Raw genomic sequence first — 57,383 nt, 5'->3', positions numbered from 1 at the left:
ACACAAGGGTATCGGGAGCCTATGTCGATCTTGCCCGCCCACCGTGCTAATCTACGCACCGTCGGACGGAGTACACCGTCACGACCACTGCGGATGTAGTTCAATGGTAGAACATCAGCTTCCCAAGCTGAGAACGCGGGTTCGATTCCCGTCATCCGCTCCAACTCCCGAAGGCCCAGGTCAGAAGCGCACAGCTTCGCCTGGGCCTTCGTTGTCGGGCCGGTTCCCTAGGCTCGCCTGATGGCGGAAACACATGGTTACGACGTGTCGATCGAGTGGACCGGCAACCTCGGGACCGGCACCGACGGCTACCGCACCTTCAGCCGCTCGCACGAGATCCTCGCCGAGGGGAAAGCACCGATCGCGGCCTCGGCGGACCCGGCGTTCCGGGGCGATCGGTCCCGCTGGAACCCGGAAGAACTGCTGGTCGCGACGGTCGCCCAGTGCCACATGCTCTGGTACCTCCACCTCTGCGCGAACGCCGGCATCACGGTCATCGACTACGAGGACGACGCCCACGGCGTCATGACGATGGACGAGCACGGGGGAGGCGGCCAGCTGACCGAGGTCACCCTCCGCCCCCGGGTGACCGTCACCGACCCCGCCACCATCGACGAGGCCAACGCCCTGCACTCGAAGATCCACGAGGTCTGCTTCATCGCCCGCTCGGTCAACTTCCCCATCCACCACAAACCCGAAGCCCACGTGCTCTGACCTCAAGCGGAAGGGGCCTCGGTCAGGGCGATCATCGGCAGGGTCGTTCCGATCGGGGCTTCGAGGGTCTTCTCGAAGACGGGGCGGAGGCGGGCCCAGGCCTTGGGGTGCCGGGTCTCGTAGCGGCGGAGGGTGGCGGCGACTTCCTCGGCGGTGAGCCTGCGGGCCGTGACCGGGATGCGCGTGCGGGTGCCGATCGAGACGTGGGCGTTCGGGTGGGCGTCGAGGTTGCGCAGCCACTGGGTGCGCTCGCCGAACCCGGCGGCCAGCACGTAGCCGGTGTCCGTCCGGTCCACGACCTCGAGGACCGCGTAGCGAGGTTGACCGGACTTCCGGCCGACGTGCTCCAGCATGAGCAGCCGAGACCCGAACACCACGCCCAGGCGGGCGCGGAACAGCCAGATGGGCGCGCGGACGAGCCACCTGGTGCGAAGCAACTTCACCGCCAGATCCGTCACCTCCCCAGCAGAGCACAGGTTCCGCACCGCTGTCCGGGAAAATCGGTGGACAGAGCTGGGAAGATGTTCCGGTTCCGATACGAGCTGATCTTGGGGGAGAAGATGGATCCGCGGGATGCCGATGCGAGCCGCTTCGCCGGTGAGGCCCTGGCCAACGGTGAGCCGACGGGGTGGTTCGAGCCGCTCTACGCCGCCGCGTCCGGCGGCCAGGCCGTCGTGCCGTGGGACATCCCGGTGCCGCACGCCTTGCTGCCCGAGTGGGGGCGCGACGTCGACGGCTCCGGCCGTTCGGCCCTCGTGGTGGGCTGCGGGTACGGGCGCGACGCCGAGTTCCTCGCCTCGCTGGGATTCCGGACCACGGCGTTCGACATCTCCGCGACCGCGATCCGCGAGGCACGCCGGCGCCACCCCGGCTCCGACGTCGAGTACGTGACGGCCGACCTGCTGAACCCGCCCGCCGAGTGGATCGGCGCGTTCGACCTCGTGCTGGAGTCGATCACGGTGCAGTCGATGCCGCCGTCGCTGCGCGCCGAGGCCACCGAGCGCGTCGCCGGCATGGTCGCGCCCGGCGGCGAACTGCTGGTCATCTCGGGCATCCGCGAGGAGGGCGTCGAGGTGGACGGGCCGCCGTGGCCGCTGACCCGCGGCGAGATCGACGCGTTCGCCACCGGAGGGCTGCGGCCGGAGAAGATCGAGCGGTTGCCGCTTCCGGCGAACCCGGAGACGAGTTCGTGGCGGGCGCTCTTCACCCGTTAGAGCCCACCCGCGCGGATCGCCGCGCGAGATCCCCCGAGCGGTCACGGCCTCGGAGCTACGGTGCGCGGGTACTCGACTGAGGAGTGATCGCATGGCATGGGCACAACTGGTCGCTCTGTGCGGCTCCGGCTTCCTCATCCTCGGCACCGGACTGGCCGCCTGGGTACGTCGCGACCACACCTGACCCGCTGCTCGGCGGGCCCCCACGCGAGCCCGCCGAGCAGGGTCCCTCAGAGGTCGAAGACCACGCCGGTCTTGACCTGAAGCGTGCAGCTGTTGGAGTAGGTCTGGGTGTAGCGGATCTCCTTGCCGCGCCACTTGCCCTCGATCGTGGCCGTGACCGGCTGGTGCTCCAGCGTGCAGACCTTGCCGAGGTTCGCCTGCATCGCGGTGAAGTTCCCGTTGACCTTCTCCAGCTCTTCGCACGCCTTCGCGGCGTGCTGATGGGTGCCCCCGGACGGGTGACACTTGAGCTCACCGAACTTGTTCGCGGTGAGGACGTCGCTCTTCACGGTCAGCCGCATCGTGCTGTCGGGGGCCGCGGTCGGCGCCGCGGTGGCGATCCCGGGGACGACGGCGGTTCCGGCGAGGAGCGCGGTGGCCAGGAGCACTCGACGAGTCAGTTTCGCAAACACCGTTCCTCAACTCTCCTGCTGCGGGAAGTCGTGACCGACTGGGGGCGAGAAATCCCCGGACGGCAAAACCACTGCGCGCCAACGGTTCCTCGCGAACGCTCGGGAGGGCGGACGACTCGTCCGCGCCGGGCGATCCACACGCTACTGCACTACCCGACGTAGCCTCATGTCACCTAAACCAGCGACATCGCAAGGAACTTCACGCACTAGTAGTAATCGCGTCCACTGAGGACTTCTCGCTCTTGTTGTGATGTCAACGGAATTCAAGTCCCGGTTTCAACGGAAACCAGGACCCTGATTTCCATTGAAATCGGGCACCCCACCACCCGCAACTCAGGCGGATCAGGCGCGAGGTGCGGAACCTTCGTCTGCGGCGGCATCTTCGACCTCGACACCGGGGAATCCCTCGGCCGCCTCGACCTGATGCACCTGCTCGACCCGGCCCCCACCGAGCCCGACCCCGCCGAGCCCGACGCCGCCGTCGGGCCGCCCCCACCGATCAGCGCGTGGAGCGTCGTACCGGCCGAATAACGTGCGCCGGGTGACCGACTACGCCCGCACCGCGGCCTCCTACGACCTCATCGCCGCCGACTACGCCGAGCACTTCGCAGGCGAGATCGACTCGAAGCCCCTGGACCGCTCGATGCTCACCGCCTTCGCCGAGCTCGTCTCCGGCCCGGTCCTCGACGTCGGCTGCGGCACCGGCTTCGCCACCGAGATCCTGCACCGCCACGGCGTCGACGTCTCCGGCGTCGACCTCTCCGCGCAGATGCTCGACCAGGCCCGACGCCGGCTCCCGGACGTCCGCTTCACCCAGGGCTCGATGACCTCGCTCGACGTCCCTCCGGAGTCGCTGGGCGGCATCGTCGCCTGGTACTCGATCATCCACACCTCACCGGAGGACCTGCCCGGCGTCTTCGCCGAGTTCCGACGAGCGCTGGCCCCGGGCGGGCACCTCCTGCTGGCCTTCCAGACCGCAGGCGACACCCTGCACCTCCCCGAGGCATTCGGTCGCCGGATCGACCTCGACTTCCTCCGCTCCGACCCCGCCGACATCGCCGGCCTCCTCACGGACGCGGACCTCACGCCCCACGCCACCCTCGTCCGCGAACCCGAAGGCGAACGCACACCCCACGCCTTCGTGCTGGCCCGCCGCTGACAAGGTCTGCCGGTGTCGGTGGGCGGTGCCACGCTGAGCTGATGGACGCCGAGCACTTCGACTGGAACCAAGCGCTGCGGGAGCAGTGGGAATGGCACTGGGACAACCAGCTCCACCCCCGCCTCCAGGGCCTCACCGACGAGGAGTACTTCTGGTCGCCGGTCCCGGACGCCTGGAGCGTCCGGCCGCGCGGCACCTCGACCGCCCAGATCCAAGCGGGCGCCGGGGATCTCACGATCGACTACGGGTTCCCCGCACCGGAACCGGCTCCCTTCACCACGATCGCCTGGCGCCTCGGGCACGTCATCGTCGGCGTCCTCGCGATGCGCAACGCCGCCCACTTCGGCGCACCCCGGACCGACTACTTCTCGTGGGACTACGCGCCGGACGCCACCACCGCGCTGAACCAGCTGGAAACCCAGCTCGACGTCTGGCTCACCGGGCTCCGCGGCCTGACCGAGGCACAACTCCGCGCCCCGGTCGGCGACGAGGAGCCCTACCCGCGCGCCCCGATGGCAGAACTCGTCCTGCACATCCACCGCGAACTCATCCACCACCTCTCGGAGGTCTGCCTCCTCCGAGACCTCCACACCCACCAGATCAGAGCTGGAGGAACATGAGCACCTCGTCGCGGTCGTCGTCGGGACCGAGCCGAAGCGCACCCGGCCACCGGCCGATCTCCTCCCACCCGAGCCGCCCGTAGAACCGCTCCAGGCCGATCCCGGCACGCGCGGCGAGATGCAGCTGCTCCAGGCCCATCTCATCGCGCGCAACCCGCCGAGCTTCAACCATCAACGCGGTCCCGACCCCCTCACCACGCCGCTCGGGACGGCTCTGCACGTGGTTCACCGTCCCCCAGTGCGAGACCAGCGCGAACGTGTCGCGCCGGATGACGAGCCACCCCACCAGCTCCGCGCCGCCCCACGCCATCAGCACGCGACAGGTCGGCGGATCCAACGCACCCACGATCGCGTCCACCGACGCAGCGACCTCGCCCTCCTCCACCGGGGGAAACGGAAACCCCACCGCCCCACCGGCGTTCGACACGTCAACCCAACACCGAACCAACGAACCCCGCAGCCCGGAACCCACATCCCCAACCCCGACGGCCTGCGAAAACACCCACGCACCACGACTCATCCCCCGAGCATCGCAACCCCCGCCGACAACCTCTTCGGTAGCCTGACGGGGGTCGGGTTTGGTTGACTGCTGGGGTGGGTTCTCAGGTGTTCGTCGTGTCCGGTTGTCGGGAGATCGCTGCTGAGGCGGGGCGGATCTTCGAGTTGATCGCCGATCCCGCTCGGCAGCCGTCGTGGGACGGCAACGACAACCTCAGCGAGGCGCCGGCCGGTCAGCGGGTGCGGGCTGAAGGTGCCGTGTTCACGATGACTCTGACCACCGGCGGTGTCCGGGACAACCACGTCGTCGAGTTCGAGGAGGGGCGCCGCATCGCCTGGATGCCCTCCGACCACGGCCACGAACCGGCCGGTCACCTCTGGCGGTGGGAGCTGGAACCCGTCGGCGACGGCCGCACCCGCGTCACGCACACCTACGACTGGTCCCGGCTCACCGACGAGAAACGCCTCGTCCGCGCCCGATCGACCACCGAGGCACAGCTGCGAGCCTCCATGGACCGCCTCGCCGAACTGGCCGAGCGCGGCTGAGCAGCGCAGCTCATTCCGCGAGCAGCTGCTCTCGGAGGATGTCGGCGTGCCCGCAGTGGTGGGCCAGTTCCCGGAGGACCTGCAGGTACACCCAGTGGAGCGTGCGCGGACCGGCCCGGTGACCGGTCACGACGGTGTCCAGCGGTAGGTCCGCGACCAGCGAACGGGCCGTGGCGCAGGCTTCCCGGTGAGCTGCCGTGACCGACGCGATCGTGTCGTCGTCGGAGAGGCGGAAGGACTCGTCCGGGCTCCGCACCAGACCCAGCTCCCGGCGGGACGTTCCGCCGACGCACTCCTCGAACCACACCCGCTGCATCCACGTGACGTGCTTGAGCAGCCCGAGGGGCGTCGTCGCCGACGAGACGAGCCGGCGACGCGCCTGCTCCTCGGTCAGACCGTCGAGAGACGCCTCAACGGCGGAGCGGTAGTCCTCGACGAACGCGTCCAGCTGGGTGCGCTCATCCTCCATCGGCACGTCGAACGAACCCATCGGGCTCTCCCATCACGGCATCGGTCGAGAACGCGGCTACTCCTGGGCCATGTCGACGAAGCGGCTGTAGTGGAGCTGGTGGGCGACGGTGATCGTCGCCGTGGGACCGGCGCGGTGCTTGGCGACCATCAGGTCCGCCTCGCCCATGCGCGGGTCGTCCCGCTCGAACGCGTCCGGCCGGTGGATCAGGATGACCATGTCCGCGTCCTGCTCCAGGGAACCGGACTCGCGCAGGTCCGACAGCTGCGGCTTCTTGTCCGTTCGCTGCTCCGGACCGCGGTTGAGCTGCGAGATCGCGACCAGCGGCACTTCGAGCTCCTTGGCCAGCAGCTTGAGATTTCGGGAGAACTCCGAGACCTCCTGCTGACGGGACTCGACGCGCTTGCCCGAGGTCATCAGCTGCATGTAGTCGACGACGATGAGCTGGATGTCGTGGCGCTGCTTGAGCCGCCGCGCCTTGGCCCGGATCTCCATCATCGTCAGGTTCGGCGAGTCGTCGACGAAGATCGGCGCCTCGCTGATCTCGCTCATCCGCCGCGCCAGCCGCGTCCAGTCGTCGTCGGTCATGCGACCACCGCGCATGTCGCCCAGCCGGATGCGCGCCTCGGCGGAGAGCATGCGCATCACGATCTCGGTGCGCCCCATCTCCAGCGAGAAGATGACGCTCGCCATCCCATGCTTCACCGACGCCGACCTGGCGAAGTCCAGCCCCAGCGTCGAGTTGTGCGTCGGGATCATCGACCTGGACGCCAAGTAGAGGTGATCCGACGAATCCACCTCGACGCACCTGACCGGCACGCTCTCCACGGGCCGGACGTCGGTGAACTTCAGGTCCGGGCGGTGCACCACGACCGCAGGACCGATCGACGCCAGCTTCTCGGTGGTGAGAACCGTTCCATCGTCCAGCTGCCACTGGTGGTTGGCGTCGGCGGTGATGGTCGTGCCGTCGGAGAACTCGATCTCGTAGCACGGGCGGTCGTGCATGACCTCGGTCGCGGCGACGACCTCGGTCGGCTCGCCGTCGGCTCCGATCAGATGATCGCCGACCTGGACCTGGCCCATCGTCGTCCAGCCGTCCGGCGTGGGCAGCGGAGTGTCCAAGGCCAGCGCCTTACCCACACCCGGTCGCGCCGCGACGATGATCATTTGGCCTGCGTGGAGGCCGTTGGTGAGGGCGTCGAGGTCGGCGAAGCCGGTCGGGATGCCCTGGGACTCGCCGCCTCGGGACGCGATCGCGTCGATCTCGTCCATCGTGGGCTGGAGGAGCTCCTCCAGTGCGTGGTAGTCCTCGCTGGCCTTGCGCTCGGTGACGTCGTAGATCGACGCCTGGGCGCGGTCCACGACCTCCTCGATCGCCGCGCCCTCCGAGCCGTGGTAGCCCAGCTGCACGATGCGGGTGCCCGCCTCCACGAGACGGCGCAGGATCGCCTTCTCCGAGACGATCTCCGCGTAGTAGCCGGCGTTCGCGGCCGTGGGGACCGTGGCGATCAGGGTGTGCAGGTACGGGGCGCCGCCGACCTTGGTCAGCTCCTGGCGCCGCTCCAGCTCCGCCGAGACCGTGATCGCGTCCGCCGGCTCACCGCGGCCGTAGAGGTCCAGGATGCAGTCGTAGATCGCCTGGTGCGCGGGCCGGTAGAAGTCGTTCGGGCTCAGCGCCTCGACGACGTCGGCGATCGCGTCCTTGCTCAGCATCATGCCGCCGAGCACCGACTGCTCGGCCGCCAAGTCCTGCGGGGGCTGGCGCTCGAACGTGCTGGCGCCGCCGGGTGCACCTCCACCGTCGTCAGTGAAGTACGGGTCGTCCTCCCGCTCGTCGGGAACCGTCACCGGAACCCGTCACCTCCTCCGGCCAGCAGCCTGTCGTCCGTGCTCACCACGGCGACCGTTTCCTGCGCGCGCTCCGGCCACGGTACCGAGGACGGACCGTAGGCGGAGGCGCACGCGCGCGAAGCTAGATCGCCCGCATAGAGCAGGCAACTCAAGTTGTGGACAAACCTCGGGACAACCTGTGGATAGGTTGAAGCGAGTTGGGGACAACTCCGGACAGCCTTCCCCGCCGCTGGGGACAACTTGGGGACAAGTGGCGTGGATGCACTGAAAACCCCAGGTCACAGCATCGGTGAAGGCTGTGGAAGAAATCCGTGGAAAACTCCCGGCGTGTCGCCACCATCGGCGTGTCGTCATCAACAGCGGTGGGTGATCAGCAGAAGATCATCGTGACCGCCAGTGCACGGCCGGGAGACGGCATCGTCCACCCCGTCACACGAATGCCGGAGTGGACGATGCCGCTGAAGAGAATCCGGTACTACCGGGTCACTGCTCGCCGGTGACCTGGACGTTGACGTTGGCCGTCACGTCCGGGTGCAGCTGCACGTCGACGACGTGCTTGCCCAGCGACTTGATGTGGCCGCGCAGCGAGACCGAACGCTTGTCGAGGTTCGGGCCACCGGCCTTGCGCACCGCGGCGACGACGTCGCCGCTGGTGATGGAGCCGAACAGCTTGCCCTGCGAGGAGACCTTGGCGGTCAGCGTGACCGCGTCCAGGTTCTGCAGCTGCTGCTTGAGCTCGTGGGCGTGCTCCAGGTTCCGCACCCGGCGGTTCTCCTGGACGCGGCGGATCGTCTCGACCTGCTTCTGCGCACCCTTGGTGGCCACGATGGCCAGGTTGCGGGGCAGCAGGTAGTTCCGCGCGTAACCGTCCTTGACCTCGACGATGTCGCCGGACTCGCCGAGGCCGGACACGTCAGCGGTGAGGATGATCTTCATGACGTGACTCCTTTCTCAGATCAGCGAGCGGTCGAGGTGTAGGGCAGCAGGGCCATCTCACGCGCGTTCTTCACCGCGATGGCGACGTCGCGCTGGTGCTGGCTGCAGTTGCCGGTGACCCGGCGGGCACGGATCTTGCCGCGGTCGGAGATGTACTTCCGCAGCAGCGTCGTGTCCTTGTAGTCGATCAGCGTGGCCTTGTCCTTGCAGAACACGCAGACCTTCTTCTTCGGCTTGCGCACAGGCGCCTTGGCCATTGGTCTTCCTCCTGAACGAAAAACTTCCTAAGCGTTAGCTGCGGCGACCGTCAGAACGGCGGCTCGTCGCTGAAGCCACCGCCGGATCCCGCCGGCGGGGCCGAACCCCACGGGTCGTCGGCCGGCGGACCGGCCGGGGCGCTGCCGCCACCGAAACCGCCGCCACCACCGCGGCTGACCTTGTTGACCTTGGCGGTCGCGTAGCGCAGGGCGGGCCCGATGTCGTCGACCTCGAGCTCGACGACCGTGCGCTTCTCGCCTTCCTTGGTCTCGAAGGACCGCTGGCGCAGACGACCCTGCGCGATCACCCGCATGCCCCGGGTCAGCGACTCGGCCACGTTCTCCGCGGCCTGCCGCCAGATGTTGCAGCGCAGGAACAGCGCCTCGCCGTCCTTCCACTCACCGCTCTGGCGGTCGAAGGTCCGGGGCGTGGACGCGATCGTGAAGTTCGCGACGGCGGCACCGGACGGAGTGAAGCGCAGCTCCGGGTCGGCGGTCAGGTTGCCGACCACCGTGATTACCGTTTCACCAGCCATGACCTGGGGACTCCAGTCTGGTCGTCAGCGGGTACGGGCGTTGATCAGGCAGTCGCCTTGGCGGCGCGGGCCTTGGCGGCGCGCGCGGCCTTGCGGGGCTCAACGATCTTCCGCTGGACCTTGGTCCGCAGGATGGACTCGTTGAGGTTCAGCTGACGGTCCAGCTCCTTGACGGTGGCCGGCTCAGCGTTGATGTCCAGGACGACGTAGATGCCCTCGGAGTTCTTGTTGATCTCGAAGGACAGCCGGCGACGGCCCCAGACGTCGACCTTCTCGACGGTGCCACCGTCGTTGCGGACGACGTTGAGGAAGTTCTCCAGGGACGGAGCGACGGTGCGCTCGTCCAGGCTCGGGTCCAGGATGACCATGAGCTCATAGTGACGCATGAAGACCATTCACCTCCTGTGGACTCACGGCCACGGACTTTCCGTGGCAGGAGGGTCGTTCGCGTCAACGAACCGGTCAAGGCTAGCAAGGGGCACCGACCGCGAGGACATCGGCCTCGCCTCGGTGTGCTGGGACCCCGCCCCTGGTCAGAAACCCTGCGTCAGTGGCGGCGCAGGACCCAGGCGCGGACCAGCGCGGCGGTGACGACCGCGAGCGAGATCGCGGCGATGAGGACCGGCAGGGCCACGCGCTCGGAGACCTCGGTCGGCAGGGCCTCGGCCTGGCCCGCCGCGCGGATCTCGTCCTGCTCGTCCTGGACGCGCTGCCGCTCCTCGGCCTGGCGGGCCAGGTCACCGACGTCGGGGGCCATGCCCGGGACGGCACCGTTCGGGATCGCGCCGTAGCGGGCCTGCGCCCACGGCAGCGAGGCACCGCGCAGGCTCGGCGGCAGCATGCTGACCGCGGCCGGGGCGCCGTTGGCGCTGGGCACGGACGGCACCGGGCTCGTCGACGGGGCCGACGGCGGCGGCTCGGCCGGCGCGGGAGCCGGGGCCGGCTCCGGCGGCGGGGGCGTCTCGGACGACGGCGGAGGCGGCTGCTCGGAGGACGGCGGCGGCTCCTCCTCCGGCTCCGGGGTGTTGACCGTGATCGAGTTGCCGAGGCTGACCAGGTTGGTGAAGTGGAAGCGGACGGCCTCCAGCTTGTCCTCCGGCAGACCCAGCGAGCTCAGGCGCGGCGTCGCGGCCTGCGCGATCTCGCGGCCGGAGAACGAGTTGGTGCCCGGCTCGGCGACGCCCAGCGGGATCGGGTCGCCCGCGGCGAAGCTCGACGAGGCGTCGTTGGCCGACCCGAAGGCCAGCGGCATCGCCAGCAGCACGGCCTGGTTGAGCTTGAAGTCCAGGGTCTTGGGCAGCACGGAGATCTGCTGACCGGCCTCACCGGAGACGATCGCGATCGAGTGGTCGACGACCAGCGGCTCGGCGGCGCTCGCCGTTCCCGCACCGAGGCAGGTTCCCGCCAACATCGCCACACCGGCCGCACCTGCGGCTACGGTGCGTCGGAGCGCGCTCGGTTTGATCAGCGGGTTGGGGTTTCCCCAGGTACCCATGGCTCGCCTCCCCGCGAACGGCTCCGGAACGACAGACACTGTCTCAAAGCTCCTAACGCGTGAGTACCGCCGTTGGTTGCGGGATTCCGGCAAATCCGTTGATGTTCCACTTCGTGGAACATCCCGGACCGCCCCGGTTCCCGGAAACGGCCGCCGGGGACGAATAGACTGCGCGGCATGCGTATCGGCGCTCATGTTCGCGATGACGATCCGCTGACCGCTGCCGCTGAGCGCGGCGCGGAGGTGGTGCAGTTCTTCCTGTCCGACCCGCAGGGGTGGAAGGCGCCGAAGCCGCACCCGCAGGCCGAGCAGCTGCGGGACAGCGACGTTGCCGTTTTCATCCACGCACCTTATGTGATCAACGTGGCGTCGTTGAACAACAGGATCCGCATCCCGTCGCGGAAGTCGGTGGCGCAGCAGGCGAAGGCCGCCGCCGAGGTCGGCGCGCAGGGCCTGATCGTGCACGGCGGGCACGTCACCAAGGACGACGATCCGGCCGAGGGCATCGCGAACTGGCGGAAGCTGTTCGAGCGGCAGGCCGCCGAGGGCGGTTTCGAGGTGCCGATCCTGATCGAGAACACCGCCGGTGGCGCCAACGCGATGGCCAGGCGGTTCGACGTGCTGTCGCGGTTGTGGGACGCGGTGGGCGAGTTCGGCGCGGGTTTCTGCCTGGACACCTGCCACGCGCACGCGGCGGGCGAGGAGCTGCTGGACGTGGTGGACCGGGTCAAGGCCATCACGGGCCGGATCGACCTGGTGCACCTCAACGACTCGCGCGACGAGTTCGGCTCGTCGCGGGACCGGCACGCCAACATCGGCTCGGGCCTGATCGATCCGGAGCTGCTGGTGGGCGTGGTGTCGAAGGCGGGCGCGCCGGTGGTGGTGGAGACCCCGGACGAGGGGCAGGCCGACGACATCGCGTTCCTCCGGTCGAAGTCGAGCTGAACGTCGGTGGTCCCGGCGCTGCCGGGTGAGAGGAGCCCGGTATCAGGGTCGCGCGCGGCTTGACGGTGTCGGCGTTGGCGGTGTTGTGCCTGCTGACGGCCGTGACGTTGGCCTTGGGGTACGCGAACAAGGCGCGGTGCACCGGGCCGGAGTTCAACGAGTGGGGGCGGTCCGGTCCGGACTACCAGACGCGCTCCTACCGGGACGTCTGCTATTCGGACATCCAGAACCTGTGGGTGGGCCGGGACATCGATCGGCACGTGTTCCCGTACGTGCACGGCGGCATCGATCCGGACGGGTCGCTGTGGGGCGGGGTCGTGGAGTACCCGGTGCTGACCGGGGTGCTGATCTGGGCGGGCGCGTTCTTCGTGGACACCGACGCGGGGTTCCTGCTGTCGTCGGCGCTGCTGATGGCGCCGTTCGGGCTCGCGGTGGCGTGGTGGCTGGGCCGGTTGAGCCGGTGGCGGGCGCTGCTGTGGGCGCTCGGGCCGCCGCTGGTGCTGTACGCGTACCACAACTGGGACCTCCCGGTGGTGGCGAGCGCGGTGGCGGCGGTGTTCGTGATGCACCGCTGGCAGGCGTCGCTGGCGCGGCGGTCGACGGTGGCCGCGGTGCTGCTGGGGCTGGGTTTCGCGTTGAAGCTGTACCCGGCGATCTTCGTGCTGCCGCTGATGCTCCACGTGTTCACCGAGGGCGGCCGCGATTGGCGGGGCGCGCTGCGGGTGGCGGGTTCGGCGGCCGCGACGGGCGTGCTGGTGAACGTGCCGTTCGCGCTGGCGGGTTTTCGGGGTTGGGCGGCGTCGTTCGAGTTCCAGTCGCGGCGGCAGGTCGATCTGAGCACGAATTCCATCTGGTACTGGGGTTTTCGGCACTGGACCGGCGACGAGGGCTTCCAGGACGCGATGGGGATCGTCTCGCCGGGCCTGATGCTGGTGTCGTTCGCGCTGGCGTGCTGGATCGGCTGGTTGCGCTACGAGAAGACCGGGACGTACCCGTGGGTGCAGGTGTCGGCGGCGATGCTGTGCGGGTTCCTGCTGCTGCACAAGGTGCACTCGCCGCAGTACACGTTGTGGTTGTTGCCGTTCTTCGTGCTGGTGCAGGTGCGCTGGGGCTGGATCGTGGCGTACCTGGTGGCGGATTTCGCGATGTGCGTCGGCATCTTCCGGTGGCTGTACCTGGGCAACGAGGGCGAGCCCAGCGGCATCCACGACGGTTTCACGGCTCAGGCCCTGATGATCGGCGTCTGGGGGCGGGCGGCGCTGCTGATCGGCCTGTTCGTGGCGTTCCTGGCGGCGCGCACGACGATCGAGGAGAGGACCGAGGTTCCAGGTGGGACCCCGCTCCGGCCCGCCGCGCGGCGGAGTTTCAGCTGGAATTCCGGTCGCTGAGCACGACGAGAGGGGACCCGCGACCACTGCGGTCGCGGGTCCCCTCTCGTTGCGGGGTCCGGATCAGAAGACGGACTCGTCGAGCTCCATGAGGGAGTTGTCGGCGGCCTCGATGATCTTGCGGCGGCCGGTGAGCTCGGGCAGGACGTTCTTGGCGAAGAAGCGGGCGACCGCGACCTTGCCCTGGTAGAACGCCTCGTCCTTGCCGGCACCGGCGTCGAGGGCGGCGAGCGCGATCTCGGCCTGCTGCAGCAGCTTCCAGCCGATGAGCAGGTCACCGACGGACATCAGGAACGAGACGGCGTGCTGGCCGACCTTGTAGATGTTCTTGATGTCCTCCTGCGCGGAGGTCAGGAACTCGAACAGCGTGCCGAGCTGGCCCTGGACGTCGCCGAGGGCGCGGGTGAGGAGCTCGCGCTCCTCCTTGAGGCGCTCGTCGGCGTCGGAGTTCTCCAGCGTCTTCTGGATCTCGGCGGCGACGTGGCCGATCGCGGCGCCCTTGTTGCGGACGATCTTGCGGAAGAAGAAGTCCTGCGCCTGGATCGCGGTGGTGCCCTCGTAGAGGCTGTCGATCTTGGCGTCGCGGATGTACTGCTCGATCGGGTAGTCCTGCAGGAAGCCGGAGCCGCCGAGGGTCTGCAGCGAGTGCGTGAGCATCTCGTAGGCCCGCTCGGAGCCGACGCCCTTGACGATGGGCAGCAGCAGGTCGTTGACGGCCTCGGCGAGGCTGACGTCGCTGCCGTCGTGCTGGCCCTGGGCGATCTGGTCCTGGTAGTCCGCGGTGTAGAGGTAGATGGCGCGCAGGCCTTCGGCGTAGGCCTTCTGCAGCATCAGCGCGCGGCGCACGTCGGGGTGGTTGGTGATGGTGACGCGCGGGGCGGTCTTGTCGGTGCTGCGGGTGAGGTCGGCGCCCTGCACGCGCTCCTTGGCGTAGTCGAGCGCGTTGAGGTAACCGGTGGACAGCGTGGCGATGGCCTTGGTGCCGACCATCATCCGCGCGTACTCGATGACCTGGAACATCTGCGCGATGCCGTCGTGGACGTCGCCGAGCAGCCAGCCCTTGGCGGGGGTGCCGTGCTGCCCGAAGGTGACCTCGCAGGTGGCGGAGGCGTTGATGCCCATCTTGTGCTCGACGTTGGTGACGTAGACGCCGTTGCGCTCGCCGGGCTCACCGGTCTCGCCGTCGAAGTGGTACTTCGGCAGCAGGAACAGGCTCAGGCCCTTGGTGCCGGGCTTGGACTCGATGCCGGGGCCCTCGGGGCGGGCGAGCACCAGGTGCATGATGTTCTCGGTCATGTCCTGGTCGGCGGAGGTGATGAACCGCTTCACGCCGTCGAGGTGCCAGGTGCCGTCCTCCTGCAGGACCGCCTTGGTGCGGCCGGAGCCGACGTCGGAGCCCGCGTCGGGCTCGGTGAGGACCATCGTGGCGCCCCAGCCGCGCTCGATCATGAGCTCGGCCCACTTCTTCTGCTCCTCGGTGCCGTTCTTCCAGAGGATCGTCGCGAAGTTGGGGCCCGCCATGTACATGTAGATCGGCGGGTTGGCGCCGAGGATCAGCTCGGCGGCGGACCAGGTGACGGTCGGCGGGATGCCGTAGCCGCCCAGCTCGTCCGGGAGGCCGAGTCGCCACCACTCACCGTCCATGACGGCCTGGTAGGACTTCTTGAACGCCTCGGGGAGGGTGACCGAGTGGGTGGCCGGGTCGAAGTGGGCGCCCTTGCGGTCGCCTTCGACGAAGGAGTCGGCGAGCGGACCGGTGGCCAGGTCGTTGAGTTCGGAAAGCACGCCGCGAACGGTGTCCTGGTCGGACTGCTCGAAGGCGCCCTTGCCCAGTCGGTCCTGCACCTTGAGGACCTCGAACAGGTTGAATTCGAGGTCTCGGACGTTGCTCTTGTAGTGGCCCATCGAAGGCTCCCTCTTGCGCGCTGCTGCGGGTGGGCCCGGCACCGAGCCCTTACTCGTCGGTAACAAGAGGGTATTACCTGGCGGTAACTTCTGTCGAGGCGACCTGGGCCACCCTCCCCGCGCACCCCTGTTGACCTGCGTTCCCGTCCGCAAAAACCCCTCGGCCGGGGAAAATTCGGAAGCGCTCCGTCACCCCCGCGACCTACAGTGGCCGAACCGGACTTCACGCTGGGGGTTGAGATGGTTGCGGTGCGTGCGGAAGCGCTGGTGAAGAGCTTCGGATCGACCCGCGCCCTGAACGGGATCGACCTGGAGGTCCCGCGCGGGGAGGTGCTCGGCCTGCTCGGACCCAACGGCGCGGGCAAGACGACCGCGGTCCGCATCCTGACCACGCTGTTGCGGCCGGACTCGGGGCGGGCGTTCGTGGCCGGGCACGACGTGCTCGCCGACCCGCACGCGGTGCGGCGCTCGATCGGGCTGTCCGGGCAGTACGCCGCAGTCGACGAGAACCTCACCGGCTTCGAGAACCTGCACATGGTCGGCCGCCTCTACGGGATGTCGCGGGCGAAGGCCTCGGCGCGGGCGCGGCAGCTCATCGACCGGTTCAACCTCGACGAGGCCGCCGACCGGCCGTCGAAGGGCTACTCCGGCGGCATGCGGCGACGACTCGACCTGGCCGGTGCGCTGGTCGCCTCGCCGACCGTGGTGATCCTCGACGAGCCCACCACCGGGCTCGACCCGCGCGGCCGGCTCGACACCTGGGCGGTCATCGGCGAGCTCGTCGCCGACGGCACCACGGTCCTGCTGACCACCCAGTACCTGGAGGAGGCCGACCAGCTCGCCGACTCGATCGCGGTCATCGACCGCGGCCGGGTGATCGCCAGCGGCACCGCCGACCAGCTCAAGTCCCGGGTCGGCGGTGAACGCCTGGAGCTCGTCGCCGCCGACGCGGCCGACCTGCCGGTGGTGGCGCGGGTGCTGCACGAGGTCGGCACCGCCGAACCGCAGGTGGAGGACTCGCTGCGGCGGGTCGGCGTGCCGGTCGAGGCGGGCCCGAAAGCGCTGATCGAGGCGCTGCGGCGGCTCGACGCCGAGAACGTCGGGGTCAACGACGTCGGCCTGCACCGGCCGACGCTGGACGACGTGTTCCTGGGGCTGACCGGGCGGCACGCCGAAGCCCCTCACGCCGAGGAGGAGCGGGCATGAACGCGCTGGCGGCGAGCGTCCGCGACAGCAACGTCGTGGCCTGGCGGAACCTGATGAACATCAAGCGCAACCCGGACCTGCTGCTGGCGGGCACGGCGCAGCCGATCATGTTCGTGCTGATGTTCGCCTACGTCTTCGGCGGCAGCCTCGGCGGCGGCGCCTACCGGGAGTTCCTGATCGCCGGGATCTTCGTGCAGACGGTGGCGTTCAACAGCGCGTTCACCGTGATCGGCCTGGCCAACGACCTGCAGAAGGGCATGATGGACCGCTTCCGGTCGCTGCCCATGTCGCGGGTCGCGGTGCTGCTCGGGCGCACCACCTCGGACCTGCTGGTCAGCGTGCTGACCGTGGTGATCATGTCGCTGTGCGGGCTGATCGTGGGCTGGCGGATCCGCGGCGACCTGCTCGACGCCGCGCTGGCGTTCGGCCTCCTGCTGCTGTTCTCGTTCGCGATGTCGTGGGTGGGGGCGTTCATCGGGCTGGTGGCGCGCAGCGTCGAGGTCGCCCAGAGCGCGGGCCTGCTGTGGATGTTCCCGGTGACCTTCGTGTCCTCGGCGTTCGTGCCCGCCGAGTCGATGCCGGGGCCGCTGCGGGTCTTCGCGGAGTGGAACCCGATCACGGTGTACTCCGACGCGTTGCGGGAGCTGTTCGGCAACCCGGTGCGGGTGACCGGCCCACCGCCGGACAGCTGGCCGGCCCAGCACGCGGTGCTGTACTCGGTGGCATCGGCGCTGGTGATCCTCGCGGTCTTCATCCCGCTGGCGGTGGCTCGCTACCGCCGCGTGGCGAGTCGGTGAAGACTCCTCCACGATGGTCCACAAGGGACGCTCGTTAGTGCGCGGCGATAACATTTCCGCTGCTGGGAAGCGCTTTGGAGTTCACTCCTTGGTGTGAACGAGTCCGGACTCGCGCGGTGGTTGAGCGGAACCGGGCCGATCAGCCCGCACTATCTGCCCGTCTCCGAGAAAGGCACCACGGACCGCGAGGTGGGTTATGCGCCGAACGAACGTCAAATACGCCGCAGCAGTGATCGCTTGCACCGGTGCCCTGCTCGCCGGGTGCGCGGGCGGCCCCGAAGGCGGGTCGGGCACGCCGCCCCAGCAGGGCCAGGAAGGCCAGCAGCCCGGCGGCGCGGGCCAGGGCGGCGAGGCCCAGGGCGGGGAGCAGACCCCGGGCGGCATGGGTGCCGGTGAGCAGGGCGGCGACGCGGCCCAGGCCAAGACCGAGCTGCAGAGCAAGCTCGACCAGCTCGCCCAGAGCACGCCGATCACCTTCGACCCGGACAGCAGCGAGCTCAACGACCAGGGCAAGCAGACGGTCACCCAGGTCGCGGACCTGCTCAAGAGCGCTCCGCAGGAGCTGAAGTTCACGGTGTCGGGCTTCACCGCGTCGGGCACCAACTCGGACCAGGACAGCCAGCAGCTGTCGCAGGCGCGCGCCCAGGCGGTCGCCGATCAGCTGACGCAGGCCGGTATCGGTGCCGACCGGCTGCAGGTGTCCGGTCAGGGCGACGCGGGCGGCGACCCCGCCTCGTCCCGCAAGGTCGAGGTCAAGGTCCAGTAATCACCTCCGGCGGAGGGGCGGTCGAGATCGTCGACCGCCCCTCCGCCGTTTCACGGGGTCGGGAAGTTTTCATGAAAACTTCCCCACCCCGTGAGACCTCGGTCGCGAACGGACCTGGTCAGGCACCCGGACCGGTACCCTCGGCGAGGATGGTCACGGAGGTGTCGATGGCTTCTTCCGCCGAGACGCGGACGGTCTCCGCGCCCGCGCGCGGCAAGCCGGCCTCCGCCGTTCCCCTCGATCTGCTGGCCGCGGTCGCCGCCGGCGGCGCGCTCGGGTCGGTGCTGCGCTACGGCGCCGGCCTGATCTGGCCGGGGCCGACGTCGACGTTCCTGGTCAACGTGCTGGGCTGCCTGGCCATCGGCGTGCTGATGTGCGTGATCACCGAGCTGATCACCCCGCACCGGATGCTGCGGCCCTTCCTCGGGGTGGGCGTGCTGGGCGGGTTCACCACCTTCTCCACCTACGTCACCGACGCGCTGCGGCTGGCCTTGACCGCGCCACTGGCCGCGCTCGGATACCTGCTGGGCACGGTCCTGTGCTGCCTGATCGCCGTGTTCGTCGGCGTGGCCGCGACGCGAGCGCTGGCGCGCGCGGTGCGACGGGAGGCGCCGTGACGGTCCTGCTCGTCGCGTTCGGCGGCGCCACCGGGGCGAGCCTGCGCTTCCTGACCGACCGCTGGGTGCAGGCGCGCCACGAGACCGGGTTCCCGTGGGGAACGCTGGTGGTCAACGCGGTCGGCTCGCTGCTCCTCGGGTTCCTCGCCGGGGCGGCCCTGTTCGGCGCACCGCTGCCGGTGCTGCAGACCGCGGTGGGCGTGGGGTTGTGCGGCGCGCTGACGACCTTCAGCACCTTCGGCTACGAGAGCGTGCGCCTGCTGACCGGCGGCGCTCGGCTGCTGGGGCTGCTCAACGTGGTCGGATCGGTGCTGGTCGGGCTCGGTTCGGGCCTGCTCGGCGTGCTGCTGGCCGCCGCGCTCTGGCACTGATCCTCACCCCATCGGGGGGTCACGACACGAGTGCACGACCTTGCTTGCGCTCCCGGGTTCGCCGTGGATCGGTCTCTAACCTGTGGGCACGAGATCCGCACACGTGAGCGAACGGGGTCCCCATGCGCACCGTCTTCATCCACGGCGAGCAGGAACGTTTCGACGAGACCTGCGCCGAACTGATCAACCGCTTCACCAGCCGACACCCCGAGCTCGATGCGGCGGAGGTGGTCGAGCTGCTGCTGGACGACAAGTTCCTCGCCGACGGCATGCTGGCGCACTGGAGCGAGGAGGACGTGGTCCGCGTCCTGACCGAGGTCGTGCCGCGGCGTGCGGTGCTGACCGAGGACTGGTCGTCGGTCCCGGCCGTGCTGCACCGCTGGGTCGACTTCCTCGCCGAGGAGCGGCTGCTCACCTCGACCGATGCGACCTCCGAGCTGCACGAGGTGATCGACGCGACCGTCCCGGCCTACCTGACGGCGATGGCCGATCCGGGCGAGTGGGGCTCGGAGAAGTTCTGGACGACCACGATGCGCGAGCTGGGCGTGGACGACTCCGACGACGCCGCGGTGGAGGCCTTCCACGAGGCGGTGGACGCCGGTGAGCTCGACGTCGACCAGGACACGGCCGACGAGATCACCGCGCGCGAGGCCGCCGAGCCGGAACCGCAGCCGAGGGTGTGGCTGAGCCCGGTGGAGCTGACCGAGTCCGAACCGCACCGCGCGATCGCGGCCCAGGCACCGATCACGCAGCAGATGCGCACCGTAGTGGGGCAGGCCTCTGAGGGACCGGAGAAGCTGGCGGCCGCCCTGGGCGAGGACGAGGGCACGGCCCGGCTGCTGCTGGAGTGGGCGCAGCGCGCGGGTCTGCTGCGGGTCACGGGTGAGCAGCTGGTGTCGACGCTGATCGCCGCTCCCGTGCTGGACGAGCCGGAGGTGCTGTGGACGAAGCTGTGGCAGAGCTTCGTGCTGCTCGACGACGCCTTCCGCGAGGACCTCGACGCGATCGACGCCGACACCGACGACGACCTGCTGCCGGAGCTGGTGCAGTCCGCGCTGAGCGTGCTCTACGCCGCGGGTGACGAGGTACCGCTGGAGATCGTGGCCGCGACGGCAGCCGACGTTTTGGGCGCCGAGGACCCGGGGCCGGTGCTGGCCCTGGTGACGCGGATCGTGCAGCGGTGGGAGTCGATGGGTGCGCTGCGCACCCGCCCCGCCGGTGACGACGAGGAGCCGTTCGAGACGTTCGTCGAGCTGCAGCCCGCGGGCGTGTGGGCGGCGCGGGAGTCGCTGCGGGCGTTCGGTTTCCGCGTACCGACCACCGAGGCGCTGCGGATGGCGCCTGCCGAGCTGGTGGTGCTGCTGTTCGCCGACGCCACGCCACCGGTGCAGCAGGCGCTGGCCGCGCACTGGATCGAGCACCGGGGTTCGCAGCAGGCGGCGGAGGAGCTGACCGCGCTGCTGGAGCTGGTGGACGACCCGGCGGTCCGGCTTCCCGCGCTGGCGCTGCTGGAGGCGGCCGGCGAGGACGGGGTCGCGGCGGCGCGCGAGGTGGCCGACGACCCGGTGTGCGGCGCGGCGGTGCGGGTGTGGCTGCAGGCCACGACCGACGAGCCGCTGGCGCGCGAGGGCGATCGGGTGCTGTTCAACGCCGACGTCATGGCGGTGTCGCTGGAGTCGGATCCGGCGCTGCTGGTCGGCGAGGTCGCCGACCAGCCGCAGGAGGAGCAGCTGCAGCTGGTGGCGGATCTGGCCGCGAGCGGGCACTCGCACGCCGAGGCGCTGCTGGCGGCGCTGGCCGAGCACCACGAGGACGAGGAGGTCGCGGCGGCGGCGCGCAGCGCCCTGGATGCCTGATTCGCGGTGACGCTGCTCATGTCCGTTTGTTCTGCTAACGAGAATTGTTTAGCATTGCGAACGAAATGACTTTTCCGAGCAGCCGCAACCGCAGCTGCGGACGCCGTTGATGAGGGGTGGCGTGGCGATGAGCGCCGGGCACGAAGTTCGGTTACTCGACGTCTTCAAGGGGCAACCGAAGGCGGTGTGGATCACCGCCTTCGCGGCGGTCATCGCCTTCATGGGAATCGGCCTGGTCGACCCGATCCTGCTGTCCATCGCCGAGGCGATGCACGCGGGACCCGAGCAGGTCACCCTGCTGTTCTCGTCCTACCTGGGCGTTCAGGTCGTGGCCATGCTGATCACCGGTGCGTTCAGCGCCCGCTACGGGCCCAAGCGCACCGTGGTCACCGGCCTCGTCCTGATCGTGCTGGCGACCGTCGCGTGCGCGCTGGCGAGCTCCATCGGCCAGCTCGTCGCGCTGCGCGCGGTGTGGGGCCTGGGCAACGCGTTCTTCATCGCCACCGCCCTGTCGGTGATCGTCGGCGCCGCCTCGGGCGGCCAGCAGGCCGCCATCCTGCTCTACGAGGCGGCGCTGGGCATCGGCCTGTCCACCGGTCCGCTGCTCGGCGCGCTGCTGGGCAACATCTCCTGGCGCGGCCCGTTCGCGGGCACCGCCGCGCTGATGGCCGTCGCGCTGATCCTCTCCGCCGGGTTCCTGCCCAAGGACGGCGACCGGTCCAGCCGCGCGAGGATCGGTGTCCTCGACCCGCTCAAGGCGCTCAAGCACAGCGGGCTGCTGCGCACCTCGCTCGGCTCGGCGCTCTACACCGCGAGCTTCTTCATCGTGCTGGCCTGGTCGCCGTTCGTGCTGGAGTACGGCGCAATCGCGGTCGGCCTGGTGTTCTTCGGCTGGGGCCTGTGCGTGGCGGTGGCCGGCGTGACGCTGGCGCCGAAGCTCGCGGCCCGCTTCGGCGAGGTCGGCGCCACGATCATCGCCGTGCTGCTCTACGCGGTGATCCTCGGCGTCATGGCGCTGGGGCCGAAACCGGTCGTGGTCGTCGGCGTGATCCTCAGCGGTCTGGCGTCGGGCCTGCTCAACACGCTGTTCACCGGGTCGGCGATGAGCGTGAGCGACGCGCCGCGCCCGGTCGCCAGCGCGGGCTACAACTTCTGCCGCTGGCTCGGCGGTGCCGCCGCGGCGACTCTGGTCGGCCACGTCGCGACCTGGTTCGGCTCCAATCACGCCCCGTTCGGCGTGGGTGCGGCGCTGTGCGTGATCGCCGCGCTGCTGCTGGTCCCGGGCCTGCGCGGCAAGGGCGACGCGCAGCGGGTCCCGGCCGTGGTCGGCGAAGAGGTCTGATCGAGGCGGTTCGCGAAAGGGCGTGCGGGTCTTGACGATCCGCGCGCCCTTTCGCCGTTCGCCCAATGTTCGCCAAACGCTTGCGCCGCGTTCGCGGTCGCCTACGCTCCATGCCGTTCTCGAACAGCTTGGAGGTCCCGGTGGCTCCCGAACGTCGACTCCTGCCGCTGCTCAACGGCGGACGCGCCCGCGTCACCTGCCGATACCGCTGCGGCGACCAGTGCTCCCAACACCCGCCGAACACCTCGGACAACCCCACTTTCGGGCAAGCGCTGAACCAGGTCCTGAGCCGCCGCGGCCTGCTCAAGGCCGGGGCGGTGGCCTCGGCCGCGCTCGCCGTCCCCGCGCTCGCGTCCCGCGAGGCCGCCGCCGCGACCGGACTGGACTTCGTGCCGATCCGGCCGAACACCGAGGACGCGGTGGTGATCCCGGAGGGCTTCCAGCAGCAGGTCGTCATCCGCTGGGGCGACCCGATCCTGCCCGGCGCACCGGAGTTCGACTTCGACGCGCAGACCCCGGAGGCCCAGGAAGGCCAGTTCGGCTACAACAACGACTTCTGCGCGCTGCTGCCGCTGCCCGACGGGCGCCGGCTGATGATCAACAACCACGAGTACGTCACCGAGGAGTTCGTCTTCCGCGGCTACGACGCCGACAACCCCACCGAGCAGCAGGCCCGGATCTCCTGGGCGGCGCACGGGCTCTCGGTCGTGGTGCTGGACGACAAGAAGCCGGTGCTCGACCCGCTGAACCGGCGGATCACCCTCACCACCCCGTTCGAGCTGCGCGGACCCGCCGCGGGCAGCGAGTTCCTGAAGACCCCCGCGGACCCGACGGGCACGCGCTCGCTGGGCACCATGAACAACTGCTCCGGCGGCGTGACGCCGTGGGGCACGATCCTGTCCGGCGAGGAGAACTTCCACCAGTACTTCGCCCACGCCGACTCCGTCACCGACCCGGCGACGCGGGAACGCCTCGCGCGCTACGGCGTGGAGGGAGCCGAGACCGACCGCAAGTGGGAGCGCTTCGACTCGCGCTGGGACCTCTCCCAGCAGGTCAACGAGCCCAACCGGTTCGGCTGGATCGTGGAGGTCGACCCGCACGACCCGACCTCCACGCCGGTCAAGCACACCGCTCTCGGCCGGTTCAAGCACGAGGGCGCCAACATCCGCGTCCTCGACGACGGCCGCGTCGCCGCCTACATGGGCGATGACGAGAAGTTCGAGTACCTGTACCGGTTCGTCTCCGACGGCGCGGTGAAACCCGGCGGCAGCGGCCTCGCGCGCAGGCACAACATGGCGCTGCTGGATTCCGGCACGCTCTACGTCGCCAAGCTCACCGGCGACAGCCCCGGGGAGATCGACGGGTCCGGGACGCTGCCCTCCGACGGCGAGTTCGACGGCGCGGGCGAGTGGATCCCGTTGGCGCACAACGACACCAGCTTCGTCGAGGGCATGAGCGCCGAGGAGGTCTACGTCTTCACGCGGCTGGCCGCCGACAAGGCGGGCGCCACCAAGATGGACCGGCCCGAGGACGTCCAGCCGCACCCGACGACCGGGCGGGTCTACGCCGCGCTGACCAACAACTCCGACCGCGGCACCGACGGCGAGGCCCCGGCCGACGAGCCGAACCCGCGCAACACCAACAAGCACGGCCAGGTCCTGGAGCTCGACGACGACCCGGCGGGCGTCCGGTTCGCCTGGCGGCTGCTGCTGGTCTGCGGCGATCCGGCCGACCCGTCGACCTACTTCGCCGGGTACGACAAGTCGCAGGTCAGCCCGATCACCTGCCCGGACAACGTCGCCTTCGACAGCCGCGGCAACCTGTGGATCACCACCGACTCCAGCGGCGAGCTCGGTTTCAACGACGGCCTCTACGCCGTCCCGCTGGAAGGCCCGGAACGCGGCCACGTCAAGGCCTTCCTCAGCGTCCCCCGGGGCGCGGAAGCCTGCGGCCCGGTCATCGAGGACGACCTCGTCCTCGTCTCGGCCCAGCATCCCGGCGAGGTGGACGGCGCCAACGCCGACAACCCCGCCAGCCACTGGCCGGACGGAGGCACCACGCAACCCCGCCCCTCGGTGGTCGCCGTCTGGCGCTGAGGCGGGGGACAGTTCCATCCCGAAGTGCCCGGACAGGACAGACTTCGATCACGGGTGATTCGGGCAAGAACCGTCCCCTTCCCGCGCTCCAGCCCCGGCCGATCAGCTCCTGAGCCTCCGGTAGAGGCGCACCCAGGACCGGGGCGGCAGATCCTTCGGGAGCGGCGGCAAGCCGTGCGCGCGAAGGCCGGTCGCGTTGCGGATCATCTCCGCGAGCGACCGGCCTCTCGCCTGGTAGACGGCCTCGACGAAGGACTGGTAGTCGGAACGGCACTCCTCCGGGAGCAGTCGGCGCCTGGTGATGCGGAGGATTCCGCCGTCGCAGGCGGGGATCGGGCGGAAGTGGCGGGCCGGGACCTCACCCACCAGTCGGAAGTCGAACCACGGGGCCCACTGCGCGTTGAGCTGACTTCCTCCCCTCGCCCGCTTCCTGGCCACCTCGTGCTGGACCAGCAGGACCGCTTCGGTCCAGTCGGGGAGGCCGAGCAGGCGGCGGGTCGTGGCCGTGGTGATGCCGAACGGCAGGTTGCCGACCACCGCGTGCGGTCGCGTCGGGAACCGGAATTCCCGCATGTCGCAGCGGTGGAGGCGCACTTGCGGGAATTCGGCGGCCAGGCGGTCGGCCCAGCGCGGGTCGAGTTCGACCGCGATCACCGGGCGCCCGAGCTCGACGAGCTCCCGGGTGAGGGCGCCGCGGCCGGCCCCGAGTTCGACGACCGGGTTCGGCGACGGCGTCAGCGCACGCGCGATGCGCCCAGCCGCGGACGGGTTGATCAGGAAGTTCTGGCCGAGTTCGCGGCGCGCTCGATCGCGCGCCGACCTGCGGCGAGAGGACATGGGGACTGCTCCTGCACTCGCGAACCGGATGGGGAACCGGGTCTCGCGCGCGCAGGCAGGCAGCGAATCACCGCAGCATCAACCGCGCGTCGGGCGACGAGACCCGGACGCGAACGGCGACGCGATTCGACGAGCCGCGCCGCCTAGGCGGAACGCAGCCGGATGAAGAAAGCAGCAGAACAAAGCCCCATGTCGACAAACCTACAAGCCCCCACCCCACCCCCGAAACCGATTTTTCCACCCCTCCCAACTCACCCGGGATCGAAAACAGCGGTTTTCGTCGGTCGAAAACCGCAGCATTCGTCCGTCGAAAACCGCTGTTTTCGACCGACGAATGTTGCGGTTTTTGACCTGGGGAGGGTGTGGCGAGGCGTCGGCGGGTGACCGGTGGGGTGGCGGGCGCTGGTTTTGGCGACTCTGCGTTGCTTGTTCGGTTCTTGTTCACCCGGATGTACCGGGGAGATCGCCCGATCTGTCTAGCGTTCGAGTGTTCCGAACGAATCTCCTGGAGGTCCGCTTGTCTTCCCGACAGGACAGCGGGCGGGTCATCCCGCTCCCCCTCGCGTCCCACCACAGCGCGAGCCGATCCTCGATCACCTGCAAGTACCGCTGCGGCAACGCATGCCAGCACGAGGCGCCGAACACCTCCGGTAACGCCTACTTCGGTGACATCGTCGAGTCCGTGCTCAGCCGCCGCGGCGCGCTCAAGGCCACCGGCGCGCTCGCGCTCACGGTCGGCGGGGCGTCCCTGCTCACCGGCACCGCGGCCGCCGCACCCCGGCCCGCCGCGACCGGCGGCGCGGTGCCCGGCACCGACTTCGCGCCCGTCGCGCCGAACACCGAGGACGCCGTGGTCACCGCCGACGGCTACCGGCAAGGCGTCGTGATCCGCTGGGGAGACCCGGTCGTCGAGGGCGCGCCCGAGTTCGACTTCGCGAACCAGAGCGCCGCCGCCCAGGAGAAGCAGTTCGGCTACAACAACGACTTCGCCGAGCTCATCGCCCTGGACCGGACCGGTTCCCAGAGCCTGCTGGTGTGCAACCACGAGTACACCACCGAGGAGCACATGTTCCTCGGCTACGACGAGAACAACCCCACCGAGGAGCAGGCCAAGATCGCCTGGGCCGCGCACGGCCTCTCGGTGGTGCTCGTCGAGCGCCAGGACGACGGCGGCCTCAAGCCGGCGCCGAGCCGCTACAACCGGCGCATCACCCTCAACACCCCGTTCGAGCTGCGCGGACCCGCCGCGGGCAGCGACCTGCTCAAGACCTCGGTCGACCCGACCGGCACGAAGGTCTTCGGCACCCAAAACAACTGCTCCGGCAGCCTCACGCCGTGGGGCACGATCCTGTCCGGCGAGGAGAACTTCAACCAGTACTTCGCCAACGCCGACACGGTCACCGACCCGGCCGCCAAGGAGCGCCTCGACCGCTACGGCTTCGAAGGCACCGCCAGCACCCGCAAGTGGGAGCGGTTCGACAAGCGCTGGGACATCGCGCAGGAACCCAACGAGGTCAACCGGTTCGGCTGGATCGTGGAGATCGACCCGAACGACCCGACCTCCACGCCGGTCAAGCACACCGCTCTCGGCCGCTTCAAGCACGAGGGCGCCGCCGTCCAGATCGCCGACGACGGCCGCGTCGTGGCCTACACCGGTGACGACGAGCGCTTCGACTACATCTACAAGTTCGTCTCCCGCGGCAAGGTCAAGCAGGGCACCAGCGCCCTGGCCCGCAGGCACAACATGAGCCTGCTCGACGACGGCACGCTCTACGTCGCCAAGTTCACCGGCAACAGCCCGGCCGGCGAGATCGACGGCACCGGGACGCTGCCCTCCGACGGCAAGTTCGACGGCATCGGCGAGTGGATCGCGCTGGCCAGCGGCACCGAGTCCTTCGTCCCCGGCTTCACCGCCGAGGAGGTCTACGTCTTCACGCGCCTGGCCGCCGACAAGGCCGGTGCCACCAAGATGGACCGGCCGGAGGACATCCAGCCGAACCCGGTCAACGGCAAGGTCTACTGCGCGCTGACCAACAACAGCAACCGCGGCAGCGAGGGCAACGCCGCTCCGGACGAGGCCAACCCGCGCGTCGGCAACAAGCACGGTCACGTGCTGGAGCTCGACGACGACACCACCGGCACCCGCTTCGGCTGGAACCTGCTGCTGGTGTGCGGCGACCCGAACGACGCGGGCACCTACTTCGGCGGCTTCGACAAGGCGCAGGTCAGCCCGATCTCGTGCCCGGACAACGTGGCCTTCGACCGCCACGGCAACCTGTGGATCTCCACCGACGGCAACGCGCTGGACTCCAACGACGGCCTGTTCGCGGTGCCGGTCGACGGTCCCGAGCGCGGTTTCGTCAAGCAGTTCCTGACGGTGCCCAAGGGCGCCGAGACCTGCGGTCCCGTGGTGCGCGACAAGGTCGTGACCGTCGCGGTCCAGCACCCCGGCGAGATCGACGGGCACAACGCGGGCAACCCGGCATCGCACTGGCCCGACGGCGGCACCTCCCAGCCGCGCCCGTCGGTCGTGGCGATCTGGCGCGAGGACGGCGGTGAGATCGGCCGCGGCTGATCTCACCTTGCGAGCGCGGGGGTCTCCGGCGGAAGCCGGGGGCCCTCGTTGCGTTCCGGGCCCACCACCCCCGTCCCGAGGCGCGCGACCCGTCCTGAGGCGGATGCCCCGCCCCCCAAAGGGGTTCCTGTCCCAAGGCGGATGACGGAATACGGCCGCAATCCGGTACCGGACTACGGCCGTATTCCCGTCACCTGAACCCTACGTCAGGAGCTGGTCACCTCCGTGGACCCGATTTCAATGGAAGTCGGGGTCCTGATTTCCATAGAAATCGGGGACCGAAGTTCCATTGAAATCGCGTTGTCCCGGCGGGATCAGGCTTCGGGGGCGGGATCAGGACTCGGGGGTGGGGTTGGGTTCGGAGGTGGGGTTCTGCTTGGGGGCCGACTTCAGGGCGATGACCGTGAAGGCGGCGGCGATCATGACGATGCCGACGACCCAGAGCCCGGAGCGCTGGGAGCCGGTGACGTCGGCCAGCGCGCCCGTGACGTAGGGGGCGGCGAAGCCGCTGATGTTGCCCAGCGAGTTGATCAGCGCGATGCCGCCGGCCGCCGCGGCACCGGCGAGGAAGTTGCTGGGCAGCGCCCAGAACGTCGGCAGGGCGGCGCAGACGCCGACCGCGCAGATCGTCACCGCGACCATCGCCAGGTACGGGTTGCCCAGGTACAGCGCGACGGGGATCGCGACGCCGCCGAGCAGCATCGGCAGCGCCACGTGCCAGACCCGCTCGCGGGTGCGGTCGCCGTGCGCCGCCCAGATCACCATCGCGATCGCGCCGATCACGTACGGAACCGCCGTGACCAGACCCGCTTCCATCGTGGACAGGTCCGTGCCGTACTGCTGCTCGAAGCCCTTGATGATCGTCGGCAGGAAGAAGCCCAGCGCGTAGAGGCCGTAGGCGATGCCGAAGTAGACGAACGCCAGCGCCAGGATCCGCGGGTGCGTGAGGGCCTTGCGCAGCGGCCACGCGTGGGCGGCCTCGGTCTCGGCGCGCTCGGCCTCCAGCTGCCCGGACAGCCACTCCCGCTCCTCGGCCTTGAGCCACTTGGCCTGCTCGGGCCGGTCGGTGAGGAAGAACCAGGTGGCCACGGCCAGCAGCATCGCCGGGACGCCCTCGACCAGGAACATGAACCGCCAGCCGGACAGGCCGAAGACGCCGTGACCGCTGGAGATCAGCGCGCTGGACACGGTCGCGCCGATGGCGCTGGAGACCGGGACGGCCGCCATGAACAGCGCCACGGCCTTGGCCCGCTGCACCGCGGGGAACCAGTACGTGAGGTACAGGATGATGCCCGGGAAGAACCCGGCCTCGGCGACGCCCAGCAGGAACCGCAGCACCACCAGGGCCGTCGCGTTCGGCACGAAGGCCATCACGGTCGCGACGATCCCCCAGGTGATCATGATCCGGGCGAGCCACTTGCGGGCGCCGAAGCGGTGCAGAGCGAGGTTGCTCGGCACCTCCAGCACCAGGTAGCCGAGGAAGAAAATCCCGGAGGCGAATCCGAAGACCGTTGCGGTCATGCCCAGTTCGTCGTTCATCCCGTTCGGCCCGGCGAACCCGATGTTCACCCGGTCCAGGTAGTTGACGAAGTACAGCAGGCACAGGAAGGGCATCAGCCGGATCGCGACCTTGCGCAGGACCCGGTTCTGCATCTCTGCAGAGGCGACGTTGACGCTGCTCACCCGAAGGGCATACGCGCCGCTCGGCCACCGGGTCAAGGGAGGACCGGTGGATGGGACGGCCGGTCACTCGGGTGAAATGCACCACCTGTAGCGTTACAGACATGCCAGAACGCCCGATTGCCCTGGTCACCGGCGCCTCACGAGGCATCGGGGCCGCGGTCGCGCGTGAGCTGTCCCACACTCATGACCTGTTGTTGGGCGGCCGCGACACCGACGCCATCCAGACCCTGATCGACGAACTGCCCGGCGCCGCCCGCGAGTGGCCGGTGGAACTCACCGACCACGCCGCGCTGGCCGACGCCGCGACCGACATCGAGCGAGTCGACGTCCTGGTGCACTGCGCCGGACTCGTCGAGCTCGGCCAGATCGCCGACGCCACCGGCGATTCGTGGCGGCGCACCTTCGAGGTGAACCTCTTCGCCGTCACCGAGCTCACCCGCCTGCTGCTGCCCCAGCTGCGCGCCGCCCAGGGACACGTCGTCCTGGTCAACTCCGGCGCGGGCCTCAGCGCCAAGCCGAACTGGGGCGCCTACGCGGCGAGCAAGTTCGCGCTGCGCGCCTTCGCCGACGTGCTGCGCGCCGAGGAGGCCACCAACAGCGTGCGCGTGACCTCGGTGTTCCCCGGTCGCACCGCGACCGACATGCAGCGCTCGGTCCGCGAGCAGGAGGGCGGCGCCTTCGAGGCCGACCGCTACCTGCGTCCCGAGTCGGTGGCGAAGCCGATCATCTCGGCCGTGAACGCCACCGAGGACTCACACCTCACCGAGATCATCGTTCGCCCCGCCGCGGCCTGAACCCTGCGGGCGACGCCTGGCGGGGGCGGTTCTTCCTCGAATCGTCCCGACGTTTCGGACATCGATCACGGGTGATTCGAGGAGGAACCGTCCCCTGCCGCGTCAGCCGCGCACGTGCTGCGCCGCCGTCCGAGCCGCGGCCTGCACGGTGCGGCGGTCGACGCGGGTGGGCTCGCGGTCGTTGAGGACCTCCTCGCCCGCCACCCAGACGTCCCGCACGCTGCGCGAACCCGCCGCCCACACGACGTTGGACAGCACCTGCTCGTCGGGCGCGTCCAAACCCGTCGCGAACGCGGGGTTGTCGACGTCGAGGTGCACGATGTCGGCCCAGCGGCCCGGTTCCAGCGCGCCGATGTCGTCGCGGTGCAGCGCCTCGGCCCCGCCGCGGGTGGCGGCCAGCAGCGCGGCCCGCGCGCTCAGCGCCGTCGCGTCACCGGTGACCGTGCGCGCCAGCAGGCCCGCGAGCTGCACCTCCTCCCACAGGTCCAGGTCGTCGTTGCTGGACGGGCCGTCGGTGCCCAGGCCGACCGGGATGCCGGCGCGCAGCAGCTCGACGAGCCGCGCGGTTCCGGAGGCGAGCTTGGCGTTGGAACCGGGGCAGTGCGCGACACCGACGCCGCGACGCGCGAGCAGCTCGATGTCGTCGTCGCCGAGGTGCACGCCGTGCGCTGCGATGACACGACCTTCGAGCACGCCCAGCTTGTCCAGCAGCGCCGGCACCGAGCCGTACTCCTCGCGCTGCACCGCGTCCTCGGCGAGCGTCTCGGCGACGTGGGTGTGCACCAGCGCGCCGCGCTGCTGGGCGGATTCTCCGATGGTCTGCAGGGCTTCCGGCGGCAGCAGGTAGGCCGAGTGCGGGCCGTAGGCGAGCTCGATGCGCTCACCCGGCCCGAAGCGCAGGCCGTCGGCGTCGATCCAGCGGTCGATGCCCTCGACCGCGCCGCGCCAGCCGCCCAGCGCCTCCAGCGCGGGGGTGTCGATCACGGCGGTGGCCAGCACCGCGCGGGAACCGACCGCCAGCGTCGCCTCGACCATCGACTCGGTGATGAAGTACATCTCGGCGCTGGTCGTCACGCCCGCCCGCAGCATCTCGACGCAGCCGAGCTCCATGCCGGCGCGGACGTCGGAGGGCCGCAGCCGCGCCTCGGCCGGAAAGATCACCTCGTTGAGCCAGCGCAGCAGCGGCAGGTCCGCGCCCATGCCGCGCAGCAGGGTCATCGGGCTGTGGGCGTGCGCGTTGATCAGGCCGGGCAGCAGGATGCCGCCGCATTCGCGGACGGTGACGTCGTTGGAGCGCTCCGGCGCGCCCTGCCGGGGTCCGCAGTAGGTGATGCGGCCGGTGTCGTCGACGTCGACCACCGCGTCCCGGATGACCGAGCAGGTCGGGTCGCAGGGCAGTGCCATCGGTGCGTGCAGGCGGAGTGCGGTCGGCATGACCGCATTCTGCCGCACCCCGTTCCGGCCCCGGACGTTCCCGCGATTGGCCGAAAGACCGAGGTGCGCTGGCCGATCGGCTGATCTGCGGGCCCGGTTTTCCTGGCCCGGCGGCCGATACCGGTTTCCGCCCCGGTGCCCGACTCTGGAGTCAGGCCGTGGGAGCGACCCGCCCCCTTAGGGGCAGGTCCCCGATGCGCCGACCGAATGATCAGGGAAAACATCCCCGGCTGGCCGATCCGCGAGCACCCGCTCAACCGCCACGCTGGGGAGGAGGAACCGAGTCGGGGAGGTTCACCATGTTCGAGACCACGATGACCGCGATCGCCGCCGCCATCGCCATGATCGCCCTGCTGCTGATGGCGTTGAGCTCGGTGCTGCCGGATCTGCTGGAGGGCTACGGCGGTCGGGACCGCAAGCGCCGCCGGATCAGTCCTGGGGCAGGTCCGTGCCCAGACACCGGCGGCTCATCCGGGCCAGAACGTCGTAGCGGGGCCGAATTCGCTCTTCTGGAGCCGAGGCCTGCGGCGGTGGTTCCTGCACCCGGCGGACGGTTACCCGCTCCGCCGGCTCTGGTGGATCGTCCGCTCCGCTCCTGGCTCGCCGGGCCGCGTTCCTGCTCACCGTGAAGGCGGGCTCGGATCCGCTGGTGCGCGGGCCGGAGCGCAGCCATTCCAGCCGGTGCAGCGCTTCGCTGTGGTGGTCGGTGATGGTGACGCGGGCGGCGTCGAAGGAGTGCAGCACGGCCCGGTTGATCTCGACGACGGCGCGGTCCCGCCACAGGCTGCGCTCGGTGGAGGTGTCCATGCCGAGCCGCTCGGCGACCTGCCGGGTCAGCCCGTAGGCCTGGTCGTCGGCCAGCCCGCGAGTGCCGATCTCGGTGCCCACGAACCAGGTGTTGAACGGCGCGGCGGGGTAGCGGATGCCGCCGATGTCGAGGTGCATGTTGCTGATCAGCGGGACGCTGTGCCAGCGCAGGCCGAGCTCCTCGAACCAGCGGTAGTCGGGGTGCTCCAGCGGCACTTCCTGCACGACGTCGCGGGGCACGGGGACGAGCTTGACGCCCTCGTGCTCGGTCTCCACGACGAGCGGCAGGTGGTCGAAGCGGCCGCGCGGCGCCGGGGGTTTCCAGCCGAGCCGCTGCGCCTGCGCGGTGAATCCCTGGTAGCGGGCGTCGCCGAGGACACCGCCGTCGGCCAGGGTGTAGCCGGCGTAGCGGACGACCTGCTCGTTCCAGATCCGCGGGCCCGCCGACTCGGGGGCGTCGGGGGCGAAGACGGTGATCAGCGGCCGGATACGGCCGGCGTTGGTGGCCAGCCGCAGGTGTTCGAAGCACTCGCTGGCGATGGCCGAGGCGTTGCGCAGGCCGCGCAGGTCGCGGACCTCGACCCGGTTCCACGGCAGGCCGCCGGTGCACCAGCCGCTGTCGCGCAGCGCGACGCGGGCTCCGTGGGTGAGCTCGGCGGTGGTGTGCCGGTAGGTGCCGGTTTCGGCGATGCTGCGCCGCACCTCGGCGAGCCGGTCGCGGAGCGAGCCGGCTTCGGGGTGCGCGGAGTGGAAGGAGCGCAGGAAGTCCTCGGCTGCGGTCACCGTCGGGTTCGTCGGGCTCGGGCTGAGTTCCTCGCGAATGGCCGTCACGCCGCGAGAACCTAACTTCCGGAACCACCGCCTGAGCAGCCCTCAGGCCATCACTTTCCGGTGATCTTGAGCAGCCACGATCAGGTGTTCCGCTGACCCGATGTAACTGACATCGACCCGATCACCGCAACCCTTGATCCGCCAAAAGAGTGAACTCCCAACCCCCTCAAGTCGAAAACCGCGGTTTTCGCGCGATGAAAACAGCGGTTTTCGACACGGGGAGGGGTGTCAGGGGCGTTCGTAGATGAGGTCGTGGATCTCTCGGCCCTCGTCGTGGGCGCGGTTCTCGAACTTGGTGATGGGGCGCCAGTCGGGGCGCGGGGCCCAGCCGCCGGGTTCGTCGGCGTAGCGGTTGCGCAGGCCCGGTTCCGCTTCGCAGACCTCGCGCATCTGCTCGGCGTAGTTCTCCCAGTCGGTGGCCAGGTGCAGGACACCGCCAGGTCGCAGCCGCGAGGTGATCAGCGCGACGGACTCGGGCTGGACCAGGCGGCGCTTGTGGTGCCGCTTCTTCGGCCACGGGTCCGGGAAGTAGATCCGCACCTCGTCCAGCGACCCCGGTTCGACGTGGTCGCGCAGCAGCACGATGGCGTCACCGCGCAGCAGCCGGAGGTTGGAGACCTCCAGCTTCTCGGCGCGCAGCATCAGCTGGGCCAGACCGGGCTTGTAGACCTCGACCGCCAGGTAGTTGTCGTCCGGCTGCGCGGCGACGAGCTGCGCCGTCGTCTCGCCCATGCCCGAGCCGATCTCCAGCACCACGGGCGCGGAGCGGCCGAACCAGGACTCCACGTCCAGCGGCCCTTCCGGCAGCTCGGTGACGTCGGCGCCGAGCTCGGCCCAGTGGCGGTCCCAGGCCCGCTGCTGCCCGACGGTCATCCGCTCGCCCCGCTGGACGTAGCTGACGACGGTACGGCGGAACGGAACCTGCTGGTCAGAGGAATTCACGAGGACGAATTATCGCAAACCGGCAGCGCGTCCCCGTCACCGCGTGGAGGGTGCGCAGCGCTGCCCGACACGAGCCACGAAGTCGCGAGACGTCGACACCCCGCTCGCAGCTCGCCCCGCCGCGGGTTCTGAGACGTCGTCCGGCGAGTACACCGCGGCGCCGTGCATCGGCGTGCATCAGGAGAGGTGCACGGGGTCCGGACGGCGCGTCAGGTTCCGCTGCTCGCACCGCCGAGCAAGACGACCGCTGTTCTTGAAGTCACCAGGCCTCGACCTGCGGGAGCAGGGAGAGCAGCTTGCCCGTGCTGGTCGGCACCGGCAGGGACTCGGTCTCGCCGTAGGCGGGGACGGCGTTGAGCCAGCCGTCGTGGTCGTCGGTGAGGACGATCGTGGTGGGCATCCGGACGTCGCCGCGGTCGGACGGGGCGTACTCCCAGTACCCGGCCTCGCTGGTGCCGACCCAGGGCACGAAGACCCAGCCGGGGCGCGACGAGAGGATCGCGTGCACCTCGTCCTCGATCTTGAACGCCTCGGCGCGCGAGGCGATGTCGCCGCGGTCCAGCGCGCGCAGCCACCAGGGCGCGGGCAGCCGGCGCGCAGCGCCGTTGAGCTTGCGGAAGAGCTCCAGGACCTGGCGCTCGGAGGCGGTGTGGATCCAGCTGCGGCGAAGCGACGCGGGTGTCGCGGCTTCGGTGGCAGGCGGGTGCGCCTCGGTCGCCAGCGACCACTCGAGTCGCGGAACCGGCTCCAGCTGGACGTCGTTGCCGTCGTGCTTGGCGCGGACACCCCCGCTTCGGGGAAGAACGATCAGAGCACTCTCTTGTGAAGACAGCATGTGGCCCACTCCTCTGGTGTGGAGAAAGACGCGAGCCGAACTACTCGCCCACGGCCAGCGCATGCCCCCAAGCGACGCTGGTTGCGGGACACCTCTACTTATGCCTTACCACAGCCAAACCGACGAATGAGACAACCGTGTAAAATGTGATCGCAATCACATGAGAGACTCGTTCGGTTGACCTAGTCGAGGTCAGGTCGACAAGGGGAGTCGTGGCGGTTGGAGTAGAGGCGTGCCGGATCAGACGTTCCAACGCGTGGAGATCAACGGCGGGGTGGTCGTCGGCGTCGACGCCTCCGCCTCGTCCTTGCGAGCCCTGGCGGTCGCGGCCGAGGAGGCCGCCCGCCGCAACGCGGTCCTGCACGTGGTCCGCGCCTGGAGCATGCGCACGGCCCCGCGTCCTCCGGACTGCCCGCCGAACGCGGTCCCGAGCATGGACGCCTTCCAGCAGGAGGTGGAGCGCGAGACCGAGAAGCTGGTGCAGGACAGGCTCGGCGACACCGAGGTCACCACGGAGATCCACGCGGTCCACTCGCCGAGCCCGCAAGCCCTCCTGGCCGCCTCCAGGGGAGCGGACCTCCTCGTGGTCGGCCACCGGGGCAGAGGGGGCTTCGCAGGCCTCATGCTCGGCTCAGTAGCAGAACAATGCGTAAGGCACGCAGCCTGCCCAGTACTGGTCGTAAGACCCTCCGTCTAACCAGAACGACCGTCAGACAAGCGCCGAAGGCGCTTTCTCTTTCCCCACCTCAGACGCTGGCACCGCCGCGGGTTCTGAGCGCCTTCGTGGCGAGTACGCCGTGACGCCGTGTATTGGCATACATAAGGAGCGGCGCACGGAGTCCACGGAGGCGCTCAGGTTCCGCTACCCGCACCGCCAAGCAAAAAGACCACAGAGAAGTAGATCTTCAAATCGTAGATAGAAAGCACAGGGCCCGGGCCATCCCCCGAATGACAGCCCGGGCCCTCCCCCGTCCCGACCGCCGGCGCCCCCGAGCGCTGCTGCAGTCGGTCGTCTTTGGTTGTGCTTCAGCGTTCTCGAGTCACGGTGTGATCGTCCGCTGACTCACCGCGTCCGATGTGACCCGGTGCGATCGGCTTCCGCTCGATCTTGCAGCCGATCCTATCGGTCGGCGTGACCAGACTCTCGGCCGGGCTCGGTAACGTTGCGCGTTCCCGGGCCCAGCTGGGGATTCCCGGCTTTGATCAAGGGCTTTCGGTTCCATGATCAAATCCGCTGGTCAGGCATCACGCCGGTGGGTCACGACGAGTCCGATCACCCAGACACCCACCGTGACGGCTCCGAAGTACGCGAGTGACGCCCAGGGGCCGAGGGGCATGTTCGCGGACAGGGGGCCTTCGCCGCTGAGGAAGTTGTCGGCCATCACGAAGGGCATCCACCGCTGGGCCTCGGTGCCGATCTCGGGGATGAGCGCGACGAGGTTCTCGACGAGCAGCGACCACAGCAGCAGCACGGTGACGGCGCCCGCGGTCTGGCGCAGGAGCATGCCGACGCCGACGGCGAGGATCGCGGAGAACGCGAAAACCGGCCCGACACCGGCGACCTGCCGCCACTGGTCGGCGGTGGTGAGCGCGAGGTCGGAGCTGGGCAGCAGCACCTTGGCGACGCCCCAGGAGCCGAACGCGCAGATCTCGCCGATGATCAGCGCGAGGACGGCGACGACGGCGGTCTTGGCGAGCAGCACGGCGGTGCGGTTGGGCACGGCCACGAAGGTCGCCCGGATGGTGCCGAAGCGGTATTCGGTGGTGATCGCCAGCGCGGCGAGCACCAGGGTCACCATGAGTCCGAACTGGTGCCCGAACTGCGTTGTGCTGAGCGCGATCCCGTCGGAGTAGGCGGCGATGAGCGCGGTGAACCCGATGGGCAGGGCGAGCGCGAGGACCATGCACCACCAGGGGGCGCGGGTGGAGAAGAGCTTCATCCGCTCGACGGCGAGCAGGGTCATCGGGCCACCCCCTGGGCGGTCAGCTCGGGCGACTCGCCGAGCGCGGTCTGGTATTCGACGGCGTCGCTGGTCATCTGCATGAAGGCGTCTTCCAGCGAGCCGCGCTGCGCGGTGAGCTCGTGCAGCACGATGCGGTGCTGCGCGGCGATCTCGCCGACCCGCTCGGTGGTGACGCCGTCGAGGACGAGCCTGTCGTCGGCGGCGGTGCGGACGGTGATCTGCTCGTCGGCGAGGAGTCGTTGCAGCTGCGGGGCTTCGGGGGTGCGCACGAGCACGGAGCTGCTGCCCGCGCTGTCGACGAACTCGGCGGTGCTGCACTGGGCGATGAGCTTGCCGCGGCCGACGACGACGAGTTCTTCTGCGGTGAGCGACATCTCGCTCAGCAGGTGGCTGGAGACGAAGACGGTCCGGCCTTCGGCGGCGAGGCCCTGCATGAACCGGCGGATCCAGTGGATGCCTTCGGGGTCGAGGCCGTTGACGGGTTCGTCGAAGAGCAGGACTTCGGGGTCGCCGAGCAGCGCGGTGGCGATGCCGAGGCGCTGCGACATGCCGAGCGAGAACCCGCCGGCCTTGCGCCGGGCGACGTCGGTGAGCCCGACCTGGTCGAGGACTTCGTCGACGCGCTGCATGCCGATGCCGTTCGAGCGCGCGATCCACCGCAGGTGCGCGCGGGCGGTGCGGTTGGGGTGCACCCACTTGGCGTCGAGGAGGGCGCCGACGGTGCGCAGCGGGTTCTTGAGCTCCTGGTAGCGCTTGCCGTTGATGCGCACGTCGCCCGCGGTGGGGTTGTCGAGCCCGAGCACCATGCGCATGGTGGTGGACTTGCCCGCGCCGTTGGGGCCGAGGAATCCGGTGACGTGACCGGGTTTGACGGTGAAGGACAGGTCGTCCACCGCCACCTTCTGGCCGTAGCGCTTGGTGAGGCCTCTCGCCTCGATCATGATCACTCCTGTTGCTGGGACGCGGAGCAGTGCCGGTAGTAGTGAACCGGCCCCGAGGATGACGCACCTCAGGGTTGTCCCGGATCGCCACCCCGGTCCTTCAACGACGCTCCACAGTGGACTTCGGGTTGACCGGGAACATTCCGGGTGAACGGGGGACGTTTCAGGTGAACAGGCGGTTCAGCTCGACCGCGAGCCCGTCGTCGGCGACGGTGCCGATGGTGGCGTCGGCGGCGGCGCGCAGGTCGAGCGGCGCCTGCCCCATCGCCACGCCGCGGGCCGCCCAGCTCAGCATCTCGAAGTCGTTGGTGCCGTCGCCTGCGGCGAAGGTGCGATCCGGGACGATGCCGAGTTCGGTGCGCAGCTTCTCCAGCGCAGCCCCCTTGGACAGGCCCTCGGGGACGACGGTGACCCAGGGCTCGTAGGTGTCGACGGTGATGGCGCACTGCGGCAGCCGGACGTCGGCGAGGGTGGTGGCGAGCTCGGCCGGGTCGTGGCCGGTCCACTCGGCGATGAGCCGGGGCACGGGTGCGGCGGTGAGCTCGTCGAGCGGCGTGAGCCGCTGCGGCCCGTGCAGCTTCTCGGGGTCGAACGGCGCGGAGACGAGGTTGCCGACGCCGACGTCCTCGGCGGCGTAGATGCTGCCGGGCAGGTGCTCGCGGAGGGTCCGCAGCACCGGGGTGGCGTCGAAGGACGCGACGGACACGGGCTCGCGCCGCGCCACGTCGACCAGCACAGCACCGTTGGAGCACAACGCGAATCCGCTGGTCAGACCCAGTTCGTCGAGCACGGGCACGGTCCCGAGGAAGGTCCGCCCGGTCGCCACGACCAGTTGCGCACCGCCCTCGGCCGCGCGCCGCACGGCGTCCTTCACCGCTGCGGAGATCGCGTCGGTCTCCGGATCCAGCAGGGTCCCGTCGATGTCCAGGGCGACCAGTTCGGGCTTGAAGTCAGCGCTCACCCGTGCAGGCTATCCGCGCGTCGAAAACCGCGGTTTTCATCGCGCGAAAACCGCGGTTTTCGTCGCGCGAATGCAGCGGTTTTCGTCGCGGGGGTGGTGGGGTGGGGTGGCCCTGCGCGGAGTGGGGGTTGCGGGTGGGGGTGGCGTGGCAGGATGGGGCGGGTGGATTCCCCGGACGTCCGGAATGTCTGAGTTCATCGGAAGGGCATCGTGAACACGGCACCCGAGCAGCGCTGGGCAGGCCCGTTGTCGGCTGCCGTGGCGCGGTTGTGCGCGGAGTTGCAGCCCCGGGTGTCCGAGCGCACCGCCGAGGGGTTCGGCGAGGTGTTGCACCGGCTCGGAGCGCCGCTGCAGGTCGCGGTGGCCGGTCGGATCAAGTCCGGCAAGTCGACCCTGGTCAACGCGCTGATCGGGAGGCGGGTGGCGCCCACCGACGTCGGTGAGTGCACTCGGCTGGTCACCCGGTTCCAGTACGGGACGGTCGACCGCGTCGAGGTCGTGTTCCACGACGGGCGCAGGCAGACCGTGCCGTTCGACCCCACCGGGGGCATCCCCGCCGACCTGGGCGTGGACTTCGACGAGGTCTCCCACCTGGAGGCCTACCTGACCAACGCCGTGCTGCGCGATCTCACGGTGATCGACACCCCGGGCCTGGGCTCGCTGGACTCCGACTCGGTCGCGCGCACCGAGCAGGCGCTCGGGACCCAACAGCTCGATCCGGTCTCGCGCGATGCCGTGATCGGCGCCGAGGCCGTGCTCTACGTGGTCACCCAGGGCGTGCGGGCCGACGACGAGCAGGCGCTGGCCGCCTTCACCGCCGCCACCGCCAGCCGCGAGGCCGGTCCGGTGAACGCGATCGCGCTGCTCAACAAGGCCGACATGATCGAGGCCGACACCGTCGAGGGCTCCGGCGACGAGCTGTGGAAGGCCGCCGAGATCCTGGCCGCCAAGCAGTCCGCGCTGCTCAAGCCGAAGGTCGCCGACGTGCTCCCGGTGATCGGGCTGCTCGCCGAGACCGCCGAGACCGGCGGGTTCACCGCGCCCGACGCCGAGGCGCTGCGCTCGCTGGCCAAGCTCGACGAGGACACGCGGGAGACGCTGCTGCTGTCGGCGGACCTGTTCACCAGCTGGGAGTGCGAGGTCCCGGCGGGCACCCGGACCCAGCTGCTGGAGCGGATGGACCTGCACGGCGTGCGCTGCGCGCTGGAGGCGCTGGACGCCGAACCCGACATCACGGCGGGGGAGCTGCGGCGCCGCATCCGCGACGCCTCGGGCCTGGCGTCGGTGCTGAGCAGGCTGGACTCGGTGTTCCGGGTCCGCGCGGACGGGATCAAGGCGGCCGCCGCGCTCGCGTCGATCACCGCCCTCTCGCAGGCCTCCGGCGACCGCGACGAGCGGCGCGAGGTGCACGACGCGATCGAGGGCCTGCTGGCCCGGCCGGAGGCCCACCAGCTGCGCGTCCTGGAGGCGTTGACGCTGGTCGCGGCCGGTGCGGTGGAGATGCCCCCGGACCTGGCCGACGAGGTCATGCGGGTCGGCAGCAGCACCGATCCCGGCGAGCAGCTCGGCGGTCCCGGCCTGCCGCAGGCCGAGCTGACCGACCTCGCGCTGGAGCGCGCCAACTGGTGGCGCTCGTTCTCCTCGTTCGGTGCCACGCCCGCCCAGAGCCGGGTCGCGCACGTGGTGCACCGGGCTTACTTCCTGATCTGGCAGCAACTGCGAACCAGGTGATCACCGTGCGGAGCTGGAGGCGGTCCAAGAAGTCACCCGAAAGCGGAACCGAGGTCCTTTCGGGTCCGTCTGATCCCCACGAGACCGCCGAACAGGCCTCCGACGCAGACGCCGATCAGGGGACAGACATGACCGCCGTGACCAGCGAAACCGTCATCGACCCGCTCGAACAGGCGCTGACCGACCGCGCCGCGCTGATCCAGCTGTGCGTGTACGCCGTGGACCGGGCCCGCAGCGCGGGCGTGGCCGGACGGCTCGCGGACGGCCTCACCCGCATCGGCGTCACCGCGCTGCGCCCCGACGGCGAGCGCTTCGACCCGGGCCTGCACGAGGCCGGCGGCACCCTGCCCACCGACGATCCCGAGCTCGACGGCGTCATCGCCGAGACCGAGCTGCTCGGCTTCGCCGACCGGGACCGCGTGCTGCGCACCCCGGTCGTGACCGTCTACCAGCTGCGCAGGTGAACCGGTACCGTCGCCTGGGACCTACCGAGAGGACGGCATGACCACGGCGCCTGGTGTTGCTGCCGCCGCGCTCCCGCAGCAGGTCAAGCAGACCCGGGACAAGCTGCTCGGGTTCCTGCGCGAGGCGGACCCGACCGCGTTCGAGTGGGTGGAGCAGGTCCGCCGCAGCCGCCCCGGCACGCCCAGCGCGGTCGTCGTCGGCGAGACCAACCGCGGCAAGAGCTCGCTGGTCAACGCGCTGCTGGAGCACCCGAACCTCTCGCCGGTGGACGCCGACGTCGCCACCAGCACCTACCTGCGGTTCGAGCACGGCGAGCAGTGGTCCGCCCAGGCCTGCTATCCCGGCCAGCAGGACCCGGTGCCGTTCGACCTCGACGAGCTGCCGAACTGGACCAGCGCCGACCGCGACCTGCCCGAAGGACAGCTGCCGCCCCGCTACGTGCGGGTCACCGCGCCGCTGGCGGAGCTGACCGAGCTGATGCTCGTCGACACCCCCGGGGTCGGCGGGCTGGAGGAGCTGCACGGCGAGCTGGCCCGCGAGGCGGCGGTGTCGGCGACCGCGCTGCTGTTCGTCGTCGACGCCTCGTCCCCGTTCACCCGCGGCGAGCTGGAGTTCCTGCAGCAGGTCGGCGAACGCGTCGAGACCGTGGTGTTCGCGCTGGCCAAGACCGATCAGCACCGCGGCTGGCGGCAGGTGCTCGCCGAGGACCGCAGGCTGCTGGCCGAGCACGCGCCCCGGTTCGCCGAGGTGCCGATCTTCCCGGTCTCCGCCCGGCTGCACCTGCGCGCCGCGCAGGCCCCGGATTCGGCCAACGCCGAGCTGCTGCGCGGCAAGTCCGGCGTGGTGGAGCTGCGCGAGGAGCTGCAGCGGCTGATCGCCGGCCGGTCGGCGATGCTCGGCGAGGCCAACACGATGCGCGCGCTGTCGACCGTGCTCGGCGAGCTCACCGCGACCCTGGAGGCCGAGAAGCGGGCGCTGACCGTCGGCGAGGACGAGGCCGAGTCGCTGCGCGCCCGCCGCGACGAGCTCAGCACCGCCCGCCGCTCCTCGACCCGCGGCTGGCAGGTCAAGCTGCGCGGCGAGATCCAGCGGACCCGGGTGGAGGTCAGCCACGAGGTGTCGCGGCAGGTCCGCGACGTGCAGAACTGGTTCCGCCGGTCCATCGACGGCGCCGCCCGCAAGGAGATCGACGACCTGCCCCGCCAGGTCGACATCGCGCTGCAGATGGCCTCGACCCGGATCGCCGCGACGCTGTCGACGCGCCTGGCGGCGGTGGCCGAGCAGGCCCTCAACGACCTGTTCTCCGCCGAGGAGCTGGACGTGATCCGCTCGCAGTTCGCGCGCGGCGCGCAAGCGCCGATCCAGCTGCGCCCGCCGGACCGGCGTCCGCCCACCGCCGAGGACAAGCTGCTGGTGTTCATGGGCGTTTCCGGCGGTCTCGGCATCGGTCGCGCGGCGGCGATGCCGCTGGCCGGGCTGGGCGTGGCGACGCTGAACCCGGTGGTGCTGCCGGTGACGATCGTGCTCGGCCTGAGCGCGGGTTGGTGGCTGGCCCGCACCCGCAAGCACGCGGCCGACAAGCAGCACCTCAAGCAGTGGCTCACCGATGCCATCGCCGACGCCCGCTCGGCCCTGGACCAGCTGGTCGCCGAACAGCTCATCGAGGCCGAGCAGCAGCTCTCGCTGGCCCTGGACGACGCGTTGACCAGGCGGATCGAGGCGATCGACGCCGAGCTCCGGGACGTCGACAAGGCCCTGAAGATGGACGCCGCCGAGCGCAGCCGCCGGTTGCAGACGGTCGATCGGCGCCTCACCGAGTCCTCCTCCGGCCGCGAGCGCGCCGAGCACCTGCTCTCCGCGATCCGCAACCTCCGCGATTCCTGACCCGCTCAACCCCAGGTCAGGGATCCCGCACCCGGGTGGTGATCGCGATTTCAACGGAAATCGGAACCCTGATCTCCGTTGAAATCGGGTTCTCCCTGACGACGGGTTCTTCCGGGTGGGAACCTGGGGGTTCTACGCTGCGTCCAAAGGTTCGCAGGTGAAGGCGGCGGAGGGTGCCGACGTGTACATCGAGGAGACCGGGACCGGGGACGGGGACATCAAGGTCACCGTCGACGGCGAGGAGTACACCGCCGAGGCCAACTACGACCTCGACGGCGACGGCCTGGACGAGACGGTCGCGGTGATGACCGACGACGGCTACGTCGCCTACATCGACGACAACGCCGACGGCCACGCCGACCTGATGCAGACCATCACCGCCGACGGGCAGGTCCTCGACCAGGCGCGGTTCCACGCCGACAGCGGCGAGTGGACGGCGGAGGCCCCGCAGCAGCACCCCGGCGGCGCCGACGAGCACGCCGACGACGACAAGCAGATGGTCGTCGACACCCCGCAGGGAGACGTGCAGGTCGGACCGGCCACCGAGGACACCAACTCCGACGGGGTCGCCGACACCGCGGTCGTGCAGTCCGAGAACGGCAACACCGTGATGCTCACCGACGTCGACGGCGACGGCGCCGCGGACCAGGTCGTCGAGATCACCCAGACCGGCGACGTGACGATCTCGCACCACACCGGCGAGGGCGAGTGGACCGTGGTCGAGCAGGGCCGGATCGGCGACAACGGCCAGTACGCGCCGAACCGGGCGGCCTCGGCCACCGACGACACGACCTGGACCTTCGACGAACCCGAGTTCCAGCCCCACCCCCAAGCGCCCCCGCCGCCGGCCGACGCGGCCGTCCCGGAGATCTGCGAGGGCGAGCCGGCGAGTTCCGGAAAGGACGACTCCTGGGTGTGACCCCGGGTCGCGGAATTCGCGACGGAATGTGAGTTCACCACCCGCCCGTGGCCCGATTCTCAGGCCATCGGGCGGTTTTTCATTCCGCTGTTCCGCGAGCGGCAACCGCCATTCGGCGGCTGTCTCCGGTTCACCGGTCGTTCGCATGCTGTCCGCTTCGCCGGAAAATCTGGCACCTCACGCACGCCCGGCGACGGGATTTCCGTGACGAGCGGAGAAGAAGTGCGAACTGAATCGATTCCCTTATCGTTCCTGTGAGAGAACCGACAACCCCGATCTTCATTGCGCGCCGTTATCCCCGTTAGCCTCGTTGCATCCCTTTTCCACTTCGCCCGGCTCTCCGGGCCGGGCGAAGCGTTCCCTGCAAACGTCGGCGGGCAGCCCCGTCGGCGACCAATCCGGGCTGTGGCGCCCAGTCAGGAGACACGTCGCGATGACCGCAGTGACCATCCCCGGTCTCGACCAGGCCCCGACCGAGCACGAGCGCCTGTTGTCGTGGGTGCGAGAGGTCGCGGAGCTGACCACACCCGATCGCGTGGTGTGGTGTGACGGTTCGCAGGACGAGTGGACGCGACTGACCGACCGCCTCGTCGAGGCCGGCACCTTCACGCGTCTCGACAAGAAGCCGAACTCGTTCTACGCGGCGTCGGACCCGTCCGACGTGGCGCGGGTCGAGGAGCGGACCTACATCTGCTCGGTCGAGGAGAAAGACGCCGGGGTCACCAACAACTGGATGGACCCGGCCAAGATGAAGGCCACCATGACCGAGCTCTACCGGGGCTCCATGCGCGGCCGCACGATGTACGTCATCCCGTTCTGCATGGGTCCGCTGGGCGCTGAGGAGCCGAAGCTGGGCGTGGAGATCACCGACTCCGAGTACGTCGTGGTCTCGATGCACATCATGACCCGGATGGGCGCCAAGGTGCTGGAGCGCCTGGGCACCGACGCCCCGTTCGTCCCCGCGCTGCACTCGGTGGGCGCGCCGCTGGAGCCGGGTCAGCAGGACGTGCCGTGGCCGTGCAACGACACCAAGTACATCACCCACTTCCCCGAGGAGCGGATGATCTGGAGCTACGGCTCCGGCTACGGCGGCAACGCGCTGCTGGGCAAGAAGTGCTACTCGCTGCGCATCGCCTCGGCGATGGCCCGCGACGAGGGCTGGCTCGCCGAGCACATGCTGATCCTCAAGCTGATCTCCCCGGAGAACAAGGTCCACTACGTGGCGGCCGCGTTCCCCTCCTCGTGCGGCAAGACCAACCTGGCGATGCTGCAGCCGACCATCCCGGGCTGGAAGGTCGAGACCCTCGGCGACGACATCGCCTGGATGCGCTTCGGCGAGGACGGCCGCCTGTACGCGGTCAACCCCGAGGCCGGCTTCTTCGGCGTCGCGCCGGGCACCGACGAGCACACCAACCCGAACGCGATGCGCACCATCGAGAAGGGCAACTCGCTGTTCACCAACGTCGCGCTGACCGACGACGGTGACGTCTGGTGGGAGGGCATGGGCGGCGAGACGCCCGCGCACCTGACCGACTGGAAGGGCAACGACTGGACCCCGGACAGCGACGTCAAGGCCGCGCACCCGAACTCGCGCTACTGCACGCCGATGTCGCAGTGCCCGATCCTGGCGCCGGAGTGGGACGACCCGCAGGGCGTGCCGATCTCGGCCATCCTGTTCGGCGGTCGCCGCAAGACCACGGTTCCGCTGGTCAACGAGTCGTTCAACTGGCAGCACGGCGTGTTCATGGGCGCCACCATGTCCTCGGAGACCACCGCTGCGGCCTCCGGCCAGGTCGGCGTCGTGCGTCGCGACCCGATGGCCATGCTGCCGTTCATCGGCTACAACGTCGGCGACTACCTGCAGCACTGGGTGAACACCGGCAAGGACGCGGACGCCTCCAAGCTGCCGAAGATCTACTACGTCAACTGGTTTCGCCGCGACGAGTCCGGCAAGAAGATCGTGTGGCCGGGCTTCGGCGAGAACTCGCGCGTGCTCAAGTGGATCGTCGAGCGGCTGGAGGGCAACGCCGCCGCCGTCGACACCCCGATCGGCCGCGTGCCCTCCGCCGACGAGATCGACGTCTCCGGTCTGGACACCCCGACCGAGGACATCGAGACCGCGCTCAACGTCGACGTCGACGAGTGGAAGGCGGAGCTGCCGCTGATCCAGGAGTGGTTCGACACCATCGGTGACGACCTGCCCACCTCGATGCGCGACGAGTTCGAGGCCCTCAAGCAGCGCTTGGGCTGACGAACCCGGTCGGTGCGCGACCGGTTCGTCGTGGGAAGACCCGGTCACGCGCCCACCTGAAGCGGCGGTTCCCCTCATTCGCGAGGGGGACCGCCGCTTTTCGCATCGGGCCCAGCACCCCCGCGGTGTGCCGCGCGTCTTACGGGTGTCCCTAAGTGACCTTTGGGTGGGGGAAGTTTTCATGAGAACTTCCCCCACCCCACGGGACCACAGTCCCCACGAGGACCTCATCTGCCCACGAGTGGTGCAGTTTTCATGAAAACTTCCCCGACGCCGGGTGAACGCGGTTTTCATGAAAACTGCACCACTCCCGGACAGCCCAACGCGGTTCCCGGCGCATCTGGCTCCTCCGGCCTGCGACGCTTGCGATCGACCTGAGATCCGGATCACACTGCTTGGGCAGTTCAAGTCCAATCGTTTGCACAAGTCAGTGATCATGCGCGTCTCAACGAGGAGAGCTCGATGGCGAGTGCGTCGTGGCAGGGGACGAATCTGCCCAGGGTCGGTGGGTTCAACCGCGCGGTCGTGCTGGACACGATCCGGCGTCACGGCGAGATCAGCCGCGTGGAACTCGCGCAGCGCACCGGGCTGACCGCCCAGACGATGTCCAACATCGTGCGGGGGCTGATGGACGAAGGGCTGGTCACCGAGAACGGGCACGCGCCCTCCACCGGCGGCAAGCGGCGGGTGCTGCTCAAGGTCGCCCCGGACGCCCACTCCGCCATCGGCCTGCACCTCGACCCCGAGCGCATCACCGGCGTCCTCGTCGACCTCGCGGGCGGCGTCCGGCTGCGCGCCACCCGGCGGCTTCCCCACGACGCCACGCCCTCGTCCGTCGCCGCCGCGCTCACCCGCATCGGCCAGCAGCTGGTGCGCCGTTCCGGGCTCGAACCCGACCGCGTGCTCGGCGCCGGGCTCGCGGTGCCCGGGCCGCTGGATCCCGCGCACCGCAAGGTCCTCGACCCGCCGAACCTGGAGGGCTGGACCGAGGTTCCGCTCGCCGACCTCGTCGAGGAGCGGTTCGCGCTGCCGGTGGTGATGGACAACGACGCCACCGCCGCCGCCATCGGCGAGCGCTGGTCGGGCTGCGCGCAGCGCTCCGGCTCGTTCGTCTACGTCTACCTGGGCACCGGCGTGGGCATCGGCGTCGTGCTCGGCGACCAGGTGCACCGCGGCGTCAGCAACAACGCCGGCGAGATCGGCCACGTGCACAGCGGCGGCGCCCGCGAGTGCCACTGCGGCAGGCGCGGCTGCCTGGAGGCCTACTGCTCGATGCGCGCCGTCGTCGCCGACTGGCGCGCGGCCATCGGCCGCCCAGCGCCCACCTCGGTGGCCGCCGCCTACGACCAGCTGTGCAAGGACGCGGTGGCCGGGGAGGCCGCGGCCCGCAAGGTGTTGCGGCAGACCGCGACCCGCCTCGGCCAGGCCCTCGCCTCGGTGGTCAGCGTCCTCGACGTGGACCGCGTGGTGCTCGGCGGACCCGCGCTGCGGCACGTCTCCGAGCTGGTGCGCAACCGGGTGTCGAAGGTGATCACCGCGCAGGTGTGGGCGCCGCAGGTGCGCCCGGTGCGCGTCGAGTCCGCGCTGATCGGCGAGGACGCCGCCGCGGTCGGCGCGGCGTCACTGGTGTTCGACCACGCCTACTCACCCCGCCTCAACACGCTGCTGGGTTCCTGAGCCCGGCTGGGTTCCCGAATCCGCCTGGGTTCCCGAGACCGCGTCCGCCACGGCGTTGCCGAAGGCCGCCATGCCCTGGGCGTTCGGGTGCAGGGGAGCGGCCCACGAGGTCGGGACGACGCCCTCGAAGTACTTCTGCTCCGGCGCCCGGCACACGTCGTGGCCCTCGCTGACCGGGCCGAGGTCGACGAACGTCGCGCCGTGCGCGCGGGCCCGCTCGCCCAGCCGCTCGCTCAACCTGTCCACACTGGACTGGATGTAGTCGGCGTCGCGGGCCCACATCGGTTCCTTCGGGTAGCAGCCGCCCGGCGGCAGGTAGGTCCCGTAGCCGACCACCACGACCTCCGCGTTCGGCGCCCGGTCGCCGATCTCGTCCAGCGCCGCGTCCAGGTCCGGGGTGAACTCGTCGATGCGCTCGGCCAGCTCGTCGCCGCCGTCGGCGGTGAAGCGGTCCGCGCAGGACGCCCCCACCGGTTCCGGCAGCGCGTTCAGGCAGGACACCGCCGCCTGCACCAGGGACACGTCGTTGCCGCCGATGGTGACCGTGACCAGGTCGGTGGAGTCGCTCAGCGCCTCGTACTGCGGTGGCAGCACGAAGTGCTGGCGGCCGGAGAAGTCCTCGGTGTCGGCGCCCGAGCACGTCACGTCCCGGAGCTGGGCGCCCAACCGCGCCGCCGCGATCTGCGGGTAGTTCATCGTGGACCGGAAGCACAGCAGGTTCGGGTCCGGACCCGGCACCAGCGGCCCGGCCGCCGCGGAATCCCCCATCGCCACGTACTCGAACGCGTCCTCATCCCCTCGTGCCGCCGCATCCCCTCGCGCCGCTGCGGGAACTCCCGCCGTCAGCAACGCCAACACCCCGGCACCCGCGACCACCGGCAACCGCAACCCCAGCACGAAGACCTCCCGAACCCGATCAAGACGACCAAACCTCTCGATCTGAGCACGAGAACCTCCCCGAGAGCCGGGATTGCACCCGCTCGGCGGCCGGGAATCCCCCGATGGGGCGGGCTTTTCGAACTCCGCGGGAAGTTCGTCAGGGCGCGGAGGCGTCGAGGCCCCGGGTCACTGGATGTCGCGGCGGAGCGCTCTGGTGATGCCGGCGGCGACGGTGGTCGCCAGCACCCAGCCCGCCGCGATGAGCGCGACCGTGATCCACTGCGAGGTCCCCGAGGTCCGCCACATCACGTCGTGGCCGAGGTTGATGATCGGCACCAGCTGGTCGACGGTGTAGAGCAGCGGGCTCCAGTGCGGGTGGTCCTCCGCGTTGACCGGCTGCAGCGGACCGTGCGTCGAGAACCACGTGGTGCCCGCCGCCGACAGCAGCACCAGCCAGATCAGCGCGCGCAGCGGGCGGTAGCCGTAGCTGACCGTGATGAGCTGCAGGAAGCTCCACAACCGCACCGGCGGCCGGAACGCCGCGCGGGTGGAGGCCGCGATCGCCTTGTAGCGGCGGCGCTGCTTCTCGATCAGCACCGCGACCGCGTGCTCCTCGTTCCCGTTGTTGCTGAACACCTTCGCGAGCTGGTCGTACGGGCCGGGCTGGTAGCGGTCGCCGGAGTTGGCGCGCAGCCACGCCAGCCGCTCCTGGACCTTGCCGACGTCGGTGGGCTCGACGCTGTCGGTGAAGTTGTCGTAGCTGAAGTCGTCGACGTCGACGCCCCCACCGGCCTCCCACAGCGCCGCGTTGTCGGCCAGCAGCTCGCACTGGGCCTGCCGCAACAGGATTCGGCCCTTCGGCGGCTCCTCGACGCTGAGCGTCAGCTCCTGGGTGACCATGCCGAAACCGTTGATGGCGTTGCGGCTCAACCCGTCTCCGAGCCGCGCGCCGTGGAAGTTGGCCTGCCTGCCGACCTCGGCGCGGCGCAGCTGGATCTCGCCCTCGGCGACGAACGGCCGAACTCCCGATGCGCACACCAGGTCTCGCGCGATCCGCGCGCCGCGCAGGTCGACCGACGCCTTGTAGGCCAGCTTGTGCCGGTGCCAGGCGGGTTTGGTGAGCTCGGTGGAGCGCATGTCGAGGTTCGCGCCGACCGACGCGCCCTGCAGCTGCACCGAACCGGTGACGTCGGCCTCCCGGCAGTCGAAGTTGCTGCCCACGGTCACCCTGCTCGCCTGCAGCACGTCGGTGCGCGCACCGGTCAGCCGCGCCCGGTTGAGCTGGAAGCTGCCGTGCACCCGCACGTCGGTCATCCGCCACTCGCCCCACACCTCGGCCCGGCCTGCGGCGAGGTTGCCGCGGATCTCGGTGCCGTCGAGGTGGATCGCGCGCAGCGAGCGGTCCACGGCGGCCCGCGCGGACTGCGCCCAGGTGAGGTCGATCTGCGCGCCGGAGAGCCGCAGGTCGCCGTCGATGCTGGCGCTGACCATGCGGATCGTGCCGCCGCTGCGGAAGTTCTCGTCCATCACGACGTCGCCGTGCACGTGGCTGCGGTCGGCGATGAGCGTGCTGGTCGGGTCGTCGTAGGGCGATTCACCGCGGCGCGGCGGGCTCATCCCGGGTTCCAGGACGGCGTCGCGCATCCGCAGGTCGCCGGAGATCGTCGCGCTCGGGATGAACACCAGCCCTGCGACGGTGAACGACCGCCCGGTGTTGGGGTCGACGTCGCAGCGCAGCGAGCCGCCGAGCTGGATCCCGTTGGCGTTGAGCGCCAACCGGCCCCGGTTGCGCAGCGATGCCCCGGCCAGCGTCAGGTTGCCGCCGATCTTGGCGCCGGGGATGCGGATCTCGCCCGCGACGCTCATCCGCATGCCGAGCATCGCCCCGGCCACGGTGAGCCGGTCGGCGTAGATGGCCCGGTGCCCGGGGTGGTGCAGTTCGCTGTCGTTGAGCAGCAGCGATCCGCCGAGCTCGGCGTCGGCGAGATCGATGACCCCGCCGCGGCTGGTGCAGTGCAGCAGGTGGGTGTCGCTGGTGGTGCGCAGGTTCCGCGCCTGCATCCCGGGCAGCAGGCAGTCCCGCAGGACCAGCCCCGCCATCGAGGCCTGCCGCACGTCGGGCGAGTGGAGGAACCGGCAGCGCACGAACTCCAGCAGGTAGGGCAGTTCGGCGGCGCGCAGGTTGAGGCAGCCGCTGATCACCGCGTCCTGGATGAGGATCACCGGCTGCTGCCGGGCGCGCCGGGCGAACGGGCGGCGGCTCGTCTCGTCCGGCGACTCGATCAGCCGCCGGGAGAGGAACTCGCCGCGGATCTCCTGGTCGGTCTCGTGATCCTCGGCGTGCACGTCGAGCGGGGCGCCTTCCGGCGTGTCCGGCCTGCCGCTGCGCAGCAGCTCGTCGACCCGACGCTCGGCCGCGGTCTGCGGACCGCTGCCGTTCTCCTTCACCCTGCCGCTCGGCACCCGTTGCCCCCGAAACCCCGTGAAACGTTGTCGATCATCTACCCAATAGGACGCCCGACCACCACCGGAGGTTTCGCCCAGCCCCAGAAAACACCGGGATGGCGTAGATGCGCTGCCGTTCCACGTGAAACGGCCCCGGCGTGTCGGAATTCGACACGCCGGGGCCGTTCGGGGACGTCACTTCGTGTGAATCGGGTCGAGGACGCGCGCGAGGAAGGTGCGGGTGCGCTCCTCCTTCGGGTTGCCGATGACCTCTGCGGGCGGGCCCTGCTCGATGATGCCGCCGCCGTCCATGAACAGGACGCGGTCGGCGACCTCGCGGGCGAACTGCATCTCGTGGGTGACCACCAGCATCGTCATGCCCTCGTCGGCGAGCTGGCGCATCACGCCGAGCACGTCGCCGACCAGCTCCGGGTCCAGCGCGGAGGTCGGCTCGTCGAAGAGCATCACGTGCGGGTTCATCGACAGCGCCCGCGCGATCGCGACCCGCTGCTGCTGACCGCCGGAGAGCTGCGCCGGCATCGAGTCGGCCTTCTCGGACAACCCGACCTTGTCGAGGTTCTCCTTGGCGACCTTCTCCGACTCCTCCTTCGAGCGGCCCAGCACCTTGCGCTGCGCCACCGTCAGGTTCTCCAGCACCGACAGGTGGGAGAAGAGGTTGAACTGCTGGAACACCATGCCGACGTGGCGGCGGGCGCCGTCGAGGTCGGTGTCCGGGTCGGTCAGCTCGGTCCCGTCGACCGAGACCTTGCCCGCCGACGGCACTTCCAGCAGGTTCACGCAGCGCAGCAGGGTCGACTTGCCGGACCCGGAGGGTCCGATCACGCAGACGACCTCGCCGCGCTCGACCTGGAGGTCGATGTCGCGCAGCACTTCCAGCGAGCCGAAGGACTTGCTCAGCCCGGAGAGCTCGATCATCACGTCGCTCACTTGGTGGCCTCCTTGGTCCGGACGCCGCCGAACTTGCGCTCCAGCAGGTCGGAGACGCGCGACAGCGGAATCGTGATGATCAGGTAGCACAGACCGGCGATCAGGATCGGCGTCAGCGACTGGTACTGGTTCAGCGCGCCGCGACCGAACTTCGCCAGCTCGTACTGGTCGACCGACAGGCCCAGCAGGTAGATCAGCGAGGAGTCCTTGGTCAGCAGGATCAGCTCGTTGGTCAGCGGCGGCAGGATGATCCGGAACGCCTGCGGCAGCACCACGGTGATCATCGTGCGGCTCGACGACATGCCCAGCGAGCGGGCCGCCTCGACCTGCCCCTTCGGCACGGCCTGGATGCCCGCGCGGATGGTCTCGGCCATGTAGGCGGCGCCGACCAGACCGAGGCTGAGCATCACGGTCGAGAGGTTGGTGAACTTGACGCCGAACGCGATCGGCAGGCCGTAGCCGAACGCGATGAACACCAGCAGCGCGGGAAGTCCGCGGAACAGCTCGATGTAGCCGGTGGCGAGCCACCGGTAGGGGGCGACCGGCGACATCTTCATCAGCGCCAGCAGCACCGCCAGCGCGAGGCCGAACCCGAAGCCCACCGCGGTGTAGAGGACGGTGTTGAGCAGCGCGGTCGTGATCACGTCGGGGAACTGGGCCCGGGCGACCTCGACGTTGAAGAACGCCCGGCCGATCTGGCCCCAGTCCGCGACGAAGACCAGCGCCACGACGGCCACGATCAGCACCGCGTACTGGATGCCGAGGTTGAGCCGTGCCCGCTGTCGTCGGCCCATGCCTGCCTTGGGCCGCTCGATCTCGGTTGTCATCGACTTCTCTCCATGTATCCGGCGGGAACCGCGACGGTGTTCGCGGCCCCGAGCACCGCTCGGGGCCGGCGTGGTCGACGCCGGCCCCGATCAGGCACGAATCAGCGGGTCACTCCGGCTTCTTGCCGAACCACTTCTCGTAGATGCGGTCGTACTCACCGGACTGCTTGGCCTTGGCCAGCGACTCGTTGACCTTGGTCAGCAGCGCGGTGTTGCCCTTGCGGACGCCGATGCCGTACTTGTCGCCGGTCACGAACTCCTTGGTGACCTCGACGTCCTGGTTGTTCTTGGCGAAGCTGTAGAGCACGCCGTTGTCGTTGATCGCGGCGTCGACCCGGTTGATCTGCACCCCGTTCTGCTGCAGGGCCAGGTCGTCGAAGTCCACGACCTCGTAGCCGAACTCGGCCTTGTGCGCCTCGGCGTAGTCCTTGCCGGTGGTGCCGACCTGCACGCCCAGCTTCTTGCCGCGCAGCTGGGAGAGGTCGGTGATGCCCGAGCCCTTCTTGACCATCAGCGCCTGCTCGGCGTCGAAGTACGGGTCGGAGAAGTCGAGGTTCTGCTTGCGGGAGTCGGTGATCGTCATCGCGGCGGCCGCGACGTCGCACTGCCCGCTGTTGAGCGACTCACCCGACTGGATGCCCTCGTCGAAGGGCGCGTCGACGATGTTCTGCTTCACACCGAGGTCGCGCGCGACCAGGTCCACCAGGTCCACGTCGAAGCCGACGATCTTGCCGCCTTCGCCCGGGAACTGGAACGGCTCGTAGGGCAGGTGGGTGCAGGTGGTCAGCGAACCGGGAGCGATGAGGCTCAGTTCGCCGCCGCCCTGCCCTCCGCCGCTCGTCGTGGATTCGACACAACCTGTCACTGCCACAGCCAAGGTCAGCGCAGGCAGCATTGCCAGCGCACGGAGGGTTCTGCGACGCGCCACGATGTAACTCCTAGTAGGTGAGAACGCGGGTGCTCGAATGGTGCCACTCGATCGGACGTAAACCCAATAGCTCGTGTTGCGAATCCATCAAGTTCGTCGAAAACCGACATCAACCTCCCGGACATCGAACGGCAAACCTGACGCGCCCGCAGCCCCACCGCAACAGGATTTCCGGCCGCCACCCGCAGTCCACCCCAGAACCCACCGGTCAAACCCACACCCTGTGTCCACCACCACGCCCCCGGGACGCCCACGCCCATCACCTGCAGTCACCAAGCCGCTCCCGCCGGCACCCGAACCCGGCCATCACCCGGGGTCACGATGCCGTCGTCCGCCACCAGTGGACAGTTTTAGCCATAATTGTCCGGACAAAAAGGACATTGATCATGGGTGATTATGGCTAAAACTGTCGCCCGGGGCACATGTCGACAAAGCTCCACGCCCGCGATGTCGACATGTGCCCACAACGCGAGCAGGGCCCTCCCCGGAGACGGGAAGGGCCCTGCGGGAGGGTTTTTCAGCTGATCAGCGCGGCGCCTGCGGTCCCTGAGGCGGGGGCGGGCAGTGGATGATCGGCTGCGGGTTGTACTTCACCTTCTGGTTCTCGGTGCGGACCTCGCCGGTCGTGATGTCCCGGATGGTGCGGGTGTCCACGACGGTGAAGCCGGGCGTGCCCTTGCTCGGGCTGCACGGGCCGTTGGTCGGACCGGGCTTCTCCACCGGCGGCGTCGGCTCGGTGCGCGGACCGGTCGACGACTGCACGTCGAACTGCTTGGTGCCCCACAGCTTCACCGTGATCGACGACGGCGTCCACTCCGTGGTGATCATGATGCCGCTCTTGGCGACGTTCTTGAACTTCACGTCGATGAGGCTCTGCCCGCTCGGCGACTGGAACACCGTCGCCTCGCGACCCGCCGGGTAGCGGCTGATGTAGTAGCTGTGCGCCTTGTGCTCGACGTCCTTCATGCCCGCGAAGTACGAGGCGTTGTACAGCGTCGTCGCGAACTGCGAGATGCCGCCGCCCACGGCCTTGCCCGGGTGGCCGTCCTCGATGATCCCCGACTCGACGTAGCCCTGCGGCACACCGCGCGGACCCGTGTAGCCGTTGAGGCTGAACGTCTCGCCCGGGCGCAGGATCGCGCCGTTGACCTGCTCGGCGACCCGGCGGATGTTCACGCCCGAAGCCGGTTCGAAACCGCCGGTCTGGAACTCGCCCACGACCTCGCGAATGCCCAGCTGGTTGGCCTGATCGGTGGTGAACTGCGCCGGAGCCGGCATGTAGACCGCCTGCACCGAGCGCTGCTGCGGCTTCTGCACCGTCTCCAGCATCGGCGCCAGGCTCTTCTCCCAGTCCACGCCGACACCGTCCTCGGACGGGTGCACGACCGGGGCGCCGTTCTCCAGCTTGATCTCGGCGTCCTTGCCGGGCTTCATCGTCTCGCGCAGCTGCGGTTCGAGGGCTCCGACCAGCGTCGGACCGTCGAGCTCGGCCTTGAGACCGCCCCGCCCGTCGGGGGTGAAGCGCAGCGCCCGGGCGATCGCCTCCGGCTCCAGCGTCGCGTCCTTGCCCTGACCGCGCACGGTCACCGGGCCGGACACGGCGGGCTCGGCGATCTCGTGCAGCGCCTTCTGCACGCCCTCGCGAGTGGTGCTCACCGGCAGCTGCGTGACCGGCAGCGGGATCGGACGTCCCTCGGCCCAGTGCGCCTGGATCTCGTTGGCCGCGTGCTGGACGTCGAGGTTCTGCCCCGGAACCGGGTTCACCGCGACGGGCGTGGTGCCCTCGAAGCGGATGTTGCCGTCGGTGGGCTCCAGCCCCAGCTGCGGGCTGACCTCCTGCAGCGCGGCGACCAGCTGCTCGCGGTCGCTGGTGCTGACCGGGGTGACGTCGTGGGTGCTGAACAGCGAGCCGATCCGGGTGAACGGGTTCAGCGGCTGCTCGTCGGCCTTCTTCACGGTCGCGGCCCAGTCCATCCGCAGGCCGACCTCGTCGGGCTTGACGGTGGCGCCGCGGTCGCCGACCTGCAGCCGCACCGGCTTGTCGAGACCGGGTTCGAGCTCGTCGCGGAGCTTGCTCTCGGCGGCGGCCGGTTCGAGCGTGCCGACGTCGACGCCGGCGACGACCGTGCCGCGCGGCAGCGATCCGCTGGTGAAAAGCAGGTCACCGACGTAGATCAGGGCTAACGCCGCGGCCGCGGCACCGGCGATCAGCCCGCCCTTGAGCAGCTTCTGCCGCTTCTCGTCGACGGGCCGGGGCTCGTCGGAGGAGTTCCAGCCGAGGTCGGTGCCCGCGACACCACCGCCGCCGAACATCGCGGTCTGCGTCGCGGCCGGGGCCCCGTGCTGGACGGTCGGCTGCTGAGCAGCGGGCTGCTGGGCCGTCGGTTGGTGATCTTGGTGGGCCGGGGGCTGGTGAGCACCGACGGCCGGGATCGTCTGGGTCTCGCCGATGGGGAACCCGCTGAAGTCGGCGGGCAGCGCCGCGATCTGCTGGGTCCGCTCGGCGTCGGACTCCTTGGGCGCCGAGGCCTCCGGCTTCACGGACTCCGTCGGGGCCGACCCGGTCGACGCCGCGTCCGGCGTTGCCTCGGGGTCCTGGACCGGCCAGGCCTGCGTGGTCTCGACGTCCGACGCGTTCTGCTGGTCCGGGTCGGTGCGCAGCCGTTCGGTCGACGGATCCGCACCACTGGACTTCTCGTGGTTTTCCGGCACCGCTTCCCCTTCTCCTGTCGGTCCTGCGGTGGGGGCGTTGTGAGGCGCGCGCCCGCGCTCGCCGGGGGTCCGGCTACAGGTACAGGCCCGTGCCCTGATCGGTCTGCTCGGTGGCCACCGCGTGCAGGTCCCGTTCCCGCATCACCAGGTACGCCTGTCCCTGGACTTCGACCTCGAACTGCTCATCGGGGTTGAACAGCACCTGGTCGCCCACCTTGACGGTCCGCACGTGACTGCCCACGCCGAAGACCTCACCCCAGATCAGCCGCTTGGCCATCTGCGCGGTCGCCGGAATCACGATGCCGCCGCTGCTGCGGCGTTCGCCGGACTCCGCGGCGATGCGCACCATGACCCTGTCGTGCAGCATCTGGATTTCGAGCTTGGCATCGGTCACCCGAAAAGTTTACTTGCCCCCACCGGGTGACCCGGGCGCCAGGGGGCCCTCGAAACACCGCGTTGACCACGTGATTCGCGATGTCGCAGGGCAGCGCGCGACGACGGGGCCGACCCCAAGCGGGACCGGCCCCGTCCGCATCGTCACGACCTGGGCTTTTGCGCGATCGGTACCAGTACGGTCTCGATTCGCCGGATCAGGCGTCCAGACCGCCCATCACCAGCGGTAGCCGACCGGGGCCGGTCGCCGAGATCGTCACCGGCACGCCCCAGTCCTGCCTGGTCAGACGGCAGGCGGGGTGCTCGATCTCGTCGTCGTCATCGCAGCTGGCGGCCTGGGCGACCACGTGCAGGACGCCGTGCTCGACGCCCTCGGCCAGCACCAGGCGGCGGGTCAGGTCGGTGCCCACGCCCGCGCCCTCGACCAGCAGGTCCTCCGGCGTCGAGGTGATCTCCAGGCGGGTGGACGGCCCGTAGCGCTCGTCGAGCTTGGTGCCGGGC

General features: G+C 69.9%; 52 protein-coding genes and 1 tRNA gene (1 of these 53 running past the window's edge). 25 read left to right on the top strand and 28 right to left on the bottom strand.

All coding sequences use genetic code 11. The annotated features are described in order from the left end of the window. Positions 1-89 precede the first annotated feature (89 nt). Positions 90-163: transfer RNA gene (locus REH65_RS18105), tRNA-Gly, on the top strand. Between the two features lie 77 nt (positions 164-240). Continuing rightward, positions 241-714 carry an OsmC family protein gene (locus REH65_RS18100; protein ID WP_406688419.1) on the top strand — a complete coding sequence of 158 codons (474 nt, stop codon included), beginning with the start codon at positions 241-243 and terminating at the stop codon, positions 712-714. 2 nt (positions 715-716) lie between these two features. Here REH65_RS18100 and REH65_RS18095 read toward each other — a convergent pair whose 3' ends face one another. Then, positions 717-1,157, bottom strand: coding sequence for a nitroreductase family deazaflavin-dependent oxidoreductase (locus REH65_RS18095; protein WP_406688418.1), 441 nt, complete (start codon positions 1,155-1,157; stop codon positions 717-719). Positions 1,158-1,235: 78 nt separating this feature from the next. Here REH65_RS18095 and REH65_RS18090 point away from each other — a divergent pair, with 78 nt between their 5' ends. Beyond that, positions 1,236-1,928 carry a class I SAM-dependent methyltransferase gene (locus REH65_RS18090; protein ID WP_406688417.1) on the top strand — a complete coding sequence of 231 codons (693 nt, stop codon included), beginning with the start codon at positions 1,236-1,238 and terminating at the stop codon, positions 1,926-1,928. A 230-nt stretch (positions 1,929-2,158) separates the two neighbouring features. Here the strand turns inward: REH65_RS18090 and REH65_RS18085 are convergent, their stop codons facing one another. After that, positions 2,159-2,563: an SSI family serine proteinase inhibitor gene (locus REH65_RS18085; RefSeq protein ID WP_406688416.1), complete on the bottom strand. Its 405-nt coding sequence runs from the start codon at positions 2,561-2,563 to the stop codon at positions 2,159-2,161. Positions 2,564-3,104: 541 nt separating this feature from the next. On the opposite strand from REH65_RS18085, the gene REH65_RS18080 reads away from it, so the two are divergent. Together REH65_RS18080 and REH65_RS18075 are read left to right on the top strand one after the other, a co-directional pair. Further along, positions 3,105-3,722 carry a class I SAM-dependent DNA methyltransferase gene (locus tag REH65_RS18080; RefSeq protein WP_406688415.1) on the top strand — a complete coding sequence of 206 codons (618 nt, stop codon included), beginning with the start codon at positions 3,105-3,107 and terminating at the stop codon, positions 3,720-3,722. 41 nt (positions 3,723-3,763) lie between these two features. Next, the gene (locus REH65_RS18075) at positions 3,764-4,342 is read left to right on the top strand and encodes a DinB family protein (RefSeq protein WP_406688414.1); all 579 of its coding nucleotides are present in this window, start codon (positions 3,764-3,766) and stop codon (positions 4,340-4,342) included. Here REH65_RS18075 and REH65_RS18070 read toward each other — a convergent pair. Continuing rightward, positions 4,323-4,727 (bottom strand): GNAT family N-acetyltransferase, encoded by a 405-nt coding sequence (locus tag REH65_RS18070; RefSeq protein ID WP_406688413.1) that lies wholly within the window; start codon positions 4,725-4,727, stop codon positions 4,323-4,325. The genes REH65_RS18075 and REH65_RS18070 overlap by 20 nt on opposite strands. Before the next feature lie 230 nt (positions 4,728-4,957). Here REH65_RS18070 and REH65_RS18065 point away from each other — a divergent pair, with 230 nt between their 5' ends. Further along, positions 4,958-5,386 carry an SRPBCC family protein gene (locus tag REH65_RS18065; RefSeq protein WP_406688412.1) on the top strand — a complete coding sequence of 143 codons (429 nt, stop codon included), beginning with the start codon at positions 4,958-4,960 and terminating at the stop codon, positions 5,384-5,386. 10 nt (positions 5,387-5,396) lie between these two features. Here the strand turns inward: REH65_RS18065 and REH65_RS18060 are convergent, their stop codons facing one another. From REH65_RS18060 to REH65_RS18030, 7 genes are all read right to left on the bottom strand, one after another. Continuing rightward, positions 5,397-5,876, bottom strand: a complete 480-nt coding sequence (locus REH65_RS18060) for a DinB family protein (RefSeq protein WP_406688411.1) — start codon at positions 5,874-5,876, stop codon at positions 5,397-5,399. 36 nt (positions 5,877-5,912) lie between these two features. Beyond that, positions 5,913-7,703: a replicative DNA helicase gene (gene dnaB / locus REH65_RS18055; protein WP_406688410.1), complete on the bottom strand. Its 1,791-nt coding sequence runs from the start codon at positions 7,701-7,703 to the stop codon at positions 5,913-5,915. Positions 7,704-8,189: 486 nt separating this feature from the next. Continuing rightward, the gene (gene rplI / locus REH65_RS18050) at positions 8,190-8,642 is read right to left on the bottom strand and encodes a 50S ribosomal protein L9 (RefSeq protein WP_132672016.1); all 453 of its coding nucleotides are present in this window, start codon (positions 8,640-8,642) and stop codon (positions 8,190-8,192) included. A gap of 20 nt (positions 8,643-8,662) precedes the next feature. Beyond that, positions 8,663-8,899, bottom strand: a complete 237-nt coding sequence (gene rpsR / locus REH65_RS18045) for a 30S ribosomal protein S18 (RefSeq protein WP_093419808.1) — start codon at positions 8,897-8,899, stop codon at positions 8,663-8,665. 50 nt (positions 8,900-8,949) lie between these two features. Beyond that, positions 8,950-9,435 (bottom strand): single-stranded DNA-binding protein, encoded by a 486-nt coding sequence (locus REH65_RS18040; RefSeq protein WP_281457526.1) that lies wholly within the window; start codon positions 9,433-9,435, stop codon positions 8,950-8,952. 44 nt (positions 9,436-9,479) lie between these two features. Then, the gene (gene rpsF / locus REH65_RS18035; protein ID WP_281457527.1) at positions 9,480-9,830 is read right to left on the bottom strand and encodes a 30S ribosomal protein S6; all 351 of its coding nucleotides are present in this window, start codon (positions 9,828-9,830) and stop codon (positions 9,480-9,482) included. Positions 9,831-9,982: 152 nt separating this feature from the next. Then, positions 9,983-10,930 carry a hypothetical protein gene (locus tag REH65_RS18030; RefSeq protein ID WP_406688409.1) on the bottom strand — a complete coding sequence of 316 codons (948 nt, stop codon included), beginning with the start codon at positions 10,928-10,930 and terminating at the stop codon, positions 9,983-9,985. 177 nt (positions 10,931-11,107) lie between these two features. Between REH65_RS18030 and REH65_RS18025 the strand changes: the two genes are divergently transcribed. Together REH65_RS18025 and REH65_RS18020 are read left to right on the top strand one after the other, a co-directional pair. Beyond that, entirely contained in the window at positions 11,108-11,875 is a 768-nt protein-coding gene (locus REH65_RS18025; protein ID WP_281457529.1) for a deoxyribonuclease IV, read from the top strand. Positions 11,876-11,955: 80 nt separating this feature from the next. After that, positions 11,956-13,263: a glycosyltransferase family 87 protein gene (locus REH65_RS18020; protein ID WP_406693191.1), complete on the top strand. Its 1,308-nt coding sequence runs from the start codon at positions 11,956-11,958 to the stop codon at positions 13,261-13,263. A 63-nt stretch (positions 13,264-13,326) separates the two neighbouring features. Here REH65_RS18020 and REH65_RS18015 read toward each other — a convergent pair whose 3' ends face one another. Continuing rightward, a complete protein-coding gene (locus tag REH65_RS18015; protein WP_281457531.1) occupies positions 13,327-15,168 on the bottom strand; it encodes an acyl-CoA dehydrogenase in 1,842 nt (613 codons plus the stop codon). A 240-nt stretch (positions 15,169-15,408) separates the two neighbouring features. On the opposite strand from REH65_RS18015, the gene REH65_RS18010 reads away from it, so the two are divergent. From REH65_RS18010 to REH65_RS17975, 8 genes are all read left to right on the top strand, one after another. Further along, entirely contained in the window at positions 15,409-16,374 is a 966-nt protein-coding gene (locus REH65_RS18010) for an ATP-binding cassette domain-containing protein (RefSeq protein WP_406688408.1), read from the top strand. Next, positions 16,371-17,171: an ABC transporter permease gene (locus tag REH65_RS18005; protein ID WP_406688407.1), complete on the top strand. Its 801-nt coding sequence runs from the start codon at positions 16,371-16,373 to the stop codon at positions 17,169-17,171. The genes REH65_RS18010 and REH65_RS18005 overlap by 4 nt, the downstream gene beginning before the upstream one ends. Before the next feature lie 196 nt (positions 17,172-17,367). Then, on the top strand, positions 17,368-17,937 hold the full coding sequence (locus REH65_RS18000; RefSeq protein ID WP_406688406.1) for an OmpA family protein: 570 nt from the start codon (positions 17,368-17,370) through the stop codon (positions 17,935-17,937). A gap of 167 nt (positions 17,938-18,104) precedes the next feature. Further along, entirely contained in the window at positions 18,105-18,554 is a 450-nt protein-coding gene (locus REH65_RS17995; protein ID WP_406688405.1) for a fluoride efflux transporter FluC, read from the top strand. Continuing rightward, on the top strand, positions 18,551-18,925 hold the full coding sequence (locus REH65_RS17990; protein ID WP_406688404.1) for a fluoride efflux transporter FluC: 375 nt from the start codon (positions 18,551-18,553) through the stop codon (positions 18,923-18,925). Before REH65_RS17995 ends, REH65_RS17990 begins: the two co-directional genes overlap by 4 nt. A 122-nt stretch (positions 18,926-19,047) precedes the next feature. Continuing rightward, the gene (locus REH65_RS17985) at positions 19,048-20,781 is read left to right on the top strand and encodes a hypothetical protein (protein ID WP_406688403.1); all 1,734 of its coding nucleotides are present in this window, start codon (positions 19,048-19,050) and stop codon (positions 20,779-20,781) included. 127 nt (positions 20,782-20,908) lie between these two features. Beyond that, a complete protein-coding gene (locus tag REH65_RS17980) occupies positions 20,909-22,123 on the top strand; it encodes an MFS transporter (RefSeq protein WP_406688402.1) in 1,215 nt (404 codons plus the stop codon). A 110-nt stretch (positions 22,124-22,233) separates the two neighbouring features. Next, entirely contained in the window at positions 22,234-24,219 is a 1,986-nt protein-coding gene (locus REH65_RS17975) for a PhoX family protein (RefSeq protein WP_406688401.1), read from the top strand. 102 nt (positions 24,220-24,321) lie between these two features. Here the strand turns inward: REH65_RS17975 and erm are convergent, their stop codons facing one another. Beyond that, entirely contained in the window at positions 24,322-25,056 is a 735-nt protein-coding gene (gene erm, locus REH65_RS17970) for a 23S ribosomal RNA methyltransferase Erm (RefSeq protein ID WP_406688400.1), read from the bottom strand. Positions 25,057-25,573: 517 nt separating this feature from the next. On the opposite strand from erm, the gene REH65_RS17965 reads away from it, so the two are divergent. Beyond that, a complete protein-coding gene (locus REH65_RS17965; RefSeq protein ID WP_281457541.1) occupies positions 25,574-27,631 on the top strand; it encodes a PhoX family phosphatase in 2,058 nt (685 codons plus the stop codon). Between the two features lie 333 nt (positions 27,632-27,964). Here REH65_RS17965 and REH65_RS17960 read toward each other — a convergent pair whose 3' ends face one another. Continuing rightward, positions 27,965-29,284 carry an MFS transporter gene (locus tag REH65_RS17960; protein WP_406693190.1) on the bottom strand — a complete coding sequence of 440 codons (1,320 nt, stop codon included), beginning with the start codon at positions 29,282-29,284 and terminating at the stop codon, positions 27,965-27,967. A gap of 131 nt (positions 29,285-29,415) precedes the next feature. On the opposite strand from REH65_RS17960, the gene REH65_RS17955 reads away from it, so the two are divergent. After that, the gene (locus REH65_RS17955; RefSeq protein WP_281457542.1) at positions 29,416-30,108 is read left to right on the top strand and encodes an SDR family oxidoreductase; all 693 of its coding nucleotides are present in this window, start codon (positions 29,416-29,418) and stop codon (positions 30,106-30,108) included. 102 nt (positions 30,109-30,210) lie between these two features. Here REH65_RS17955 and REH65_RS17950 read toward each other — a convergent pair whose 3' ends face one another. From REH65_RS17950 to REH65_RS17935, 4 genes are all read right to left on the bottom strand, one after another. Next, a complete protein-coding gene (locus REH65_RS17950; protein WP_281457543.1) occupies positions 30,211-31,542 on the bottom strand; it encodes an amidohydrolase in 1,332 nt (443 codons plus the stop codon). 429 nt (positions 31,543-31,971) lie between these two features. Beyond that, positions 31,972-33,180, bottom strand: coding sequence for a nitric oxide synthase oxygenase (locus tag REH65_RS17945; RefSeq protein WP_281457545.1), 1,209 nt, complete (start codon positions 33,178-33,180; stop codon positions 31,972-31,974). 228 nt (positions 33,181-33,408) lie between these two features. After that, positions 33,409-34,053 carry a tRNA (guanosine(46)-N7)-methyltransferase TrmB gene (gene trmB / locus REH65_RS17940; RefSeq protein WP_406693189.1) on the bottom strand — a complete coding sequence of 215 codons (645 nt, stop codon included), beginning with the start codon at positions 34,051-34,053 and terminating at the stop codon, positions 33,409-33,411. 328 nt (positions 34,054-34,381) lie between these two features. Continuing rightward, positions 34,382-34,957, bottom strand: coding sequence for a hypothetical protein (locus REH65_RS17935; protein WP_281457546.1), 576 nt, complete (start codon positions 34,955-34,957; stop codon positions 34,382-34,384). A 232-nt stretch (positions 34,958-35,189) separates the two neighbouring features. Here REH65_RS17935 and REH65_RS17930 point away from each other — a divergent pair, with 232 nt between their 5' ends. Beyond that, positions 35,190-35,654: a universal stress protein gene (locus REH65_RS17930; RefSeq protein WP_406688399.1), complete on the top strand. Its 465-nt coding sequence runs from the start codon at positions 35,190-35,192 to the stop codon at positions 35,652-35,654. Between the two features lie 541 nt (positions 35,655-36,195). Here the strand turns inward: REH65_RS17930 and REH65_RS17925 are convergent. The 3 genes from REH65_RS17925 to REH65_RS17915 form a co-directional block, all read right to left on the bottom strand. Continuing rightward, on the bottom strand, positions 36,196-36,921 hold the full coding sequence (locus REH65_RS17925; protein WP_281457548.1) for a hypothetical protein: 726 nt from the start codon (positions 36,919-36,921) through the stop codon (positions 36,196-36,198). Continuing rightward, complete coding sequence (locus tag REH65_RS17920; protein ID WP_281457549.1) at positions 36,918-37,862, bottom strand: ABC transporter ATP-binding protein; 945 nt, start codon at positions 37,860-37,862, stop codon at positions 36,918-36,920. The genes REH65_RS17925 and REH65_RS17920 overlap by 4 nt, the downstream gene beginning before the upstream one ends. 163 nt (positions 37,863-38,025) lie before the next feature. Then, positions 38,026-38,823 (bottom strand): HAD family hydrolase, encoded by a 798-nt coding sequence (locus REH65_RS17915; protein WP_406688398.1) that lies wholly within the window; start codon positions 38,821-38,823, stop codon positions 38,026-38,028. A gap of 210 nt (positions 38,824-39,033) precedes the next feature. Between REH65_RS17915 and REH65_RS17910 the strand changes: the two genes are divergently transcribed. The 6 genes from REH65_RS17910 (at position 39,034) to REH65_RS17885 (ending at position 47,750) form a co-directional block, all read left to right on the top strand. Further along, entirely contained in the window at positions 39,034-40,554 is a 1,521-nt protein-coding gene (locus tag REH65_RS17910; RefSeq protein WP_406688397.1) for a dynamin family protein, read from the top strand. A 128-nt stretch (positions 40,555-40,682) separates the two neighbouring features. Continuing rightward, complete coding sequence (gene grpE / locus REH65_RS17905; RefSeq protein ID WP_406688396.1) at positions 40,683-41,018, top strand: nucleotide exchange factor GrpE; 336 nt, start codon at positions 40,683-40,685, stop codon at positions 41,016-41,018. A gap of 37 nt (positions 41,019-41,055) precedes the next feature. Beyond that, entirely contained in the window at positions 41,056-42,903 is a 1,848-nt protein-coding gene (locus REH65_RS17900; protein ID WP_406688395.1) for a dynamin family protein, read from the top strand. Between the two features lie 157 nt (positions 42,904-43,060). Continuing rightward, positions 43,061-43,822 carry a DUF6802 family protein gene (locus REH65_RS17895; protein ID WP_406688394.1) on the top strand — a complete coding sequence of 254 codons (762 nt, stop codon included), beginning with the start codon at positions 43,061-43,063 and terminating at the stop codon, positions 43,820-43,822. Between the two features lie 433 nt (positions 43,823-44,255). Further along, positions 44,256-46,073 carry a phosphoenolpyruvate carboxykinase (GTP) gene (locus tag REH65_RS17890; RefSeq protein WP_281457554.1) on the top strand — a complete coding sequence of 606 codons (1,818 nt, stop codon included), beginning with the start codon at positions 44,256-44,258 and terminating at the stop codon, positions 46,071-46,073. Between the two features lie 462 nt (positions 46,074-46,535). Continuing rightward, positions 46,536-47,750 (top strand): ROK family transcriptional regulator, encoded by a 1,215-nt coding sequence (locus REH65_RS17885; protein WP_281457555.1) that lies wholly within the window; start codon positions 46,536-46,538, stop codon positions 47,748-47,750. On the opposite strand, the gene REH65_RS17880 is transcribed toward REH65_RS17885, so the two are convergent. From REH65_RS17880 to REH65_RS17845, 8 genes are all read right to left on the bottom strand, one after another. Then, complete coding sequence (locus REH65_RS17880; RefSeq protein ID WP_406688393.1) at positions 47,718-48,647, bottom strand: SGNH/GDSL hydrolase family protein; 930 nt, start codon at positions 48,645-48,647, stop codon at positions 47,718-47,720. The two genes, REH65_RS17885 and REH65_RS17880, sit on opposite strands and share 33 nt — an antisense overlap. 168 nt (positions 48,648-48,815) lie before the next feature. Then, on the bottom strand, positions 48,816-51,092 hold the full coding sequence (locus REH65_RS17875) for an oxidoreductase (protein WP_406688392.1): 2,277 nt from the start codon (positions 51,090-51,092) through the stop codon (positions 48,816-48,818). A gap of 177 nt (positions 51,093-51,269) precedes the next feature. Continuing rightward, on the bottom strand, positions 51,270-52,022 hold the full coding sequence (locus REH65_RS17870; protein ID WP_406688391.1) for an amino acid ABC transporter ATP-binding protein: 753 nt from the start codon (positions 52,020-52,022) through the stop codon (positions 51,270-51,272). Then, complete coding sequence (locus tag REH65_RS17865; RefSeq protein ID WP_281457627.1) at positions 52,019-52,816, bottom strand: amino acid ABC transporter permease; 798 nt, start codon at positions 52,814-52,816, stop codon at positions 52,019-52,021. Before REH65_RS17865 ends, REH65_RS17870 begins: the two co-directional genes overlap by 4 nt. A 142-nt stretch (positions 52,817-52,958) precedes the next feature. Beyond that, positions 52,959-53,744, bottom strand: coding sequence for a transporter substrate-binding domain-containing protein (locus tag REH65_RS17860; protein WP_281457628.1), 786 nt, complete (start codon positions 53,742-53,744; stop codon positions 52,959-52,961). 558 nt (positions 53,745-54,302) lie between these two features. Beyond that, complete coding sequence (locus tag REH65_RS17855) at positions 54,303-56,489, bottom strand: VanW family protein (RefSeq protein ID WP_406688390.1); 2,187 nt, start codon at positions 56,487-56,489, stop codon at positions 54,303-54,305. Positions 56,490-56,562: 73 nt separating this feature from the next. Beyond that, positions 56,563-56,883 (bottom strand): co-chaperone GroES, encoded by a 321-nt coding sequence (locus REH65_RS17850; protein WP_093419732.1) that lies wholly within the window; start codon positions 56,881-56,883, stop codon positions 56,563-56,565. A gap of 196 nt (positions 56,884-57,079) precedes the next feature. Then, on the bottom strand, positions 57,080-57,383 hold the 3' end of the coding sequence (locus tag REH65_RS17845) for an NHL domain-containing thioredoxin family protein (RefSeq protein ID WP_406693188.1). The gene runs 1,511 nt beyond the window's last position; 304 of the gene's 1,815 nt are visible here — the last part of the coding sequence; the start codon falls outside the window, past its right edge; its stop codon occupies positions 57,080-57,082.

The sequence above is a fragment of the Saccharopolyspora sp. ID03-671 genome (assembly GCF_045278815.1).
GTDB lineage: Bacteria > Actinomycetota > Actinomycetes > Mycobacteriales > Pseudonocardiaceae > Saccharopolyspora > Saccharopolyspora ipomoeae.
This window is presented reverse-complemented; position numbering and strand designations above follow the sequence as displayed.

What these genes read in the sequence shown, in the direction of transcription:
- REH65_RS18000 (WP_406688406.1), top strand. Translation starts at nt 17,368, where the DNA reads ATGCGCCGAACGAACGTCAAATACGCCGCAGCAGTGATCGCTTGCACC.
- REH65_RS17925 (WP_281457548.1), bottom strand. Translation starts at nt 36,921, where the DNA reads ATGACCCTGCTCGCCGTCGAGCGGATGAAGCTCTTCTCCACCCGCGCC.
- REH65_RS17995 (WP_406688405.1), top strand. Translation starts at nt 18,105, where the DNA reads ATGGCTTCTTCCGCCGAGACGCGGACGGTCTCCGCGCCCGCGCGCGGC.
- REH65_RS17890 (WP_281457554.1), top strand. Translation starts at nt 44,256, where the DNA reads ATGACCGCAGTGACCATCCCCGGTCTCGACCAGGCCCCGACCGAGCAC.
- REH65_RS17935 (WP_281457546.1), bottom strand. Translation starts at nt 34,957, where the DNA reads ATGCTGTCTTCACAAGAGAGTGCTCTGATCGTTCTTCCCCGAAGCGGG.
- REH65_RS18010 (WP_406688408.1), top strand. Translation starts at nt 15,409, where the DNA reads ATGGTTGCGGTGCGTGCGGAAGCGCTGGTGAAGAGCTTCGGATCGACC.
- REH65_RS18075 (WP_406688414.1), top strand. Translation starts at nt 3,764, where the DNA reads ATGGACGCCGAGCACTTCGACTGGAACCAAGCGCTGCGGGAGCAGTGG.
- rplI (WP_132672016.1), bottom strand. Translation starts at nt 8,642, where the DNA reads ATGAAGATCATCCTCACCGCTGACGTGTCCGGCCTCGGCGAGTCCGGC.
- REH65_RS17860 (WP_281457628.1), bottom strand. Translation starts at nt 53,744, where the DNA reads ATGCTGCCTGCGCTGACCTTGGCTGTGGCAGTGACAGGTTGTGTCGAA.
- rpsF (WP_281457527.1), bottom strand. Translation starts at nt 9,830, where the DNA reads ATGGTCTTCATGCGTCACTATGAGCTCATGGTCATCCTGGACCCGAGC.
- REH65_RS18030 (WP_406688409.1), bottom strand. Translation starts at nt 10,930, where the DNA reads ATGGGTACCTGGGGAAACCCCAACCCGCTGATCAAACCGAGCGCGCTC.
- REH65_RS17950 (WP_281457543.1), bottom strand. Translation starts at nt 31,542, where the DNA reads ATGCCGACCGCACTCCGCCTGCACGCACCGATGGCACTGCCCTGCGAC.
- REH65_RS18025 (WP_281457529.1), top strand. Translation starts at nt 11,108, where the DNA reads ATGCGTATCGGCGCTCATGTTCGCGATGACGATCCGCTGACCGCTGCC.
- REH65_RS18060 (WP_406688411.1), bottom strand. Translation starts at nt 5,876, where the DNA reads ATGGGTTCGTTCGACGTGCCGATGGAGGATGAGCGCACCCAGCTGGAC.
- REH65_RS18015 (WP_281457531.1), bottom strand. Translation starts at nt 15,168, where the DNA reads ATGGGCCACTACAAGAGCAACGTCCGAGACCTCGAATTCAACCTGTTC.
- REH65_RS17920 (WP_281457549.1), bottom strand. Translation starts at nt 37,862, where the DNA reads ATGATCGAGGCGAGAGGCCTCACCAAGCGCTACGGCCAGAAGGTGGCG.
- erm (WP_406688400.1), bottom strand. Translation starts at nt 25,056, where the DNA reads ATGTCCTCTCGCCGCAGGTCGGCGCGCGATCGAGCGCGCCGCGAACTC.
- REH65_RS17955 (WP_281457542.1), top strand. Translation starts at nt 29,416, where the DNA reads ATGCCAGAACGCCCGATTGCCCTGGTCACCGGCGCCTCACGAGGCATC.
- rpsR (WP_093419808.1), bottom strand. Translation starts at nt 8,899, where the DNA reads ATGGCCAAGGCGCCTGTGCGCAAGCCGAAGAAGAAGGTCTGCGTGTTC.
- grpE (WP_406688396.1), top strand. Translation starts at nt 40,683, where the DNA reads ATGACCGCCGTGACCAGCGAAACCGTCATCGACCCGCTCGAACAGGCG.
- REH65_RS17985 (WP_406688403.1), top strand. Translation starts at nt 19,048, where the DNA reads ATGCGCACCGTCTTCATCCACGGCGAGCAGGAACGTTTCGACGAGACC.
- REH65_RS17975 (WP_406688401.1), top strand. Translation starts at nt 22,234, where the DNA reads ATGCCGTTCTCGAACAGCTTGGAGGTCCCGGTGGCTCCCGAACGTCGA.
- REH65_RS17960 (WP_406693190.1), bottom strand. Translation starts at nt 29,284, where the DNA reads ATGCAGAACCGGGTCCTGCGCAAGGTCGCGATCCGGCTGATGCCCTTC.
- REH65_RS17885 (WP_281457555.1), top strand. Translation starts at nt 46,536, where the DNA reads ATGGCGAGTGCGTCGTGGCAGGGGACGAATCTGCCCAGGGTCGGTGGG.
- REH65_RS18090 (WP_406688417.1), top strand. Translation starts at nt 1,236, where the DNA reads ATGTTCCGGTTCCGATACGAGCTGATCTTGGGGGAGAAGATGGATCCG.
- REH65_RS18040 (WP_281457526.1), bottom strand. Translation starts at nt 9,435, where the DNA reads ATGGCTGGTGAAACGGTAATCACGGTGGTCGGCAACCTGACCGCCGAC.
- REH65_RS17865 (WP_281457627.1), bottom strand. Translation starts at nt 52,816, where the DNA reads ATGGGCCGACGACAGCGGGCACGGCTCAACCTCGGCATCCAGTACGCG.
- trmB (WP_406693189.1), bottom strand. Translation starts at nt 34,053, where the DNA reads ATGACCGTCGGGCAGCAGCGGGCCTGGGACCGCCACTGGGCCGAGCTC.
- REH65_RS17980 (WP_406688402.1), top strand. Translation starts at nt 20,909, where the DNA reads ATGAGCGCCGGGCACGAAGTTCGGTTACTCGACGTCTTCAAGGGGCAA.
- REH65_RS18005 (WP_406688407.1), top strand. Translation starts at nt 16,371, where the DNA reads ATGAACGCGCTGGCGGCGAGCGTCCGCGACAGCAACGTCGTGGCCTGG.
- REH65_RS18100 (WP_406688419.1), top strand. Translation starts at nt 241, where the DNA reads ATGGCGGAAACACATGGTTACGACGTGTCGATCGAGTGGACCGGCAAC.
- REH65_RS17900 (WP_406688395.1), top strand. Translation starts at nt 41,056, where the DNA reads ATGACCACGGCGCCTGGTGTTGCTGCCGCCGCGCTCCCGCAGCAGGTC.